Origin of the sequence: Shewanella sp. SR44-3, from assembly GCF_014163735.1 — a bacterium.
GTDB lineage: Bacteria > Pseudomonadota > Gammaproteobacteria > Enterobacterales > Shewanellaceae > Shewanella.
Window position 1 is genome coordinate 1 of record NZ_JACJDV010000023.1, and the last position, 52,060, is coordinate 52,060.

At 44.5% G+C, this 52,060-nt stretch carries 44 protein-coding genes and 6 tRNA genes; 32 read left to right on the forward strand and 18 right to left on the reverse strand.

The features are described 5' to 3' along the window. Positions 1-58 precede the first annotated feature (58 nt). From H5073_RS12080 to H5073_RS12095, 4 genes are all read right to left on the reverse strand, one after another. A tRNA-Asn gene (locus H5073_RS12080) sits at positions 59-134 on the reverse strand. 57 nt (positions 135-191) lie between these two features. Beyond that, positions 192-267 (reverse strand) — tRNA-Asn (locus H5073_RS12085). Positions 268-315: 48 nt separating this feature from the next. Further along, positions 316-391, reverse strand: a tRNA-Asn gene (locus H5073_RS12090). Positions 392-601: 210 nt separating this feature from the next. Then, on the reverse strand, positions 602-1,465 hold the full coding sequence (locus H5073_RS12095) for a hypothetical protein (protein WP_182679827.1): 864 nt from the start codon (positions 1,463-1,465) through the stop codon (positions 602-604). Between the two features lie 230 nt (positions 1,466-1,695). On the opposite strand from H5073_RS12095, the gene H5073_RS12100 reads away from it, so the two are divergent. After that, positions 1,696-2,619, forward strand: coding sequence for a LysR family transcriptional regulator (locus tag H5073_RS12100; RefSeq protein ID WP_182679828.1), 924 nt, complete (start codon positions 1,696-1,698; stop codon positions 2,617-2,619). 94 nt (positions 2,620-2,713) lie between these two features. On the opposite strand, the gene H5073_RS12105 is transcribed toward H5073_RS12100, so the two are convergent. Both H5073_RS12105 and H5073_RS12110 read right to left on the reverse strand, forming a co-directional pair. Further along, the gene (locus H5073_RS12105; protein WP_182679829.1) at positions 2,714-3,616 is read right to left on the reverse strand and encodes a YjjW family glycine radical enzyme activase; all 903 of its coding nucleotides are present in this window, start codon (positions 3,614-3,616) and stop codon (positions 2,714-2,716) included. After that, positions 3,588-5,162 (reverse strand): YjjI family glycine radical enzyme, encoded by a 1,575-nt coding sequence (locus tag H5073_RS12110; protein WP_182679830.1) that lies wholly within the window; start codon positions 5,160-5,162, stop codon positions 3,588-3,590. The genes H5073_RS12105 and H5073_RS12110 overlap by 29 nt, the downstream gene beginning before the upstream one ends. 349 nt (positions 5,163-5,511) lie before the next feature. On the opposite strand from H5073_RS12110, the gene H5073_RS12115 reads away from it, so the two are divergent. After that, the gene (locus H5073_RS12115) at positions 5,512-6,987 is read left to right on the forward strand and encodes a transglycosylase SLT domain-containing protein (protein WP_182679831.1); all 1,476 of its coding nucleotides are present in this window, start codon (positions 5,512-5,514) and stop codon (positions 6,985-6,987) included. Positions 6,988-7,133: 146 nt separating this feature from the next. Here the strand turns inward: H5073_RS12115 and rsmF are convergent, their stop codons facing one another. Then, positions 7,134-8,588 (reverse strand): 16S rRNA (cytosine(1407)-C(5))-methyltransferase RsmF, encoded by a 1,455-nt coding sequence (gene rsmF, locus H5073_RS12120; RefSeq protein ID WP_182679832.1) that lies wholly within the window; start codon positions 8,586-8,588, stop codon positions 7,134-7,136. A 125-nt stretch (positions 8,589-8,713) separates the two neighbouring features. Here rsmF and H5073_RS12125 point away from each other — a divergent pair, with 125 nt between their 5' ends. Beyond that, on the forward strand, positions 8,714-9,940 hold the full coding sequence (locus H5073_RS12125) for a nucleoside recognition domain-containing protein (protein ID WP_182679833.1): 1,227 nt from the start codon (positions 8,714-8,716) through the stop codon (positions 9,938-9,940). 287 nt (positions 9,941-10,227) lie between these two features. On the opposite strand, the gene punC is transcribed toward H5073_RS12125, so the two are convergent. Further along, positions 10,228-11,502 carry a purine nucleoside transporter PunC gene (gene punC / locus H5073_RS12130; RefSeq protein WP_259394889.1) on the reverse strand — a complete coding sequence of 425 codons (1,275 nt, stop codon included), beginning with the start codon at positions 11,500-11,502 and terminating at the stop codon, positions 10,228-10,230. Between the two features lie 221 nt (positions 11,503-11,723). On the opposite strand from punC, the gene punR reads away from it, so the two are divergent. After that, positions 11,724-12,626 carry a DNA-binding transcriptional activator PunR gene (punR, locus tag H5073_RS12135; RefSeq protein WP_182679867.1) on the forward strand — a complete coding sequence of 301 codons (903 nt, stop codon included), beginning with the start codon at positions 11,724-11,726 and terminating at the stop codon, positions 12,624-12,626. Here punR and H5073_RS12140 read toward each other — a convergent pair. Next, the gene (locus tag H5073_RS12140) at positions 12,618-13,616 is read right to left on the reverse strand and encodes a hypothetical protein (RefSeq protein WP_182679834.1); all 999 of its coding nucleotides are present in this window, start codon (positions 13,614-13,616) and stop codon (positions 12,618-12,620) included. The two genes, punR and H5073_RS12140, sit on opposite strands and share 9 nt — an antisense overlap. Before the next feature lie 412 nt (positions 13,617-14,028). Between H5073_RS12140 and H5073_RS12145 the strand changes: the two genes are divergently transcribed. The 7 genes from H5073_RS12145 to H5073_RS12175 all read left to right on the forward strand — a co-directional run bounded on the left by H5073_RS12145 (position 14,029) and on the right by H5073_RS12175 (position 20,868). Next, entirely contained in the window at positions 14,029-14,475 is a 447-nt protein-coding gene (locus H5073_RS12145) for a cytochrome c (protein ID WP_182679835.1), read from the forward strand. Positions 14,476-14,490: 15 nt separating this feature from the next. Beyond that, a complete protein-coding gene (locus H5073_RS12150; protein WP_182679836.1) occupies positions 14,491-15,906 on the forward strand; it encodes a cbb3-type cytochrome c oxidase subunit I in 1,416 nt (471 codons plus the stop codon). A 277-nt stretch (positions 15,907-16,183) separates the two neighbouring features. Then, positions 16,184-18,196, forward strand: coding sequence for a nitric oxide reductase activation protein NorD (locus tag H5073_RS12155; RefSeq protein WP_182679837.1), 2,013 nt, complete (start codon positions 16,184-16,186; stop codon positions 18,194-18,196). Between the two features lie 85 nt (positions 18,197-18,281). Next, positions 18,282-19,088, forward strand: coding sequence for a CbbQ/NirQ/NorQ/GpvN family protein (locus H5073_RS12160; protein WP_182679838.1), 807 nt, complete (start codon positions 18,282-18,284; stop codon positions 19,086-19,088). A gap of 8 nt (positions 19,089-19,096) precedes the next feature. After that, positions 19,097-19,774, forward strand: a complete 678-nt coding sequence (locus tag H5073_RS12165) for a cytochrome c oxidase subunit 3 family protein (RefSeq protein WP_220488051.1) — start codon at positions 19,097-19,099, stop codon at positions 19,772-19,774. 24 nt (positions 19,775-19,798) lie between these two features. Further along, complete coding sequence (locus H5073_RS12170) at positions 19,799-20,095, forward strand: cytochrome C oxidase subunit IV family protein (RefSeq protein WP_182679839.1); 297 nt, start codon at positions 19,799-19,801, stop codon at positions 20,093-20,095. 137 nt (positions 20,096-20,232) lie between these two features. Beyond that, the gene (locus H5073_RS12175; RefSeq protein WP_182679840.1) at positions 20,233-20,868 is read left to right on the forward strand and encodes a sulfotransferase; all 636 of its coding nucleotides are present in this window, start codon (positions 20,233-20,235) and stop codon (positions 20,866-20,868) included. Between the two features lie 183 nt (positions 20,869-21,051). On the opposite strand, the gene msrA is transcribed toward H5073_RS12175, so the two are convergent. Continuing rightward, complete coding sequence (gene msrA / locus H5073_RS12180; RefSeq protein WP_182679841.1) at positions 21,052-21,531, reverse strand: peptide-methionine (S)-S-oxide reductase MsrA; 480 nt, start codon at positions 21,529-21,531, stop codon at positions 21,052-21,054. Positions 21,532-21,788: 257 nt separating this feature from the next. Between msrA and astE the strand changes: the two genes are divergently transcribed. From astE to nadA, 5 genes are all read left to right on the forward strand, one after another. Then, positions 21,789-22,829, forward strand: a complete 1,041-nt coding sequence (gene astE, locus H5073_RS12185) for a succinylglutamate desuccinylase (protein ID WP_182679842.1) — start codon at positions 21,789-21,791, stop codon at positions 22,827-22,829. Positions 22,830-22,982: 153 nt separating this feature from the next. Continuing rightward, the gene (locus H5073_RS12190; protein WP_182679843.1) at positions 22,983-24,161 is read left to right on the forward strand and encodes a thiamine pyrophosphate-dependent dehydrogenase E1 component subunit alpha; all 1,179 of its coding nucleotides are present in this window, start codon (positions 22,983-22,985) and stop codon (positions 24,159-24,161) included. Positions 24,162-24,164: 3 nt separating this feature from the next. After that, a complete protein-coding gene (locus H5073_RS12195; RefSeq protein WP_182679844.1) occupies positions 24,165-25,142 on the forward strand; it encodes an alpha-ketoacid dehydrogenase subunit beta in 978 nt (325 codons plus the stop codon). 9 nt (positions 25,143-25,151) lie between these two features. Continuing rightward, positions 25,152-26,783, forward strand: coding sequence for a dihydrolipoyllysine-residue acetyltransferase (locus tag H5073_RS12200; protein WP_182679845.1), 1,632 nt, complete (start codon positions 25,152-25,154; stop codon positions 26,781-26,783). A gap of 102 nt (positions 26,784-26,885) precedes the next feature. Continuing rightward, complete coding sequence (gene nadA, locus H5073_RS12205; protein WP_182679846.1) at positions 26,886-27,953, forward strand: quinolinate synthase NadA; 1,068 nt, start codon at positions 26,886-26,888, stop codon at positions 27,951-27,953. A gap of 146 nt (positions 27,954-28,099) precedes the next feature. Here nadA and gap read toward each other — a convergent pair whose 3' ends face one another. Next, positions 28,100-29,110, reverse strand: a complete 1,011-nt coding sequence (gene gap, locus H5073_RS12210; RefSeq protein ID WP_182679847.1) for a type I glyceraldehyde-3-phosphate dehydrogenase — start codon at positions 29,108-29,110, stop codon at positions 28,100-28,102. Between the two features lie 231 nt (positions 29,111-29,341). After that, complete coding sequence (locus H5073_RS12215) at positions 29,342-30,199, reverse strand: DUF2989 domain-containing protein (protein WP_182679848.1); 858 nt, start codon at positions 30,197-30,199, stop codon at positions 29,342-29,344. A 223-nt stretch (positions 30,200-30,422) separates the two neighbouring features. Here H5073_RS12215 and H5073_RS12220 point away from each other — a divergent pair, with 223 nt between their 5' ends. The 5 genes from H5073_RS12220 (at position 30,423) to H5073_RS12240 (ending at position 33,162) form a co-directional block, all read left to right on the forward strand. Further along, positions 30,423-31,859, forward strand: coding sequence for a glyceraldehyde-3-phosphate dehydrogenase (locus tag H5073_RS12220; protein WP_182679849.1), 1,437 nt, complete (start codon positions 30,423-30,425; stop codon positions 31,857-31,859). A gap of 339 nt (positions 31,860-32,198) precedes the next feature. Next, a tRNA-Gly gene (locus H5073_RS12225) sits at positions 32,199-32,274 on the forward strand. Between the two features lie 29 nt (positions 32,275-32,303). Beyond that, positions 32,304-32,377: transfer RNA gene (locus H5073_RS12230), tRNA-Cys, on the forward strand. A gap of 47 nt (positions 32,378-32,424) precedes the next feature. Continuing rightward, positions 32,425-32,510, forward strand: a tRNA-Leu gene (locus H5073_RS12235). A gap of 250 nt (positions 32,511-32,760) precedes the next feature. Next, complete coding sequence (locus H5073_RS12240) at positions 32,761-33,162, forward strand: DUF3465 domain-containing protein (RefSeq protein ID WP_182679850.1); 402 nt, start codon at positions 32,761-32,763, stop codon at positions 33,160-33,162. Positions 33,163-33,220: 58 nt separating this feature from the next. On the opposite strand, the gene H5073_RS12245 is transcribed toward H5073_RS12240, so the two are convergent. Beyond that, positions 33,221-33,640 carry a VOC family protein gene (locus H5073_RS12245; protein WP_182679851.1) on the reverse strand — a complete coding sequence of 140 codons (420 nt, stop codon included), beginning with the start codon at positions 33,638-33,640 and terminating at the stop codon, positions 33,221-33,223. Positions 33,641-33,886: 246 nt separating this feature from the next. On the opposite strand from H5073_RS12245, the gene H5073_RS12250 reads away from it, so the two are divergent. Beyond that, positions 33,887-35,449: a hypothetical protein gene (locus H5073_RS12250; RefSeq protein WP_182679852.1), complete on the forward strand. Its 1,563-nt coding sequence runs from the start codon at positions 33,887-33,889 to the stop codon at positions 35,447-35,449. A gap of 182 nt (positions 35,450-35,631) precedes the next feature. After that, complete coding sequence (locus tag H5073_RS12255) at positions 35,632-35,991, forward strand: TonB family protein (protein ID WP_182679853.1); 360 nt, start codon at positions 35,632-35,634, stop codon at positions 35,989-35,991. 378 nt (positions 35,992-36,369) lie between these two features. Here the strand turns inward: H5073_RS12255 and metG are convergent, their stop codons facing one another. Continuing rightward, on the reverse strand, positions 36,370-38,478 hold the full coding sequence (gene metG, locus H5073_RS12260; RefSeq protein WP_182679854.1) for a methionine--tRNA ligase: 2,109 nt from the start codon (positions 38,476-38,478) through the stop codon (positions 36,370-36,372). Positions 38,479-38,635: 157 nt separating this feature from the next. Between metG and apbC the strand changes: the two genes are divergently transcribed. The 9 genes from apbC (at position 38,636) to H5073_RS12305 (ending at position 45,896) form a co-directional block, all read left to right on the forward strand. Continuing rightward, positions 38,636-39,757: an iron-sulfur cluster carrier protein ApbC gene (gene apbC / locus H5073_RS12265; protein WP_182679855.1), complete on the forward strand. Its 1,122-nt coding sequence runs from the start codon at positions 38,636-38,638 to the stop codon at positions 39,755-39,757. A gap of 8 nt (positions 39,758-39,765) precedes the next feature. Then, entirely contained in the window at positions 39,766-40,404 is a 639-nt protein-coding gene (udk, locus tag H5073_RS12270; protein ID WP_182679856.1) for a uridine kinase, read from the forward strand. Positions 40,405-40,526: 122 nt separating this feature from the next. Beyond that, a complete protein-coding gene (locus tag H5073_RS12275) occupies positions 40,527-40,769 on the forward strand; it encodes a hypothetical protein (RefSeq protein WP_182679857.1) in 243 nt (80 codons plus the stop codon). Next, complete coding sequence (pabC, locus tag H5073_RS12280; protein WP_182679858.1) at positions 40,769-41,581, forward strand: aminodeoxychorismate lyase; 813 nt, start codon at positions 40,769-40,771, stop codon at positions 41,579-41,581. The genes H5073_RS12275 and pabC overlap by 1 nt, the downstream gene beginning before the upstream one ends. Positions 41,582-42,041: 460 nt before the next feature. Continuing rightward, on the forward strand, positions 42,042-43,061 hold the full coding sequence (gene mltG / locus H5073_RS12285; protein ID WP_404948397.1) for an endolytic transglycosylase MltG: 1,020 nt from the start codon (positions 42,042-42,044) through the stop codon (positions 43,059-43,061). Next, positions 43,058-43,699, forward strand: coding sequence for a dTMP kinase (gene tmk / locus H5073_RS12290; RefSeq protein ID WP_182679859.1), 642 nt, complete (start codon positions 43,058-43,060; stop codon positions 43,697-43,699). The genes mltG and tmk overlap by 4 nt, the downstream gene beginning before the upstream one ends. 61 nt (positions 43,700-43,760) lie before the next feature. Further along, positions 43,761-44,726 (forward strand): DNA polymerase III subunit delta', encoded by a 966-nt coding sequence (holB, locus tag H5073_RS12295; RefSeq protein WP_182679860.1) that lies wholly within the window; start codon positions 43,761-43,763, stop codon positions 44,724-44,726. Positions 44,727-44,735: 9 nt separating this feature from the next. Continuing rightward, complete coding sequence (locus H5073_RS12300) at positions 44,736-45,062, forward strand: PilZ domain-containing protein (RefSeq protein ID WP_182679861.1); 327 nt, start codon at positions 44,736-44,738, stop codon at positions 45,060-45,062. A 45-nt stretch (positions 45,063-45,107) separates the two neighbouring features. Then, the gene (locus H5073_RS12305; RefSeq protein WP_182679870.1) at positions 45,108-45,896 is read left to right on the forward strand and encodes a TatD family hydrolase; all 789 of its coding nucleotides are present in this window, start codon (positions 45,108-45,110) and stop codon (positions 45,894-45,896) included. Positions 45,897-46,108: 212 nt separating this feature from the next. Here the strand turns inward: H5073_RS12305 and H5073_RS12310 are convergent, their stop codons facing one another. The 4 genes from H5073_RS12310 to H5073_RS12325 form a co-directional block, all read right to left on the reverse strand. Then, positions 46,109-49,018 carry a TonB-dependent receptor domain-containing protein gene (locus H5073_RS12310; RefSeq protein WP_182679862.1) on the reverse strand — a complete coding sequence of 970 codons (2,910 nt, stop codon included), beginning with the start codon at positions 49,016-49,018 and terminating at the stop codon, positions 46,109-46,111. Between the two features lie 299 nt (positions 49,019-49,317). Next, a complete protein-coding gene (locus H5073_RS12315) occupies positions 49,318-50,307 on the reverse strand; it encodes an IS110 family transposase (protein WP_182679863.1) in 990 nt (329 codons plus the stop codon). Between the two features lie 479 nt (positions 50,308-50,786). After that, positions 50,787-51,878 carry an IS91 family transposase gene (locus H5073_RS12320; RefSeq protein WP_182679864.1) on the reverse strand — a complete coding sequence of 364 codons (1,092 nt, stop codon included), beginning with the start codon at positions 51,876-51,878 and terminating at the stop codon, positions 50,787-50,789. Then, a partial coding sequence (locus tag H5073_RS12325) for a tyrosine-type recombinase/integrase (RefSeq protein ID WP_182679865.1) occupies positions 51,875-52,060 on the reverse strand: 186 nt, incomplete at its 5' end. The genes H5073_RS12320 and H5073_RS12325, both read right to left, overlap by 4 nt.

Below are 52,060 nucleotides of genomic sequence, written 5' to 3' on the forward strand. Positions count from 1 at the left end.
TACCGACTGAACTACTGGGGAATGGTATAACTGTATTCTTGTCTTGCTTTGTGTTGAGTGGCTCCCCAGACTGGACTTGAACCAGTGACATACGGATTAACAGTCCGCCGTTCTACCGACTGAACTACTGGGGAATTGTCTCAACTCATTATATTAATAAATCAAACGCTAACAACTTATTGCTAGTATATTGGCTCCCCAGACTGGACTTGAACCAGTGACATACGGATTAACAGTCCGCCGTTCTACCGACTGAACTACTGGGGAATCGAGTTTAATTTTTTAACTGCCTCAACATTGAAACGCTTAAGTGTTTGGCTCCCCAGACTGGACTTGAACCAGTGACATACGGATTAACAGTCCGCCGTTCTACCGACTGAACTACTGGGGAATCGATTTAACACTTGTGCTTAGCTATGTATTGCTGAGAACGGAGCGCATAGTAAAACGCCTAGTGGAATGAGTCAACTCGAGTTAGGAAAAAAAGTGTAATTAACTCGTTAAGTGCTCAGCAAATGTTCATCATGGTGCACATTTGTACCTTGGTGGCGGAAAAAAGCGCAATATAGTTGTTTTCAAATAAGAAAGTTAACTTTCTCATTCAATCTTCTATTGCAGGACTAATAAAAACTCGTTCACTGTTCCAAAGTTCAATAATTTTGCGGCTCTTGTCTTTATTCCAGTAACATTTACCAAACAAGATGATGCCTGCTCCTTCAAAATCCCGCTTATCCGTCAAGTCGAAACGTTTGAGTAACCCTGCTCGATGGCGGCCAAGGGGAATGCCAATATCATCACAATCTGCAGGATTTAACCAACTAAGCTTCGCATCAGTATGGGAAAGCGTACCCCAATACATTTTAGGTTTTGCCGTTTTAATACTGTCACTGGGATGGGCGTTGGCAAAATTCACAAATAAATTCTTGGCTTTAAACTGATAGCCAGCATCAATTTCAATTAAGGTTTCGGCCGTTGCGAGGTTGCTGCCTTTAAGTAAGCTGTTGAGTAACTTACTCATACTAAGGCGGATAGCCTGTGGCGCTTGAGATGGAGTCAGGGTTTGGGTAACGGCATTGGACTCAATTGCTTGACCAGTGTTTTTAGTATCAGTGGAGGTCGTGGCCGCCGACGTCATCGACTTGGTTTTGACAATGCATGGCGCCGAAAAATCCAGTACCAATGGCTTATTCTCAATAATCAGCTTATCAAGCTCTAAAGCATCGCGAGTTTCTTTTGTGCTTTGGTTAGTTAACCGCGCTTGATCACAATCATGGCTATGATAACGAGACCCGAAACAGGCCGACTTACCGTCAACACTTTGCTTGCGAAAATAAGCCTTACCTCCACATTGCTCACAGTACAGATGTTGCCGGTAGCGATCAATGTCAGCGTCAGACAGTGCAACAAAAGTCACAATCGAATACAGCTGCTGCTCATTATCTAAGCTTAAACGTGCATCTAGCATAACCTGCGACCTCAATATATCCGATGGAAACGATTGGGTTGTAACCCAATAAAATACTTAACCGTAACTCGGGTAAGGAATAAACGGCGTTGCTCCCGCTAAATAGCGAATATACCAGTATTTTATACTGTGAGATGGATCTTAATTAGTCAGGCATAACATATACCTAATTTTATTTTACGTTTATATTTTTGCATACAGCAGATGACTTATAAACGGTAAATACGCTAATGGAATTGGCAAAGCTTTCTCGGATCAGCATGAAACACTTGGTCACTTTGCATGTGATGCTAGATACCCTCAGTGTGACCACTAGCGCAGAGCGCTTATGCTTAAGCCCTTCATCGATAAGTAAAACCTTAAGTCAGCTAAGGGATAGTCTCAATGACGAATTATTTTATCGTCATGGTAATGTGCTCATCGCAACGCCACTGGCAAGGCGTTTAGGCCCAAGTGTACAACAGATGATCAATGATATGGGTCAGATAATGAGTCAGAAGGCGTTTAGTCCTAGTGAATATCATGGGCGTTTTTCTCTTGCAATGCGAGAAAGTACCTTCGAGTTATTAGCCGCTAAATTAAGTGCTCATATACTCAATCTGGCGCCCAATATTCATTTAGATATATACAGCAAAGACAATGTTGGTTTTGATGGGTTAATGAAGGGCTCGTTAGATTTTATTCTGTTACCTCATGACTTAAGTCAGCCGGCCGATATTGATGAGAACTTAATATGGGAAACCCTAGTTGATGATGAGATGATTTGCCTTATGAGCCCGGCGCATCCTTTAGCGGATAAGCCAGAAATAAGTCTCGATGATTATTTAGGATTTAGCCACATAGGGATCTCTGACATTGATTTGAGTACGCCTTTTTTTGATATTTTATTAGCGCAGCAATCTAAGAGACGTGCTGTGCCGATTTCAGTTGCAGACTTTGGCAGTGCAGCTGTTATGTGTCATCACAGTGAGCTGCTGTTTACTTGCTCACGTCGCTGGGCTTCAGTTGCTAAGCAAGCGCAAGGTTTAGTGATCAAAACGTTACCCATAGATTACGGTAAAGTGGCGTATAGCTTAGTATGGCATAGACAAAGTCACAACGACCCCGCACTGCGTTGGTTGTACGAACAGATACTGCTAGCGATAAATTATTAGCGACGTAGCGACTATCGCTGCCGATGTTATGGCTATTGGTAGCGTAAATCGTTGTGATGAAAAAAGGCTTTGAAGCACAAATGTAAATCGACCATTACAGATATAGCACAGGCATAATAAGGTTTTTTACACCTCGAAGGCTTAAATACTCAGCTAAGGTTTCAATATCAGTTTGAGTACATTGGGGCCAATGTAATACCTGTTCGTTAACCCCATGATGGTGAAAGGCATTTAATTTTACCCGTATGTTATCAATGGCTGTTAGTCGGCGTAAATAGCAGGCCAGAGCCTCTATCTCATGCAGGTAGTCAGTGATCCCTGGGATAGGTAATAACCTAACCTCATAGAGTTTGCTGTGCTCTGCTAGCAAGCTAATGGATTTAAATACCGGATGATTATCACGGCCGGTAATGTAGTTATGGGTTTGCTGTTGCCAGGCTTTTAAATCCACCATAGCGCCATCTAAAAATGGCAGCAATTTGCCCCAGCCTGTTTCATTTAAGGTGCCATTAGTGTCAAGCATACAAGTCAAGTACGACAGCGTCTTGGAGGTTTTAATCCCCTTAAAAAGCGCTATCACAAAAGGTAATTGTAAACTGGCCTCACCGCCGCTGACGGTAATGCCATTAATGAAATGATGTTGTGCTTCAATGATTTCAAGTAATTGAGCAACAGTATAGCGCCATGTTTTTGGACTCGACTGCGTGGGGCATACAGCAAGACAAGTATCGCATTGGCTGCAAAGATTATTGTCCCAGAGGATGTGGCGCTTACCCTCTAATGTGCTTTCACTCAGCGCCTGTTCAGGGCAATGCGGCACACAATCACCGCAGGCATCACACAGGTTGATGGTGTGCGGATTGTGGCAGCTTTTACATTGATAATTACACCCCTGTAGAAATATCACTAGCCTGCTGCCGGGTCCATCTACACAGGAAAACGGCAGTATTTGGCTGACAATGGCGTATTTACTCATAGTGATAAGGGGCGTATTCATGGGCTATCACTCGGGCTTGACGCTGTAATATCCCGGTATTCATGGCGGCCTCAGCGGCGAGTCCTGTGGTGTTACTGCGAGACCCCGCTTGTTTGAAGGCCGCAATATCTGAAAGCTTGACCATATAACCTGTCACCCGTACCAGATCGTTAGAAGCCACATTAGCGCTGAACTCCCTAAAGCCTAAGTTGAGTGCTCCCTTGCAGAGTTGAAACATGGCTTGTGGGTTGGCTTTAACGGTTTCATCTATGGTGAGAATGTCACTGATCCCCGCGGTATAGTACTGATGATGTTGAGCCAGCGCGTTAATATGACTAATGGGATCGGGCTCTGTGCCATAGGGAATACGTACCCCAGGGGTGACATCTTTATCCAGACTAATTCCGCCTTGGGAGTGCAGTAGCGCTCGGCCTTTGTAGCCATAGGTAACGGGCGTTGATTTGACTATTTTGTCTAGGGCTGCAGAAATGCTGTGCCCTAATTCATTGGCTGTTAGTTCATGACCATAACCTTTGTTAGCATTACTATTAGCCGAGGAAGAATTGTTGCTAGCTGAAGTGGCTGTGTTTGTTAAGGTTTGTAGAATATTCACAGCTTCAGCCATACCATAAATGCCAAACATGGGGGCAAAACGTGACTCATAAATAAGCTGCTCTTTGACTAAAAAACTGTCGAAAAAATGCGATTCTTGATGTAAAAATGCCGAGCGTGCTTCAATGAGTTCAAACATTAGCTGGCAATAATGAGGCAATGCTTGCTCGAAAAAATGATTGATGCTACTGGCCGTTAAAGCAACGTCCTTAAGGTTGAGCCGCACTAAGGTATTGGCACCACCAGCTAAAGGCAGCGCGTTATAACAACTGACAATCCCGAATCCTGCATCATCAAATGCGTTTCTATGTAATGGGTAATTGGCTATGTGAGGTTTACTGCATTCACAAATATTACTGGCAGCCAACAACAATAAATCATCAGGAGTCACGGCTGGGTCATACATAAAGGTTAAATTGGGCGCAATTTGTTTTAATTCGGCATCAATTTTTAAGATTGTTCGGCAGATAATGTTATCCGTTGGGCCTATATTCACATGCATAAATGCATCGGGTAAGGTTCTGTCGAGTAAAATCCAAAAACGTTTAAGCTTAGCGTACAGCTCATCAGCATCTATACCTTGTACAAAAGGCATCAATACGTCATCTAGCTGTCCTAAATACACAGGAATTCCGGTCACAGAGGGCACATGATGATAAATAATGATTAGGGCATTCAATGCTTCGTCAAAATTACTTGCAGGGGATAATTCTAAATAGGTTGAACCTTGCTGAAGGTATTTAGCATAATCTGGTAACACATAACGGGGTTTAAATGGTGCGTGGCCTTCAAACATATCGCAGATAATGCCTGTGTCCATGGCTATTTTTACGGCATCAGAGACCTTCATATAAGGCAGATTGGCTTCAGCCTCCAATGCTAGGTAATTCGATTTCTGTTTAGGAGAAAGCTGAGAATGATTGATAATTTGGCTTATCTTATCTTGAAATGTCATGGTGAGATCCCACTGTTGTGCTATAAGGTTTGACCTGATAACCGCTTCTGATGTGGATTAAGTTACCCTGTAAAGAGATGTTTCAACAGTGAAAATAACTGAAAGGGGGATTGATATAATCGAAATCCGTAGATGGAGATCACGACATGAAATATAAGTCAGTTTAGCTTCATTCAAGTATGAGTTTTGATTACCTCTGGTTTGAGCAGGATTAAGAACAGCGCTTATAGGCTAATGGCGGGACAAGTGTTAAAAACTGATTTACAATGCGAAATCTTGCTTAAAAAAACCTTTAGCACTGTGGATCAAGCATACACAGTGTCAGTGAACATACTGAGGACTCGCTCAATTGAGAGTATCACTTTACCTTTTCGCGTCGAGTCTGCTGCTATTAAGTGGCTGTCAAACCATTGCTATTAAAGAGGATATTTCCCAAGAGAGCGGAATTCAAGGTACTCATAACACCACATCAAGGATAAGAGAGTCCACCCAGAGAATATCTGCTGATAATGCCGATGTGTGGCAACGTATTCGCCGTTCAATGGCGATGCCTGTTCCTAACCACCCCTTAGTTAACCGATACCGTGATTGGTTTATTCAAAACCCACAACATCTTGAGTTAATCTCAGAGCGGGCACGTCCTTTTTTATATCTAATTGTTGAAGAACTTGAAAAGCGAGATTTACCCATCGAACTTGCGTTCTTGCCTATCGTTGAAAGTTCATTCAACCCATTGGCCTATTCAAGGGCACAAGCGTCAGGTTTATGGCAATTTACCTCCCCCATGGCCAGCCATTTTGGCTTAGACATGAATTGGTGGTATGACGGGCGCAAAGATGTTCCTGCCGCGACAATTGCCGCCTTAGATATGCTTGAATACTTGTATAAAAAAACTGATAACTGGCTCTATGCGTTAGCAGCATACAATGCTGGTGAGGGCCGAGTACGAAATGCTATTCAGCTTAATCAAGCCAGGGGACTCAATACCGACTTTTGGTCACTGGATTTACCGACAGAAACTGAGCAATACGTACCGCAACTACTGGCATTAGCCGAGGTAATTAAACATGCTGATAAATACGGCATAAACCTTAATGCCATCCCTAATAAGCCCTTAGTTGAAATTATTGATGTAGGCAGTCAAATTGATTTATCGGTTGCCGCTGAACTGGCACAAATTCCCATCGAACGGTTGCAAAAATTGAACCCTGGATTTAATCGTTGGGCCACATCGCCTCACGGACCTCATCAATTAGTTGTGCCTGTAAGTAAGGCCGATGATTTCAAACAAGCTCTAGCAGAGACTGACATCAGCGACAGAGTAAAGTGGTTTAAATATCAGATTAAAGCAGGTGATAATATTAATGCTATCGCCAAGCGTCATCACACTAGCGCACTCACTATAAAATCCATGAATGACATCACCGGCGACAGGATAGTGGCGGGTCAATTTTTGTATATGCCAGATGTGGCCATCAAAGCTAAAATAAGGGAGGTGAATAACATCCAAGTATTAGCTCCAGCAGTGTCAAATAAACGATTGAAGCAACAGTCAGCTATAGTATTAGCCCCTAAGGATGCTAGGGTTGAACCCATTAATAATCAATGGGTTACAAAGTCTGTGAATGGTAGGTATCGTATTGAACACAAAGTGAGATACGCCGATACACTTTGGAGTATCGCTAAAATATATAAGGTTAGCGTAGCGCAAATCACTCGCTGGAATAAGATGAGTGATAGCCATAAAATAAGCGAAGGTAAAACCCTTAAAATCTGGACTCTAGTAACACAGGATGGCCGTTCGGCTGCGTTGAGCAATATTTAAGAGTCACAAAGCGAGGTATCTCATTACTCACCCTGCTAAATCAAAAGGTTTTAACTCCTTTTAACGACTGATGTTTATGCCTCTGTGACTCAATATACAGCTGCTTATGGTAGATTGAGACTCCTAATTCTAGTCTCAATCTGTTTTTAGCCTAGATTATCTCTTACCAATTCCCGTGGTAGGCTGTTTTTAAGCCTGTGACCTAAATGTTTAACGACACCTATGGCGGCGCCGTGGTAGCTGACTATCATTTCCCCCTTGGGAGTGAGGTCAAGTTTGCCCTCAAAGCTTGCGGTGTCTATGTCGCGGCCCATTAAAAATTGCTCAGTTTGGGCTTGATTTAATGGGATGCACCTTGCGTTATTGTTTAGATTGTTGCCAAGTTTCGCCCCTAAGGCGATAACGGCTTCATGCTTGATTTTAAACCCTTTCTTAAGCACATCGGCGAGCTTAATCCCAATGCGCTGAAACCGCATGGTGCCAATGAAATCACTAAAGGGTGCGGGAAATAACCAGAACTCATCATCCCTTAAATAAACCTGCGCCCCTAGTGGCAAGCTTAAGGCGAAGCTTTGCTGGATATAATCTTGCAGCGCAGTAATTTGTTTTTCAGGGGCTGGGCTAAAGGGAAAATTCTTCTGGGCTTTAGGCTGGCTTTTTATCCTGGGTACTGAAGCGGTTTTACGAATTTTGGCAACAAAAAAACCTTCGCTGTCATAAATTTGCGGCCACACATGCAAAAAGCCTTCTTCAGTGCAGGCCTTAGCTGCGCCATCAAATAACTTACTTAAGGATTCAAACGCTACCGCCTCGGGATAACGGCTCAATAGGTGCTGACAAATGGCCTGATTTTCAAGCTGGCTTAAGGTGCAGGTGGAGTACACCAAGGCGCCGCCGGGTTTTAACGCTAAAAAGGCGGCTTCGATTAAGTCTTTTTGGGTGCCTGCAATGGCTATCACATCATCGAGCTGCCACTCTTTTAGGGCGTTTTGATCTTTACGCACTGTGCCTTCGCCGCCACAAGGGGCGTCAAGCAGCACGGCATCGAAGGCTTCATATTGATACTCACCAAACACGCGGCCATCAAAATGCGTCAGGGCGCAGTTACTCACGCCCATGCGCAGCACATTGGCGTGTAAGACTTTCACTCGACTGGCGGAATACTCATTGGCTATCAACAGGCCGTTGTTATTCATTAATGCTGCCATTTGGGTGGTCTTAGAGCCTGGAGCCGAGGCCATATCCAGCACTCGCACAGGCGCGGCGGCATCTGCATTATTGGCAAACAAGGCCGTTGGTGGCAACATGGAGCTGGCTTCTTGAATGTAGAACAAGCCTTGAATGTGCTCTAGGCAGTTGCCCAGTTGCTCATCCTTGCTAAGGGTTATCCAAAAGCCATCGCTGCACCAAGGCACTGGCGAGAAAGACCAGCCGCGAGGCGTCATCAGGGCAATAAAGTCTTCGCTTGAAATCCTTAAGGTGTTGACCCTAATGGATTGGCGCAAAGGGCGGTTACACGCCAAGATAAACTCATCCATGGACAGGTGATGAGGCAATTCTTGTTCAATGTGTTTGATAAAGTTTGGATTTATTTGAAGCATAATGTAAAAATGTTCATTATCTCAGTGCACTAATGGGCGTATTCTAGCATGGCTTAAGCGTCAACGGCGATGTCAAAGCGTTCAGTTCTTCCCCTTAAATTTCCCCCAAATGAGTGAGGCAAGCCTTGTTAAACCGTGTGTGGTTAATGTTTTTTGTGGTTTCATCTATTGCCATAGTGCTTGAGCTTATTGGCGGCAATACACAAGTGTTAAGCGTGGCGGTAGACTCATTATTTGCGAGCGCGAAACTTGCCGCGGATATTTCCTTGGGCTTAATTGGCGTGCTTGCGCTGTGGATGGGCTTGATGCAAGTGGGGGAGAAAGCTGGTGTAGTGGGGCTATTTGCCAGATTGTTTGAGCCTTTATTGCACAAATTAATGCCTGAAGTGCCAAGAGGCCACAAGGCTTATGGCAGTATTTCGATGAATTTAACCGCCAATATGTTGGGGCTTGATAACGCCGCTACTCCCCTAGGGCTTAAGGCGATGGAGGATTTACAAAGCCTAAACCCAATCAAAGCCGTGGCCACTAACGCGCAAATTTTATTCTTAGTGCTCAATACCTCATCAGTCACTTTAGTGCCTGTCACTGTGTTTCTCTACCGTGCCCAGCAAGGGGCTGCAGCGCCTGCGGACATTTTTTTACCTATATTGCTGGCCACCTGCGCCTCGACCTTAGTGGGGTTGACTGTGGTGTCCATAGTGCAGCGCTTGTCCATATTAAATACTGTGGTGCTGGCCTATGGCGGGGTGATATTTGCAAGCCTCGGGGCGAGTATCTTTTATCTTTTGAGTTTATCGGCAACCGCCATAGGTGAAGTCTCAAGCGTGCTGGGTAACGGCATCTTACTTGTCCTCGTGTTGAGTTTTATTTTGGTGGCAGGGTTTAAAAAAGTGGCTATTTATGATGAGTTTATCGAAGGCGCGACCCATGGGTTTAAGCAAGCGATTCAGCTTATTCCTTACTTACTTGCCATGCTGCTTGCCATAGGTTTTTTACGTGCATCGGGCGCATTGGATTATGCCCTGTCGGCCTTGGCAAGTGTGGTGCATGTTATGGGCTTTGATGGCCGCTTTATTGATGCCATGCCCACGGCATTGATGAAGCCCTTTAGCGGCTCAGGGGCCAGAGCCATGATGCTTGAGACCATGTCCCACCATGGGGTGGATTCTTTTGCTGGGCGTTTGTCGGCGATATTTCAAGGTAGCACAGAAACCACTTTCTATGTGTTGGCGGTGTATTTTGGCTCAGTGGGGATTAAAAATGGCCGCCATGCCTTAGGCTGCGGCCTAGCAGCCGATGCAGGCGGTATCATTGCTGCCATAGGCGTGTGCTACTGGTTTTATGGTTAATAGAGTTTAGTGTGTGTTTATGCTTGGATAATTCTTAGTAAAGTCAGATGACGGGCTGATAAAGCTGTCGTTTGTTTGCATGATCAATATCATCAGTAGCTTACTTGCTAACTATCAAGTATCTCTTAATGCTTCTGTTCCATCTACTGCATTTGCAAAACCTTGAGATCTTATTGTCTGATGGAGTTCACCATTTAGTTTGCTGCAGAACGTGATTTACGATGATGAAGTGACTGCTTGTGCTATCTCTTCATCCTCGGATTGTTACCTCATTGCTTGCCTAAATGTCATGTAGACTTGTTTCGAGTCACTCTCGCCGCTCTGGCTGGATCTGGGAAGCAAAACTGCGCACCTATCTGTTTCCAAGAATCATGACATTGAATGCTATGCCCTAGGGCGACTAACACTGAACAGCCGAGTATGCCCCAGCCTATGGCGTTGTCGCCCGCGCTTGCCCAGATGGCGACTAAACTCGATGCGCCAAAGGCGATGCTTATCTGTAAAAAGTTTTGCAATCCCGCCGCTTTTGAGGCGTTGGTATTAAATTGCTGCAAGGCGTTGTTGACCACTATGGGGTAAATCGCGCCATTGCTGCCAGCCAATAATGAGAAGGCGATCAGCAGGGGCAATACGCTTTGGGTTTCTAATACCACACTTGATATAAAAATGGCGGCAACGCATAAAGCGAAAAAGATCAGCAGAGCGTTTAAGCTGACTGCGGTGCCAAACTTTCTGATGAGTCGCTTGCTAGAGTAACCACCAACAATAAACATGATGGTTTGGGGGATGAAACTTAAGCCAATTTCAGTGGCGGCGTGGCCGTATTGCTCCATGGCGGCGGGCCATAGGGTGAGGTAGGCGAAGAATGCCCCAGAGCAGGCGCCAAAAATAATCACATTGCCTAGGTAGCGGGTGTTCCCCAGCAGTTCCATATAGCGGATATCTGGGGCGTTTTTGTGTGAGTGCGGCTGTTTTTTCGGCACAAAAACGTAAGTCATTACAATCAGTAATGCGGCAATAAGACATAAACTGACAAACACCGCACGCCAGCCAAAACTATTCAAGATAAACGCCCCTGCGATGGGCGCTAATGCCGGAGACAAGGCCACTAAAGGCATAATGTTAGCGAAAATACCTTGGGCTTTATCGGCTGGGTATTGCTCTATCACTATGGCTTGCCAGATCACCGCAGCGCTACAGGCACCAATGGCTTGGAAGAAACGGCCAATATTCATCATCAACATAGAATCACTGTTGGCAATCATAGCGCTGGCTAACATAAACAGGCTTAAGCCCACAAACAGCGAATGGCGTTTGCCTATGCGGTGAACTAATGGCCCATACAAGAGCTGACCCACGGCAAGACCTGCTAAAAAGGTGGTCAGTGAGATGGCTACGTCTGAGCTACTGGCATTAAATGTGCTTTCAATGGATTTGAATGAAGGCAGATACATGTCGGTAGCTACAAAACCTAGCATGCTCAGTAAGGCGAGATAAAATAGAAATAAATAGAATGTGATATTTGCTGGTTTTTTGCCAATATCTTGAATGTCGTTGCTCAAGTTGCACCTGTAATCTTTGTTGGTTCAATAGATGCCGCTAGCTTAATGCTTTGCTAAATTAGCTGGAAACGTTAATTTTTGACAATTGTCATCAAAAAAATTGATAAGAAGGGTGTGGGATACCTAGGCGAATGTTATTATTTCAGAGCTATTTGTTATTAGCGCTGTTTGTTATAAAAGCCGTTTGCCATAGATGTATTTCCCCGACGCTGAGGTTAGCCATGCTGTCACAACAGATGTTTGAATTAATTGATGTGGTTGCCCATACGGGCAGCTTTACCGCAGCCGCGAAAAAACTGCATAAGGTGCCGTCGGCGATAAGCTATTCCGTCAAGCAGATTGAAGCTGAGCTTGGGGTTGAGCTGTTTGTTCGCCACCATAGAAGCGTAAGTTTAACGCCTGCGGGTAAGCATTTCGCCACCAAAGCGCGGGTGTTTCTCAATGATCTGGAATTGATCAAACGTGACACCTTGCGGGTGGCCAATGGCTGGAAGCCCAGCTTATCCATTGCGCTGGACAACATAGTCAGAACCGACAGTGTCCATGCATTAATCGCCGATTTTTATCGCCAATTTCAAGATGTTGAGCTCATTATTCGCATTGAGGTGTTTAATGGTGTCTGGGAAGCGCTCAAGACAGGCCGCAGTGATATCGCCATTGGCGCCACCACGGCAAACCCTGTGGGCGGGACCTTTAAATTCACCAATATGGGTGACATTGATTGGCTGTTTGTGGTCAGTTTCGATCATCCATTGGCATTGATTGAGCGGCCATTAGAGGATGCTCAATTACGGGGTTTCCCCTCTATCTGCCTTGAAGACACATCACGAGAGTTGCCAAAAAGGATCACTTGGCTGCTTAATGAGCAGCGGCGATTAGTGGTGCCTGACTGGCACAGCGCCACCAACTGTTTTGTCCAAGGTTTAGGCATAGGCTATATGCCGGCCCATTTGGCGGGGCCTTTGATTGAGTCAGGAAAGTTGGTCAGTAAAGCGCTTTATAATGTTAAACCGCCGAGCCCTTGTTGCTTGGCATGGAATGATGAGCAAATGTCGCCCGCTTTGGCATGGGTATTGGCGTATCTAGGTGATGGCGAACAGCTTCACCATCAATGGTTAGCTTAAGATCAGCGCTTGTTGGCAAAGGGCCAGTTGCTCACGTATGGGATCTAAATATTGAGAGGCGGCATTGTCTGCCAAATACCAATAGCGCGGCAGTGTATCGGCACTGGCGTGACGCATTTTTGGGTGTTGCTGCAAGCTGTGATCAATAAATAAGGCTTCAGCCTTTATCAACGCCGCTTGTAGTTGCTGTTTATTAAGACTGCTTTGCCAGTGACTTATCGCAACTTGGCTAAGGTCTGCAAGTTGTTTTAAGCTTGCGTGATATTGGCGGGTATTTAACGGGGCACAGCTTGCAAGCTGATGCAGTAAAGCAAAGGCGGCGTTTTGATTGGACAGCTTTTCGCTAACCAATACACTCCCTGCTAATACATCTTGTTCAGGCAAGCATAACTCAGGCCAGTTCACTGAATGCTGAACTGAGTTTGAGGCTTGAGTGTTCATTAAGGTTTTAGCATGGCCCTTTGTCATGATCTCAAGGGCGATGCGCCGTTCTCCTAGCCAGTTGTGAACGATACAAGGTAAGTGTTCATCGATACTCATCTGTGGGGGTCTTGCAAGACTTGGCAGTAATGACATGCGGCTCACTTGCACTGGGGCATGTTGGCTTAACAATGCAAAACAGCTTAAGCCAGAGGATGGCCAGCAATTGAGCTTACATTTCAGGCTTTGGGCCATGGCATCGAGTTGTAACGTGAGCCGTTCACATTGGCTTTGCGTCAGTTGATTTGATTGCACCACAAAGGCGGCGTCAGACTGAGCATAACCGCCATTGGCGATATTGATGATGACACTGCTTGATGCTGCGTTTTTTACTGATGTTGCCTCTATTTGGCTAAGGGCTTGTGCTTGGCTAAGGTTTTCTATCTCGCTAACGGCTTCTGTACCATTAAAAATGAAGCTTAGGCCTTGGCTGAGGGGCTGCCATTTACCACCGGCGTTACCGACTATCTGTACTTGTCTGAGTTGCTCTGTGGTGAATGGGGGGATCATCAAAACGTGGCCTTAAAGTGAGTTCGATTCAGTAGATGGTAATGAGTCAATGCTTAGGCTCAGGTGTGGGAGAATTCTAACGGATTTTCAACCAGAGCAACAGTCTGACGAAAGTGGGCACTATTCTTGGGTTATTGCATAGATAATTAAGTTTGATTAAAAATAAAGCTTAACGGTCAAAAACCAATCAAATAACAATTCAATTAATCACTTAGCCATGCTTCAGCCTTGTCTAATTAACAGCTTGGCTAACTAAATGATGTCCAATTAACAACGGCGAGCGTTGTTAATTGGACTCCCCCCGTTGTGCTTAACCAAGAAATTTTACAAATATCATTTAAAAACATGAGCTTAAACCTTGGCATGGCATTTGCTTTGTAGAGAGTGAAAATTATCTATCAAGGAGTCGTTAATGGCTGAAAAATTTACAAAAAGTATGGCTCGTAATATTTATTACGGCGGCAGCTTTTTCTTCTTGTTACTGCTGTTCGGTTTGTCGGTGGATACAGTCCGTCAACTGCCAAAGCGGGAAAATAGGGAAGCGCTGACAGAGCATGTAGTCAAAGGCAAGGGCTTGTGGGAAACCAACAATTGTATCGGTTGTCACAGCTTGATGGGCGAGGGCGCTTATTATGCACCTGAGCTTGCCAATGTGTTCGATAGACGTGGTGCGGGCAATGAAGCCGCATTTAAAAGTTATCTACGTGCATGGATGAATGCCCAGCCTTTGGCTATTCCTCATCGCCGTAAGATGCCGCAATTTAACTTAACTGATGCTGAAATCGATAACTTGGCGGAGTTTCTGATCTGGACCTCCAGGATTGACGATAACAATTGGCCACCGAATATCGAAGGTTAAGGAGAGGATAAAAATATGAAGTATGAATCTCAACGAATTGCAAAACAGTATTTTATCTTTGCGATGATTTTATTCGCAGGACAAGTTATTTTTGGCTTGCTCATGGGCGTGCAATACCTAAATGGTGATGCAGGTTTCCCTTATATTCCCTTTAACGCAGCCCGTATGGTGCACACAAATTTATTGATCGTGTGGATGTTGTTTGGCTTTATGGGGGCAAGTTATTACTTGGTCCCAGAAGAGGCTGAAACCGAGCTTTATAGCCCCATTCTTGCCAAAATCACCTTCTGGGTGTTTGTGGTCGCGGGGGTTGCTACCATTCTTGGTTACTTATTAGTGCCCTATGCTGAGCTTGCTCGCATCACTAAAAACGAATTGTTTCCTACCATGGGACGTGAGTTTTTAGAGCAACCGACCATTACCAAGATAGGTATAGTGTTAGTCTGTTTGTCTTTCGTGTTTAATATTGCAATGACAATATTAAGAGGCCGTAAGACAGTGATTAATATGGTATTGATCACAGGTCTTGCAGGTCTTGCTTTCTTCTACTTGTTCTCGTTCTATAACCCTGACAGCTTAACCATGGATAAATATTTCTGGTGGTTTGTGGTGCATTTATGGGTTGAAGGCGTGTGGGAGCTGATCTTAGGCGCATTATTGGCCTTCGTGTTGATTAAAGTGACTGGGGTTGACCGGGAGCACATCGAAAAATGGCTTTATGTGATTATTGCCATGGCGCTTATCTCAGGGCTTATCGGTATGGGTCATCACTACTTCTGGGTTGGTCCACCAAGATACTGGTTATGGATGGGATCCTTTTTCTCCGCATTAGAGCCTGTGCCTTTCTTCATGATGGTGCTATTCGCCTTTAAAATGGTTAAAGAGCGTCGCCGTGAGCATGGTAACAAGATTGCTACCACTTGGGCTCAAGGCACTGCAGTCATGGCATTCCTTGGTGCGGGTGTTTGGGGCTTCTTACATACCTTAGCGCCAGTGAATTATTACACACACGGTTCACAACTTACCGCAGCTCATGGTCATTTAGCCTTCTTTGGTGCTTATGCCATGGTGGTGATGTGCATGATTTCCTACTCTATGCCGGTAATGAATGGTCGTCCTCAAGGTAACAGTGCCAAGGCACAAAAAGTTGAGCGTTGGGCATTTTGGCTAATGTGTATTGGTATGCTAGGCATTACCTTTGCGCTAACGGCTGCGGGTATTTGGCAAGTTGCATTGCAGCGCCTGCCTGATGCGGGTGAAGCCTTAAGCTTTATGGCAACCCAAGATGCTATAGCGCCTTTTTACATCGCCCGTTTGTTGTTTGCCTTAGTATTTACCGCAGGTGTTGTGATGTATTTTGCAAGCTTTGTGGTCGCCAATCGGGATGCCAAGCAAAATCCTAACGAAAACCTAGCGGCACAAACAGCGTAGCTATTAAGCGGGGCTGCTATTGTAGAGGTTAGCAATGGCAGTCCCACTTATTACGGCTATTGATGGTCATGAGTCCGAGTTTACAGCGGGCTAACCTGAGCCAACACAGTTAAGTCAGCCTTGTAAGTTTCCACCCTTCTTACTTGGCTGCACTTTTTATTAGTGATTAGTTATTGGCTAATCGATATTGGAAGCCGTACTTATTGGACCATGAGCCATAAGCCGGCAAGAACACCGAACATACCGAATTCATATTACAGCAGTTTAAGAGGTCTCAATGGAAGAAGTCGTCGGTAAAATATGGGACAAATGGTTAACATCGCAGGTGACCACAGACCATGTCGATGCCAAGGTCCATTTTAGTGATTTACAATCTCAATTGCTGGTGTATTACCGTGCCATGGGCGGCGATGGCGCTAAAAGCCTTGAAATGGCAGAAAGACGCGACTTGAATATTCGCCGCACCACAATGCAGAAAATAGCCGGTAGCCATAAACAGTTTTACTTAAGCTGGCAAGATGAGCGCAGCCTAAGACTGCCACCGTCTATCGCGTTATTTGCTGACAAAACCCTGAATCAATCCTTATATTTTTGGCTTACCGCCTTGGCCGCGCAGTTGGATAAGCAGCGCCGCAGTCGTCTGAATAATGATGAAGCTAACCACAGCCAAACTAACCGCAGCCAAGCTAACAATAGCCAAGTAGCCACAGCTGTGATGACCGATTGGTTTAATGATAACCAACAGGCAAGCTGTGAGCTTTTAAGCAAATACGCCGGTCTTAGGCGCCTTTACAGCACCTTAGCCCATGAAGTCTTACGTCTGCGTACGGCTGAAAGCTTAGCTATGGCTAATGTAAATAGGGCTAGCGCTGGACAGCCTGATACGGGCACGCCTAAAAAGACCGGCATGTTCTTTTTTAATCACGATGATGGCCTAGCGCAGGCAGAAAAAGCCGTGATGACAGTGATTAAAATCCCAGGTTCAATGAATACACTCCCCCATTGCAGTAAAGATGTGCACCCTGTGCCGCTGTGGCTTTATCCTCCCATCGAAAACTTAGGCAGTGGTGCAAATTTTGATCCTTTGGATGATAAGAGCCAGCAGTCAAAGCCTAAGCACAAGTCCGGCGAGCTGCCCACAATCGAGCCGCGAAAAAAAGCCCAATACGTGGATGATAATCGCAAAACCGATGGCTTATTAGTGTTTCAAGCCGAAGCCTTGATGACTTGGACTGAACAAATTAATTTAGACCGCTGCCAAAGTGATGAAGATGATGATGCAGACATTACTGATATCGCAGAAGATTTAGATATCATTAGCTTGTCCCGCCACAGAAAAGCCAATGCTGCCCGCATCCGTTTTGATTTAGATTTACCCGCCGCCGCCCAAGATGATTTACGTCTAGGTGAGGGGATATTATTGCCAGAGTGGGATTATAAACAGCAGCGCTTAGTGGAAAACGCCTGCGTGCTGCAAACCATGATAAGCGATGAGGTGGAGCCGATTGCTTTATCCAGCGAATACCAAAAGTTAAGCCAAGATATTCTGGCATTATTTGCCCACATTGGTTTAACACCCAGCCGCAGAAAAGCCCAGCCAAGTGGCGATGAAATTGATCTTGATGCCTGGCTTGATAATCATGCCCAGCCAGTCAAAGACAGCAGTAAACAGGCATTTTACCTTGATACCCAGCGGCAGAACAGGGACGTCAACTGTCTAATTTTGGCGGATTTATCATTATCGACCGAAGCCTATATTGACGATAACCAGCGGGTGATTGATGTTATTCGCGACAGTTTAATGGTGTTCAGTGAAGCGCTAACTCGCCTTGGGGATGAGTTTGCCTTGTATGGGTTTTCATCTGTGCGCAGCCAACATGTGCGCTTTCATATCCTTAAAAATTTTGACATGCCCCACAGCGATCACGTTCGCGGCCGCATTGCCCGCATTGAGCCTGGCTATTATACCCGCATGGGCGCGGCCATTCGCCAATCCAGCGAGTTACTGAGTCAAAGGGGCGGCGCCAATAAAGTGCTACTTATCATCACCGACGGTAAACCTAACGATTTAGACAAATACGAAGGCCGCTACGGCATTGAAGACACTCGCCAAGCCATAGTGGAGGCAAAATTGTTAGGCTTAGTGCCGTATTGCGTCACCATAGATAAAAAAGGTCATGATTATTTACCTTATCTATTTGGCAGCAACGGTTTTTCTATCGTCAGTAACGCCAGTGAATTACCCCGTGTGCTGCCGAAGATTTACTTACATTTAACGACCGCGCATTGATGTGTTTATTTCAATTAGCGTCGAGAACCCCCCGATCCTATTTAACGATTAACAACTAACAATTTTGCCTAAAAGCGAGACTGCCATGACAACAAATATCAAGATTGATGACCAAGCGGCAAATCGCTGCTACTACCAAGTGCAAGGTAGTGAGGTTGAGATTTTCAGCTTCGCCCAAGCTCATGATTTACCTGTACTTATCAAAGGCCCCACTGGCTGTGGTAAGACACGTTTTGTGGAATTTATGGCACAAAGTTTAGGCCGTGAATTAGTGACGGTATCTTGTCATGACGATTTAACCGCCGCCGATTTATTGGGGCGTCATCTAGTCAGTTCAGAAGGTACCTTCTGGCAAGACGGGCCGCTGACCCGCGCGGTGCGCCATGGAGGTATTTGCTACCTAGATGAAATTATTGAAGCCCGTAAAGACACGACCGTAGTGCTGCACTCATTATCGGATCATCGCCGAGAGCTGCACCTTGAACGCACCGGTGAAGTGATCAAAGCCCACAAAGATTTTATGCTGGTGGTGTCTTATAACCCAGGTTATCAGAATATGATGAAGGGCCTTAAACCCAGTACCCGCCAGCGCTTTGTTGCCATGTCATTTGATTACCCAACCCCTGAAAAAGAAGCGGAAATTTTAGTCCATGAAGCGGGCATAACCACAGAGCTTGCTAATACGTTAGTCAAACTTGGGGCTGATATTCGCCGTTTAAGTGATATTGATTTAAAGGCTGCGGTATCGACGCGATTACTTATTTATGCTGCCAAAATGATGTCCAGCGGTTGCCATGCACAAATGGCGTGTTTGCATTGTATTATTGAACCATTAACCGATGAAAAACAGACCATAGCCGCCCTAAGCCAACTTGTTAACGCACATTTCTAAGCTTAGTCATGACAGAGCAGGCGCTTGACGCTAAGCCAGAAGGTGAAGCCAAGCTGGCACAGGAAGATAACTCGGCACTGGAAGACAAGGTTTCATTCGAAGATAACTCGGCACTGGAAGGTAAACCACTTAACCCAGAGCCGCCAGGTTCCATGGCGGTTTGGGTGTTTATCTACGCAGAGCTTACTGAATTTGGGCTGTTTTTTATCTTATTTCTGGTGGCAAAAGCTTATTTCCCTGAAGATTTTAGCCAAGGGCCAGCAAAATTAAGTACCTTTGCAGGGCTTGCTAATACCTTAATTTTACTCACTAGCAGTCTATGTGTCGTGAATGCCATCAGGGCGATAAAGTCAGGTAAGCCTCGGGTGACTGTGAATTGGCTGCTACTCACCATTGCCGCTGGGGCATTGTATTGTGGGGTTAAATATTGGGAGTATGGCCGCAATGAAGCTCTAGGCATTAGCCCTCGGGATGACTACTTTATTGCCGCCTACTATTACATAGGTTTTAATCACTTGCTCCATGTGCTCATCGGCATGGCAAGCATAGGTTTTGTGGCAACATTAACGGCTTTGGGTTTCTATGACGGGCAAAACCATGAAGGCTTAGAGAGCGCGGCGACCTACTGGCACATGATAGATCTGGTGTGGATCATCATCTTTCCGCTGCTATACGTGTTGCATTAACTGAGAACAATAGGGTGATGATATATGGCCAGTAAAGTGATTAAGCGGCTGTTGGCGGCACCTGTCACGGTGTGGATGGTGTTAATTTTGCTGACATTAATCAGTGCCGCCTTTGCTGATTCTAGCGTTAGTCAAACGAGTGTAGGCTTAAGCAAGTTAAGCTTATTGTTAGTCGGTGTCATCGTGCTCGTAAAGGGTAATCTAGTGATTGACTATTTTATGGGGCTTAAACACACAAGGGGCTGGCCAGTACGAATAATGAAAACCTACCTTGCACTTATGTTAGCGCTGATCGCTAGTCATTTCTTTCGTTTTCTTTGATACAGGCACGGCTGTAACGGGCAATAAGTGAAGAGTCACGGCTTTAGCTGCAATGAATAAGTTTTTTAATATTTATCTCCATCTGCGCAGTGGTTACATTTATACTTACGGCCATTTTTGGCAATGAGCAGTATCAAATGTCTAAGATTTTTATTATCGGTCTCCCAAGAACCGGAACCACCAGTATCAGCGTTGCGTTATTGGAAATGGGGCTGAAAGTGGCTCATACGGCTTTTACAAAAAAAGCATTTGAAATGGCCGATGCAATCTCAGATGCGCCCTGTTTTAGTGACTATGTGCACTTAGATGCATTATTTCCAAACGCAAAATTCATTTATTTAACCAGAGATACGGCTAAATGGGTACCGTCTATGACTATGTTACTTGAAAAAATGGCACCTCATTTAGAACCAAAAACAGGCAAGTTCAACCCTATCTTAAAGCGCAGTTTTCATCACACGTTCTCGTTAACATTTCCCTTAACTGAGGATGAGCTAATTAACTGCTATTTGCGTCATGAGCAGGCTGTGTTTTCTTATTTTAAAGGCCGTAATGATTTTATATCGATTGACATCAGTGAGTCTGGCAGTTTGCTGAAAATAAAGCAGTTTCTAGGATTGAAAGCTCAAGGGGAGACAGATTTTCCTAAGTTAAATGTGGGGCGTAATGTGGCCAGCTGGCAGGAATACAAGCATCCGAACAAGATTAATTCAAATTTGGCAGGGCCTGAGCATAGAAAGTATTTCGATTACTTATTAACAGAACACTCCTAAATACTAGAAGTGTATTCATCTACCCTAAGAGGCAAATCAAGCATGAATAAGGCTACTGTACAAGCGCCAGCTTGGGCGCTTGTCTCAAGTTGGGCTTATCTCTTTAAAGAAAATCCTGTTAGTCGTAGCCATGGGAGCGCGAGTTGAGCCGTAGTTCTTAGAGGACGCCCCCAATGGATTGACTTAATAGGTTAAATGACAGCTCGGCAGGTCATTTTTCTCTAAATAATTCTGATGGTATTCTTCGGCAATATGGAATGTCTGTGCCGGTACGATTTCAGTGACTATGTGGCGCAGGCCCCATTTACCACTGCGAGCTAGTGCGAGTTTTGATGCTTCAGCCAGTTGCTTTTGCACTTTATCGTGGAAAAATATCGTGCTGCGATATTGGCTGCCAATGTCGCCGCCTTGCATGTTTAGCATAGTCGGATTGTGATTTTTCCAAAACACATCCAGCAGTGCATCGAAACTCACGACCTCAGGGTCGAACTCAACTTGTACCACTTCTGCGTGCCCTGTGGTGCCCGTTTTGACTTCTTTATAGGTAATCGCACTGTCTTTTCCACCCATGTAGCCACAGGTAGCATTCGTCACACCGTCGACTTCGCGAAAAAAATGCTCCACACCCCAAAAACAACCTGCACCGAATGTTGCTAACGCCATGACTACACCTTAGTTACTGATTTATTGAATGGATGTCATCGACGGCTATGAATGAACCCGAGAGTTCAGATTAAACTCTTTATAGAAGTCTAGACGTCCGAGAGTTTGATGCTTTAGGATCACATTTGCAAGAAAATTTTCTTGCAAAGTGATAAATAATGACTATTTTCGCGGTTGAAGTTACTTCTTTGTCACTTGTGTTAGAATCAGTACCCTTATGTAATCCAATCCTTTTTTGCCTGTTTAAGGAGCATACCGTGCAACACGAGCTTATGGAAACCCACGACTTTTTGGCTTTTACTCTGGCCCATCCCGATGGCATTGCTCAACGCTTTAGTTTTGAATTGGGGCAGCACACCCAGGTTGAAGTTTGGGATACCGGCGTTATCGCTTTTATGCCAAAAGAAAAGTCAGCAACCGCCAAACAGGTAATTCTATCTTGTGCTGTCCATGGCAATGAAACTGCGCCAATTGAAATCTGTAATCGCCTGATCAGCGAATTATTAACGCAAAAAGTACAGGCCAAACAGCGCACCTTATTCTTGATTGGCAATCCGCCTGCTATCCATAATCAAACCCGTTTTATTGAAGAAAACATGAACCGCCTTTTTAGCGGCGCACATTCTAAAGGTGAGGGGTTAATTCACCCAGAGCGCGTTAGAGCTAAAGCCTTAGAAGACTATGTGGCCGAGTTCTACCAAGGGGCACCAGCAGAGGAGCAGCGCATTCATTATGATTTACACACTGCAATTCGCCCCTCTAAGCACGAAAAGTTCGCCATTTATCCTTACAGGCCCGGGCGCGCTTACAGTGGCGAGCAGATCATGTTTTTAGCAGCATGTGGCGTTGATACCATCTTATTCCATCATGAACCGACCACCACCTTCAGCTATTACTCATCCCAGCAATTTAATGCCGATGCGTTCACGGTAGAGCTAGGTAAGGTAATGCCATTTGGCGAAAACGACATGAGCCGTTTTGCGCAAACTCAAACTATGTTAACTAAGCTTGTTAGCGGTGAAAACCTAGGCTTAACTGCGTTTTCAGCCGATAAGGTGAACTTGTATAAAGTCTGCCGCTCTATTAATAAGCGTTATGATGATTTCGCCTTTAGTTTCGCCGATAAAGTTGAAAACTTCAGTGCCTTTAATCAAGGTGAGGTACTTGCCACTGAAGGCGGCGAGCAAGTCTTGGTGGAACAACCTCAGGAAGCTATCGTATTCCCGAATGCCAAAGTGCCCGTGGGTCAGCGTACTGTATTGTGTTTAGTCCCAGCGCCCAATGAAGATATTCGCTAAGCGTAAAGCAAATTATACAAGTAGCGAACAGGCAATTTTACCTAGGAGCATGAACAAGAGTTGATAGGTAGTTTACGTTAACGTAATGTTCATTGGCATATCAATAATAAATGGGTCAGTCTAGATACTGGCCACAAACAACAAGAGCACAATATGAGCAAAGCACCGCTGAACAACGAGACAGTGCACAGTGTCAGCTTCCTAGACAAAGCGTCATTGCACATTCCAATCTTGCGCATTTTACAAGCCGATGGCACCACCTATGAAAAAGCGGTGTTGCCAGTGATAGATCAAGCTCTAGCGACAAAAATCCACGATACCTGTGTGTTTACCCGTGTTTTAGATGAGCGCATGTTGGGTGCACAGCGTCAGGGGCGGATAAGCTTCTACATGACCTGTACCGGTGAAGAGGCTGCGGTTATTGGTAGCGCCGCCGCCTTAGATGATGAAGATGTTATCTTAGCTCAGTACCGTGAACATGCAGCATTACGTTATCGCGGCTTCACCACTGAACAGTTTATGAATCAGATGTTCAGCAACGAAAAAGATTTAGGTAAAGGCCGCCAGATGCCCATTCATTACGGCAGTAAGGCGCTTCATTACCAAACGGTTTCATCGCCACTGGCAACCCAAATCCCTCAAGCAACGGGTGTGGGTTACAGCCTTAAGTTACAGAAAAAACACAATGTGGCTATCTGTTACTTTGGGGAAGGCGCCGCCTCAGAAGGGGATTTTCACGCCGGAATGAACATGGCGGCAGTGCTTAAATCCCCGACTATTTTCTTTTGTCGTAACAATGGTTACGCCATTTCAACCCCAACTGAAGAGCAATACGCAGGTAATGGTATCGCCAGTCGCGGTGTGGGTTATGGCATGCATACTATTCGTGTTGACGGCAATGATATGTTAGCCGTATTGGCTGCGACGCAGCAAGCTAGAGCTTTTGCACTCGCCAATAATGCGCCGGTATTAATTGAAGCCATGACTTATCGCTTAGGTGCACATTCATCATCAGACGATCCATCGGGTTACCGCTCGAAAGACGAAGAAGCTAAGTGGAAACAACACGATCCCGTGCAGCGCTTTAAGCTGTGGATGATAAACAAGGGCTGGCTTAAAGAAGCTGACGACCTTAAAAAATATGAACAGTACCGTGAAGAAGTGTTAGCGGCGGTTAAGGTTGCTGAAAAAATTCCAGTGCCTCATCTAGATGAAATTATTGAAGACGTGTTTGATAAGCCAACACCTATGCTGAAAAAGCAACTTGCTGAACTTAAACAACATATCGCTAAGTATCCAACGTCTTACCCTAAAAGTGCTGGGAGATTATAAATCGTGCCTGAAATGAACATGTTACACGCCATCAATGAGGCGTTATCCATTGCCATGCAGACCAATGAGCGCACGGTAATTTTCGGTGAAGATGTGGGCCACTTCGGTGGCGTTTTTAGGGCAACTTCTGGCTTACAAGAAAAATTTGGCCGCGACCGTTGTTTTAACACGCCGTTAACTGAGCAAGGTATTGCAGGTTTTGCTAACGGTTTAGCCTCAAACGGCATGAATGCTGTCGCTGAAATCCAGTTTGCCGATTATATTTTTCCGGCCTTCGATCAAATTGTGAACGAATCTGCGAAATTTAGGTATCGCAGCGGTAATGAATTCGATGTGGGCGGTTTAACCTTTAGAACCCCCTATGGCGGCGGCATTGCCGGTGGTCATTATCACTCTCAATCTCCTGAAGCCTATTTTACTCAGACGCCTGGCCTTAAAGTGGTGGTGCCGCGTAATCCTGAGCAAGCTAAAGGTTTGCTATTGGCTGCTATTCGCGATCCCAACCCAGTGATTTTCTTTGAGCCTAAGCGTCTTTATCGTGCCTCTGTGGGCGAAGTGCCAGCGGGTGATTATGAAATTGAGCTAGGCAAAGCCGAAGTGGTTAAACAAGGTAAAGACATTACCTTAGTGGCCTGGGGCGCACAGATGGAAATTGTTGAGAAAGCCGCGGCGCGCGCTGAAGCTGAAGGCATTTCCTGTGAAATTATTGACCTTCGCACCTTAGCCCCGTGGGATGAAGACACCATAGCGACATCGGTGAAGAAGACCGGCCGCTTGCTGATTAATCATGAAGCGCCGTTAACCGGCGGTTTTGCTGGTGAAATAGCGGCTACTATTCAACAATCCTGTTTTTTACATTTAGAATCACCCATTAGCCGAGTGTGCGGCCTAGATACGCCATACCCACTTATTCACGAGAAAGAATACATGCCAGATGAGCTAAAGACCTTTGAAGCCATCAAGGCCTCAATGGCATTTTAGGAGTTAGGTATGATTAAAGATTTTATATTGCCCGATATTGGCGAAGGCGTGGTTGAGTGTGAGCTGGTCGATTGGTTAGTACAGGTTGGCGATGTAGTGGTTGAAGACCAACCCATTGCCGATGTAATGACAGACAAAGCCTTAGTGCAAATTCCTGCCCCATACCCTGGGGTTATCACTAAGCTGTATTACGCCAAAGGCGAAATCGCCATAGTGCATGCTCCCTTGTATGCGGTTGAAATGGCCGCTGATGATAGCCAAACTGACTCCTCACCGGCGACTCAGGCTCAAGCCAATGCAGCCGTTGAAGCCAGCAGTACACAAAGCAGTGCTGCCGCACCAAGCATGGCAACACAGCCTGTCACAGGCGTGGAAGTAGAAGACTTTTTACTGCCAGATATCGGTGAAGGTATCGTTGAATGTGAGCTGGTTGACTGGCTCGTTAACGAAGGCGATATGGTGGTTGAAGACCAACCCATCGCCGATGTGATGACGGATAAAGCCCTAGTGCAAATTCCGGCTATGAAAGCTGGCCGAATCGTTAAGCAGTATTACCGCAAAGGTCAGTTGGCCAAGGTGCATTCACCGCTATTTGCGATTGAAGTGCAAACTAGCACAGCAGTAGCTGCTACTAGTACTAGCCTTGATACTGTGGCTCACATGAGCGCGGCATCTAACAGCGCGGTGGCTGACGTTCAAGTTATTCAAGGTAAAGCCTTGGCAAGCCCTGCGGTAAGACGCATGGCAAGAGCGTTAGATATCAACATAGCCTTAGTGCCTGGCAGCGGTAAAAATGGTCGAGTTTATAAAGAAGATATTGAACGTTATCAGCATGTTGAGCAGTCTGAGTCTATAGCACCAACCCAGGCTGTGTGTCCCAAGGCACAAGCTTTGGCGTCATCCAGTGTTCAGCGCCAGGGGATTACAGCAGACGCAACAGACAGAGTTGAGCCCATTAAAGGGGTTAAGGCCGTTATGGCCAAGTTAATGCAAGAATCAGTCTCAACCATACCGCATTTTACCTATTGTGAAGAGTTTGACCTAACGGCATTAGTGGCGCTGCGTGAAAGCATGAAACAGCGTTACTCCAATGATGAAGTTAAGCTCACCATGATGCCTTTCTTTATGAAAGCCATGTCGCTTGCTATCACCGAGTTCCCTATTTTAAATAGCCAAGTGAATGCAGATTGTACTGAGCTTACGTATAAAGCGCGTCATAACATAGGCATGGCAGTTGACTCGAAAATGGGTTTATTGGTGCCTAACGTTAAAGATGTGCAAAATAAGAGTATCTTGCAGATAGCCGCTGAAATCACCCGCTTAACTGCTGCTGCTCGCAGCGGGCGAGTGAGCCCTGCGGATCTTAAAGAAGGCACTATCTCTATTTCTAATATTGGCGCACTTGGCGGCACAGTCGCTACGCCTATCATCAGCAAACCTGAAGTGGCCATTGTTGCTCTAGGCAAGTTGCAGGTATTGCCACGTTTTAATGAGAAAGGTGAAGTTGAAGCGCGCAAAATAATGCAAGTCAGTTGGTCTGGGGATCACAGAGTCATAGATGGTGGCACTATCGCCCGTTTCTGTAATCTGTGGAAACATTACCTAGAGCAACCTGAGCACATGTTGTTGACTATGCGTTAGGTATTAAGGCTAAAAAATGTAAAAGGGCGCACGTTGCGTCCTTTTGTTTTTTGCTGTGATTTCGTATAATCCTCCGAATAGAGTGATACCACTGGAAGTACTATGAGTCTTGCTGCACCTAAGATAGAAACCATTGAATATCCATTTCCTGCTAAGCCTGCGCTGTTGTCTGAAGCAGAAAAAAATGCTTATAAAGCTAGCATCAAACAGTTGCTAATAGAGAAAAATGCCGTATTAGTGGCGCACTATTATACTGACCCTGAAATTCAAGCGCTTGCTGAAGAAACTGGCGGCTGCGTCTCTGATTCTTTAGAAATGGCTCGCTTTGGCCGTGATCACCCCGCTAAGACCTTAATTGTGGCTGGGGTTAAGTTTATGGGGGAAACGGCTAAGATTTTAAGCCCAGAAAAAACCATTCTAATGCCAACACTTGAAGCGACTTGCTCATTAGATTTAGGTTGCCCGATTGAAGAGTTCAGCGCATTTTGTGATGCTCACCCTGATCATACTGTGGTGGTATATGCCAATACCTCTGCAGCGGTAAAAGCCCGTGCTGATTGGGTGGTAACCTCAAGTATTGCCCTTGAAATTGTTGAGCATTTAGATAGCCAAGATAAAAAAATTATTTGGGCACCAGACCGCCACTTAGGCTCATACATTAATACTCAGACTGGCGCAGATATGCTGCTGTGGCAGGGCGAGTGTATAGTCCATGATGAGTTTCAAGCTAAGGCATTGCGTGAGCTTAAGAAAATTCACCCTAATGCTGCCATATTAGTGCATCCAGAATCCCCAGCAAGTGTGGTGGAACTAGCCGATGCCGTCGGTTCAACCAGCCAATTAATCAAAGCGGCGCAGACCATGGAAAACGATACTTTTATCGTTGCCACCGACCGCGGTATTTTTTATAAAATGCAGCAAGCGGCGCCAGGGAAAACCTTAATTGAAGCACCAACTGGCGGTAATGGTGCCACTTGTAAGAGCTGCGCTCATTGCCCTTGGATGGCGATGAACGGCTTACAAGCGATTGCTGCATCACTTACTGATGTGGATAAATCTAAGCATGAAATTTTCGTGGATGATGAGTTAAGAATAAAAGCCCTTATCCCATTAACGCGTATGCTGGATTTTGCTAAAGACTTGAACATGAAAGTGAAGGGCAACGCTTAATCAACAATATAAACAATCGCGATTATTGAACCAGACTAAACCTCGCCCATGCGAGGTTTTTTTATTGCTTGGTTCATCTATTTGAATACTCAACAAAAAGCCTCGCAATGGCGAGGCTTTAATGTACAACGAGGTGCAATAACCGCTTACTTAGCGTTCATCAATGCCACTGCGTTGTCTAGCATGCGGTTACTGAAACCCCATTCGTTGTCATACCATGACATGACTTTCACTAAACGGCCGTTAACACGTGTTTGTGTTGCGTCAAAATTTGAAGAAAACGCATTGTGATTGAAGTCGATAGATACTAACGGCTCTTCGTTAATGGCTAATACTTCTGCCATTGCACCTTGCTTAGAAGCACGAGTCACAATTTCATTAATTTCTTCAACCGTAGTATCACGAGATGCTAGGAAGGTTAAATCCACTAAAGATACGTTAACGGTGGGTACGCGTACCGCTAAACCGTCAAATTTACCTTGAAGCTCTGGTACCACTAAACCTACAGCAGCAGCTGCACCGGTTTGAGTTGGGATCATTGACATGGCCGCAGCACGGGCGCGACGTAAGTCAGTGTGGTACACATCAGATAAACGTTGATCATTAGTATAAGCGTGAATAGTGGTCATTAAACCAGATTCAATACCAATTGCATCATTTAACGGCTTAGCAATAGGGGCTAAACAGTTAGTGGTACATGACGCATTTGAAATCACTGTCATGTCTGAGGTTAATACTTCTTGGTTAACACCGTATACCACAGTGGCGTCAACGTTTTTACCTGGCGCAGAAATAATAACTTTCTTCGCACCAGCATCTAAGTGTGGTTGAACCGCAGCTTTAGATGTGAATATACCAGTACATTCAAATACAACATCAACCTTTAACTCTGCCCAGGGTAACTTTGATGGGTCACGTTCTTGGAAGGTTAAAATCTTATCGCCATTAACATAGATGGCCTCTTCATCGTGATCCACTTTGGCATTAAAGCGACCATGTACAGAATCGTACTTGGTTAAGTGGGCGTTGATTGAAGCATCACCTAAATCGTTAAGTGCAACGATTTCAATTGGGTAATTCTTTTCACTTTCATAAAGTGCGCGTAAAACATTTCGACCGATACGGCCATAGCCGTTGATAGCAACGCGGATAGTCATCTGGTATCCCTCAGGTAATTGTAATTTGGTGACGGAAAACTTTGTCTGGTTGTAAAATTACCAAATTGGCAGCAGCAGTCAAGGTTTATCGTCATTGCATGGCTGTTTTGGCCAATTATTTCGTATTATTTTTACATAAGTCGCATTTTAGCTATTTTTAAGGCAACTAAGTTGCAATTTAGGTATTCGTTTACTTCAGGCTTAATATCGCGGTTAAAAGAGACCATACCGTTAAAAAAGAGCCGCCAGCTGACTCTGAGTAATATGGCCACTCATGATCGATGTCGCGATAGTTTTAGCTTGGGCATTAAACGTTTCCGCCAATAGCTTGTCTTGGTTTAGTAAGGCCAGTAATTGCTCATCAGAAGCACTTTTTTCTGTGATGGTTAAATTTATCTTGGTGAGTAAATAGACTTTGGCAAAGTGTTGCTGTTGCTGATGGACATTAGCAAGGCCTAATAACCAATCAGGGTTAAATTCATCGGAAAGGCTCATGGATATATCTGTATCGTCAGGATCGATAGGATCTGGCGAGCTAATCGCGGCAAACATTTTGCGATATATGTCTTTAGAGACATTGGCATCAACTTTTAAATAGTGAACCGCTAATTGCTGCAAAATTTCAACTTCCTGTATTTGATCTCGCTTAAAGGCGGCATTAATTAATTCAAAAGCCGCATGTTCATTAAAGCGGATCCAGCGATAGAAGGCGAGATAGACATCTGGGTTATCTTTGATGTGTTCTTGTAATTGGGCTAAATTTTGTGTGCTCACCGCAAAGGCTTTGCGTCTATCTAAGGTGCGATGAGTATTGATTATATGCTGCACACCAGAGGCAAGTTCGATGCACTTACTGTATTTCTCTAGCATGATTAATTGCTGATATAACTGTTTGCCTGTGTGCTGCTCAGTCTTTTTAAGGGCATAGCGATGCCGAATAAGGTCAGCTTTTTCAAATTTACACCAACTGTCTCGATGTAAATCTTCACAAAGTTCGGGATTATTTTTACAGATCACATCGGTATTTCGGTCATTTTCACAGCCAAATAAGCCGAAAATAGCTATCCCTAAACAAAATGATGTAAACATTACTAAATTCTTGTTCAAAAAGGACTCCATTTACTGAATTTATCTAATAAAATTACATATTTACCAGCCCTAAACTCTCTGGCTTAACTGTTCGCTTTTCATTACAATGTCGCTGACCAAAAGCAGGTAAACCCTGCACACCGATTCCAATTATTGGTCTTTTCTTTTTGTTACTCAAACATTTTAGTCAGAATTACTAAAAAGTGAGATAAAGGATTTGTTAATGAGCGCTGATAAACACCTACAAAGTTGGCAAGAACGTTTCGAAATGGCAGAGGCTATGCAGCCACTACTTGGAAAACTGTATCGCAATCAAGGCGTTGAAGTCGTAGTTTACGGCAAGCCGCTGCTAAATGCATCTACCATAGAAATTATTAAATCACATCGCTTAGTCCGTCGTCATGTGGGCGAAAAACTAAGATTACGTGAAAGTTTCCCCTTTGTTGTTGCCTTAAGCAAGCTTGCAGTTAAGCATTGCAAAGTAGACATAGGTAAATTGGCCGTCAACTACTGGCGTGATAATACAGATGAATCTGGAATCGAAGCTTACATGGCGCAAGAATTAGCCGCGGGTATCGATTATGGTGACGACACGCCAGCTCGTGATGTGGTGTTATACGGTTTTGGCCGTATTGGTCGACTTTTAGCCCGTTTATTAATTGAAAAAACAGGCAAGAGCAACAAGTTACGCCTACGAGCCATTGTATTACGTGGTGGTAAAAAAGGTGATTTAGAAAAGCGTGCCAGTTTGCTGCGCCGTGACTCAGTACACGGTCCATTTAATGGCTCTGTGGAGGTTGATGAAGACAACAATGCCATTATTGCTAACGGTACTTATATCCAGATTATTTATGCTAACTCACCTGATCAAGTTGATTACACTCAGTACGGTATCAAGGATGCATTAATCGTTGATAATACGGGTATTTGGAAAGATGAAGATGGTTTAGGTTTGCACCTTAAGAGCCCAGGGGCCAGCAAAGTATTGCTGACGGCTCCCGCTAAAGGGGCAATCAAAAACATCGTTTACGGTGTCAATGAAAATGATATTTTAGCCGAAGACATTATTGTATCCGCAGCCAGCTGTACCACCAATGCGATTACGCCAGTGTTGAAAGCGGTAAATGATAAGTACGGTATTGAGAATGGTCATGTTGAAACGATCCACTCTTATACTAACGATCAAAACTTGATTGATAACTATCACAGTGCCGATAGACGTGGTCGTAGTGCACCGCTTAACATGGTGATCACTGAAACCGGTGCTGCCAAAGCGGTGGCCAAAGCCTTGCCAGTATTAGCGGGTAAATTGACCGGTAACGCCATTAGGGTGCCAACGCCCAATGTGTCTATGGCTATCATCAGCGTGAACTTAACGACTGAAACAAATCGCGATGAGCTTAATGAATATTTAAAAGACATGGCTTTGTTGTCGGAATTGCAAAATCAAATCGATTTCACCGAATCAACAGAAATCGTGTCCAGTGATTTAGTGGGCTCACGTTATGCCGGCGTGATTGATTCCCAAGCGACGATTGCAGAAGATAAGCGCGCTATCCTTTACGTTTGGTACGATAACGAATTTGGCTATAGCTGCCAAGTTGTGGGCGTGATGCAAAAAATGCTCGGTTTAACGACTTTATCTTTGCCTAAGAGATAATTTAGCCAAGCAGCCAAATTAAAAGAGCAGCTTAAGTTGCTCTTTTTTTTGTCGATTTGATCGCTTTATCAGCAGTTATAGCCAGGGTGATAAAAAACTCCTTAACCAGCATTGACAGCAGAGCCTAAAACGGTAGAATGCCAATCCGAAGTCAAGGAACAGCGAGTCTGCTAGCTTAGTTGGTAAAAGCTAGTCGATGCGACATTGGCTCAGTTGATATAGGCGACATTAGCTCAGTTGGTAGAGCGATACCTTGCCAAGCGAGATGTAATACAGCGTCATCGGTTTGAACCGTTTTTATTAGCGGTGGTCTCACCAAAGATTTATGTTAGAAAGTAGGCGACATTAGCTCAGTTGGTAGAGCGATACCTTGCCAAGGTATAGGTCATCGGTTCGAACCCGATATGTCGCTCCAATTTATCTTTATTGATATTTTGAAAGCATGGCGCGATGGCAGAATGGCTATGCTGCGGATTGCAAATCCGTCGATCTCGGTTCGACTCCGGGTCGCGCCTCCACAATTTTGTTGACTTGTTTGAGTGATTAATAGGTTAACGACACTTTTGCCCGAGTGGTGGAATCGGTAGACACAAGGGATTTAAAATCCCTCGCTGAATAAGCGTGCCAGTTCAAGTCTGGCCTCGGGTACCATTATTAACTCTAGCAATAGAGAATGGTACATTTAAGCCTCAACGAGAGTTGGGGCTTTTTTGTACATGGATTGTACTTATCCCCGTACACCATGGATGGTGTAGGAGGGGGGGGGTATCTGTAATCTATCGTAAAAGATCAAAAATCCCTCGCACTCTTTGTACCCCTTATTTAAAAGAAAACAAGCCGTACCAATGATGTTGTTTTTAAATACACTATCTTGGCTTAAAAATCATACATGGAGGTTTCTATGAAGACTTGGTCACAATCGATTATTTTACTGTTCGCTCTATCTTTGTTTTCAGTTAGCATATTGGCTAATGATCAATTACTTAATAATGCATGGCGGAGTCAGCAGAGCAATATACAAGTCCAAGGGGCGGGGAGTGTTATCCAGTTACTCGCTGATGACAATCAGGGCAATCGACATCAAAAATTTGTTATAAAATTAGCCACAGGGCAAACCCTACTGGTTGCACATAATATTGATTTAGCGGCAAAGATCCACAATCTTAGTGTTAATGATCCGATTGAGTTTTACGGTGAATATGAGTGGAATGCTAAAGGCGGCGTTATTCATTGGACCCACAGAGATCCTAATAATCATCATGCTCATGGATGGTTAAAACACAAGGGAGTGTTGTATCAATAAGCTGAAATTAACGCCTTGTCCTGATTGAGCGCCAGATTTGGCGCTCAATCAGGACGAATTAGGCGTTGAGCTGCAATAAATCCCATTTATTGCCGTAGAGATCTTCAAACACCACCACAGTGCCGTAGGGTTCTACTCTTGGCTCTTCATTGAATTTTACCCCATTGGTTTTCATTAATTGGTAATCGCGCCAAAAATCATTGCTGTGTAAGAATAAAAAGACTCGCCCGCCCGTTTGATTGCCAATCGCTTGTTTCTGCTCATCATTGCTTGCTTGCGCTAAGAGTAAGTTGGTGCCTTTAGAGTTCGCCTGCGGATCAGTGGGTGGTGAGATCAGCACCCAGCGCTTACCGCCGCCTAAGTCAGTATCTTCCACCACAGTAAATTGCAATTTTTGAGTATAAAAAGCGATAGCATCATCGTAATTTTTAACCACTAATGCGATGCTGCCAATATGTTGCTGAACTGGAATGGACATAATGTTCTCAAGCATAAAAATAATTTGCCGTGTCAGGGGAAAGCACACAAGGCGTAATTATGGTTTTTGTAACGTTTAGCAGATTGTGCCGACACTAAATGGTACTCAGCAGTTGGCACTCTTTTAAGCGGTCCATAAATTGTAGCTTGTCAGTTAGAAAATGCTTGTGTAAACAATTTGTTATTGATATTTTGTTGTTGATAAATTGTTGGATTTAATATTTTGAACTATATAAGGGAATACATAGTGTTTAAGAAAACGTTTTTTATTATCTTGGCAGTCTTTAATTTACAAGGGTGTGTAACCACAGAGCAGGTTGCAGATGTCGGTGCATACAGCACAAATAAGGCTAAGTTAGGTTTGGTTGTACTGTCAACGACTGTAAATACAAGAGAGATACCACAAATAAGCAGTGTCACGTTAGAAAGGGTTAACCCAGAAAATAAAAATAAAAGCGAAAGACATTACCTTATAAATCAAATGTCGGGGAAATCAACCGTCACTTCATTATTTTTCGGTGGTTTACCTAGTGGGGAGTATAAAATTATACAAGTGAGTGCACCCGCGTTCGGTGGTTCAAAGTTTCTTGATATTAGTGACTCTAAACTTACTGGAAATTTCAACATAGTGCCAGGCACTGTTGTTGATCTAGGTAGGCTCATATTAACCGCAGTAAATACAAAAGCTGCTGTTGGACGCAGTAAATTAATAGTCAACAATTCAAACCTAATTGATAGGTTCTTTAAACATGAGCCAGAATTAATTAATCCAAATAAAGTTACTGGTTGGATTGAACCTCATAAAACAATCGATGAAGTGGAGCAACTTGCGCTTGACTATCCTCAAGGGATTTCTAGTTTTGCTGAAACTCAAGATGGTCAAGTGATTGCAGGTACCAACCTAGGGACAACACTGGTGCGTTCTGTAGGTGGAAAATGGCAAGTGCTATCACGTAATGAAAATCTACACCAGATCTCCGCCTTAGTCAGTTATGATATTGATGATAGCATTGCCATCGTAGCTGATGAATATGGGGCCTTGTATCGTATCACTAAAAATGGAGACATTGTTACGCTTGCCAAAGGCAACTTACCCGATGGGAGAATTGTGTTCATTAATTCATCAGAGCAGTATGACCATTGGTTTGTTGGGCTTGAGCGTGACGGTTTATCTGAGCTTTATAGTGCGAATAGTTTAGAAAGTGGTTTGTGGAATTTAGAGAGAAAAGTTGAAATAGGCATGAATGTATGGAGTGGAATGCAAGGTGCATGGTATTGGAATCGACCCGATGGTATCGGCTTTGCGTCATCGAAAGAAGACACAGTGAGTTGCTTTGATTACAACAAAAAAGAATGGATGAGTCACTTAACCCCAAGTAAGCGAACCATTATTTCTGTATCCACTGCTGAAGGCAATGATTCAATTGGCGTGTTGACATCACCAGGGGGAGGGGTCGCTGGTATTTTTGCCAAAACACATATAAGCGATGATTGTGGAAAATCATGGCTTGAGATTGACTCTCCTTATACAGTGAAATTTTCAGCCCCCTTGGTCGTTAAAGATAAATTTATATTAGAAACGGGTGGTGTATTTAGTGATGAAGGCATTTACGCATCAAAAGATAATGGTAAAAGTTGGTTTAAAATCACAAGTGAAAAATATTTAACAGAAAGATTATGGATGTCAAAAAGCAATGGTCTTTTTTCCGTCACGAATGGAGCCTATGGCTTTGAGACGTTAGAGAACTCAAAAGATTTAGGCTCAACCTGGGAACTAGAGTTTTCGAGCTTTATTATTTTTAATAAATAATGTCATAACGAATTATTACCAAAAAGTTTAAGCCTGTTCTATTTCAGTGTAAAAAAGGTCGCAGCGCGACCTTTTTATTTTTGATGTTATAGCTTGATGTGACTTTAAAGGGCGAATTCATGTTGTATTGTAAAAAATTAGTTTTTGTTGTTCTTTTTGTGTCGGGGTGTGCGAACCCAACCATGCAAGATAAGTTATCATTATTTAAAGCTAACGCTTTTAAAAGCCCATCACGTTGCGACTCTGAATTCACTAAGGCGCAGAATGCTAGATATAAAATCAGTGCACCTTTTCAAGTCCAATATCCGATAAGTGCATTGCGAGATAAAAAGGAAGGTTTTGTTAACATGGAGTTTGATTTGAGCCAAGATGGTATTCCAATAAATATTAATATCATTGAGTCTTATCCTGAGCGTATGTTTAATAGAGAGTCTGAAAGAAACCTATCTCGAGCAAGATATGAGTTAAAGTCAGCAGGTATATCAACAAATAACACCTGCTTGTCTGTTCAACTTAATTATTTTCTACAGGATAAAACTTAATTTTACTCTTCAACACATCAATTTTATAGGGGATGATAGTCGTGATGGGATAACACTACCAACCATGACACCCATTGTTAAATTTTCATTTTTGAGTCACCAGGTCTGACTGATACCTCGGAATTTTAGAGGCGAGCCATGGTGATTTGCGAGACGACCGTCCATCCCATGGACGGGATGTTCGAGCCCTCAAGGATGCTTTTGATTTAAATCAAGAGCGCGGCGTGTCGTGGATACTTTTTATTAAAGAAAAGGGCCTTGGCAAGCCTGAACTGTGGATGTGTAGACGACTGAATTGTGCTCATCAGCCAATAAAAAGGTCGCCTAAGCGACCTTTGTTTTCATTAACTGACTAGGTGGACTGCAGCGAATGCCGAGTTACTTCACGCGCATGCCGGGTTTGGCACCTTGGTGAGGCTCTAAAATCCATAACTCGTCACCACCTGGGCCTGCGGCTAATACCATGCCTTCTGACATGCCAAAGCGCATCTTGCGTGGTGCAAGGTTGGCAACCATCACAGTGAGTTTGCCTTCAAGATCTTCTGGTGCATAAGCAGACTTGATACCAGCGAACACTTGCTTGGTGACGCCGCCTAAATCTAATTGCAGTTTTAGCAACTTGTCAGCATCGGCGACGTGCTCGGCTTTGGCAATCAGCGCAATGCGCAAATCAAGCTTAGCGAAATCTTCAAAGCTGATTTCATCACTGATAGGGTCGTCAGTTAACGGGCTGTCAGTTAATGGTGCATCGCTGCTCACTTTCTTAGGCGCACTTTTATCGGCACTCTTATCTACTTTCTTGTCAGCCTTTTTGTCGGCTTTAGGCGCTTCAGTGGGCTGTAAGTTGTCTTTAGAGGCATCCACCATGGCGGCAACCTTGTCTAAATCGACGCGCTGCATCATGGCCTTAAACGGCGCGATTTCATGCGCTGTCATGTCTTTAGCTAAATTAGCCCAAGTGAGCTCAAGTTGCATAAAGGCTTCAACATCTTGACTTAAACGTGGCAACACAGGCTTTAGGTAAGTGGTCAAAATACGGAATAAATTCAACGCAATAGAGCAGACTTCATGGGCTTGTGCTTGCTTGTCATCTTCTTTAACTAGCTGCCACGGAGCTTGTTCTGCCACAAAGCCGTTAGCGATATCGGCCATGGTCATGATTTCACGCATGGCTTTACCGTATTCACGGGCTTCATAAAATTCAGCAATCACCTCTTGCTTAGCAATAAAGCTTTCAGCCAGGCTGTTATCTTTAACGGCGGCTAACTTGCCATCGAAACGCTTGCTGATAAAGCCTGCGGTGCGTGAGGCTAAGTTCACTAGCTTGCCGACTAAGTCAGAGTTTACGCGCTGGGCGAAGTCTTCAAGGTTCAAATCTAAGTCATCGATGCGGCTACTGAGCTTAGCGGCGTAGTAGTAGCGCAAGTATTCTGGGTCTAAATGGTCTAAATAGGTGCGTGCCTTAATAAAGGTGCCCTTAGATTTAGACATTTTCGCGCCATTAACTGTTACATAACCGTGGGCGTAAACGCTGGTAGGTTTACGCAGGCCTGCGCCTTCTAGCATGGCAGGCCAAAACAGGCTGTGGAAGTAGACTATGTCTTTACCGATGAAGTGATACACCTCGGCGCTGGAGTCTTTGGCCCAAAAATCATCAAAATTGATGTCGGTGCGCTTAGCGCAGAAATTCTTGAACGAGCCCATGTAGCCGATAGGTGCATCCAGCCATACATAGAAGTATTTGCCCGGTGCATCTGGGATTTCAAAACCAAAGTAGGGCGCATCGCGGGAGATATCCCACTGCTGCAAGCCTTGCTCGAACCATTCGTTAAGTTTGTTGGCCATTTCCGACTGCAAAGAGCCTGAGTGGATCCACTCTTTTAGCATGCCCTCAAAAGCAGGCAAGTCGAAAAAGAAGTGCTCAGTGTCTTTCATCACTGGGGTGGCGCCCGACACGGCAGAACGTGGATTGATTAGATCTGTGGTGCTGTAGGTTGCGCCGCAGCTGTCGCAGTTGTCGCCGTATTGATCGTCAGATTTACATTTTGGGCAGGTGCCCTTAACGAAACGGTCAGGCAGGAACATGGATTTTTCTGGGTCATAGAGCTGAGAAATCGTCTTAGTCTTAATGTGGCCCGCATCACGCAACTTAATGTAGATGTCACTGGCAAGCTCGCGGTTTTCGTCGCTGTGGGTGCTGTGAAAATTATCAAACGCCACGTTGAAGTCAGCAAAATCTTGTTCATGCTCTTTTTGCACTTGGGCGATCATCGCCTCTGGTGCTATGCCTAATTGCTGTGCTTTAAGCATGATAGGGGTGCCGTGGGCATCGTCGGCGCAAATGTAGTGACACTCATGGCCACGCATTTTTTGAAAACGAGACCAGATATCCGTTTGGATATATTCCAACATATGCCCTAGGTGAATAGGACCATTAGCATAGGGAAGGGCACTGGTGACCAGTATTTTACGTTGTGATTGTGTCATTTTGTCTCAACATCTCGTTGCCGCTTGAATATGGCCAAGATACTAACCGATAACCATCAGATTTTCATCAAAACATGCATGAAAAGGGCTAATTTAACGCTAAAACTTTGGGATTTTCTGATACACTTGGCCAAATTTTTTAGAGAGGATGTCGCTTTTGTCTACTGCGCGTACAAATTACCAAGTATCTGATGCACTTTTAGCCTCTGTATTGGCCATCCTCTCCCGCTATCGCGACCCTTATTTACAGCAAGACTTAGTCTCAGCCTTTTGTGTTCATTCGCTATCCTTAACGGGCAACACCCTAGCCATTGGGCTAGTGTTTCCCTATCCTTGCGTCGATAGCTACCCCGAACTTAATACCAAGCTCACAGAGATGCTGATAACGCTGCCAGAGATTACTGACATCAAGCTTGAGTGCCGTCTGGATGTGCCAGCCAATAATCTAAGCGGGGCGCAGGCAAATCCAGCGTTAAAAAATATTAAGCATGTGATTGCCGTGGCGTCAGGCAAGGGCGGTGTGGGTAAGTCTACTACGGCGATAAACTTAGCCATTGCCCTGAGGTTACAAGGCGCTAAAGTGGGGATTTTGGATGCGGACATTTATGGCCCGTCTATCCCAATGATGCTTGGGCTCAGCGATTTTACCCCAAGCACAAATGACGGCAAAATGATGCAGCCTGCCAAGGCCCATGGCTTGGTGGCGCAATCCATTGGCTTTATTCTTAAAGACGAGCAAGCCGCCATGTGGCGCGGCCCCATGGCAGCGGGCGCATTAACTCAGTTATTATCCGAAACCGACTGGCCCGAATTAGATTATCTGGTGGTGGATATGCCGCCAGGCACTGGGGATATTCAGCTTACCTTAGCGCAAAAGGCCCAAGTGTCAGGCGCGGTTATCGTCACCACGCCCCAAGATATCGCCTTAGCGGATGCCAAGAAAGGCATCAGTTTATTCAATAAGGTGAACGTCCCAGTATTAGGCATAGTGGAAAACATGAGTTTTCATCTGTGCCAAGCATGTGGCCATAAAGCCCATCCTTTTGGCAGCGACGGCGGCAGTAAGATTGCCCAGCGTTACCAAGTCCCCCTATTAGGTTCATTGCCGCTCGATATCGGCATTGGCCAATCCATGGACAGCGGCAATCCTTGCATTGCCCTTGAGCCTGACACCCAAGTGTCGGCTATCTATAAGGATATTGCGGCAAAAGTTGGCGCTGCACTTGCGTTAGCACAAAGACAAACATCAGTATCAATTAGCATATCAGACGACGAGTAAGGTTTAGAATGAATTCTCAGCAATGTGTCATCATTGGGATTGCCGGTGCGTCGGCTTCGGGTAAGAGTTTAATCGCGAAGACGATTTTTGACGAACTGCGCCGGGATCTGGGCACAGATCAAATAGGCGTGATCAATGAAGATGCCTACTATAAAGATCAGAGTCATATGTCCATGGAGGAAAGGGTCCAGACCAATTATGATCACCCTAAGGCATTAGACCACCAGTTATTATGTAGCCACCTTAAGCAGTTAAAAGCGGGCCAAGCCGCTGATATCCCTTGCTACAGTTATACTGAGCATACTCGTATTAGCGACACTATCCACATGACGCCTAAAAAAGTGATCATCTTGGAAGGTATTCTGCTGTTAACTGATCCTAAGCTGCGCGATCTGATGGATGCGTCTGTATTCATGGATACGCCACTGGACATCTGTTTCCTGCGCCGCTTGACTCGTGACGTTGCCGAGCGTGACCGTACTATGGAGTCAGTGATTTCTCAGTACAAAAAAACCGTAAGACCTATGTTCTTGCAGTTTATTGAGCCGTCAAAGCAATATGCGGATATTATCGTGCCAAGGGGTGGAAAGAATCGTATCGCCACCGATATTTTAAAGACACGTATTCAGCATTTGTTGGCTAAGTAATAACGCGTATACCGTTTGTGGCTGTTGCTAACATCAGGTTAGCAACAGCCACACAGCCTAAGTAAAGCCCAGGTAAACACCAATCCAAACCTAAGCAATAGCAAATTCAGGGAGTGATTAAGATGCGCTTAACTGACAGTGAACGTGAGCCATGCTTTGATAAGCAGACTCAGCGCTATGCCGCTCAAACCGATAACACTCAGCGATATAAAACTCAATCTTATAAAAATCAGACTCATCAAGGTTTACCTCAAGCGACTTTGCTACACCAAGCTCCATCGCCCCTCGTAGAATATACAGGCGCTAACCCTGCTCAGCTTCAGCGCTTTGCTTACACGCGGCATTATCAGAGTCAGGTTCACTAATGTTACCTCTGTGGACCAATCAGCCCACTGTGGCAGGCATTCATCCGTTAGATCGCGGCCTTGCCTATGGTGACGGAGTGTTTGCCACCATGCGCAGTAACGGGCAGATTTTATTTTTAACCCAGCATTTGGCCCGTATTGAGCAGTCTTGCGCCCGCTTAGGATTTAGCTGGCAAGCGTCCGGCGAGCTTAAGGATAAATTGACTGAGCTTGCAAAAGCTTATCCCATGCATTGCATTAAATTAATAGTCAGCCGCGGTGTGGGTGGTCGAGGCTATCAATCGCCTCAAGCTGCAACTGCGACTGAAATCGTGTCTGTCAGTGAGCTACCTAGCCATTACGGCGCTTGGCAGCAACAGGGAATAACCCTCGCCTTGAGCGAGGTGCGCTTAGGTCAACAGCCTAGGCTTGCAGGCATTAAGCACTTGAATCGCTTGGAGCAAGTGCTGATTAAAAGCCAAGCCTTACCCAATGGCATGGAGGATTGGCTAGTGCTCGACAGTGAAGCTTGGGTGATTGAATCATCAATGGCTAATCTGTTTGGTGTTAAAGACGGAATTATTTATACTCCAGCCTTGCATCAAGCTGGGGTGTCTGGTGTTACTCGAGAAATTATCATCCAGACCTTGTTAACACAGGGATATACTGTGGTGGTGTGCGGCGTTAAACAAGATTTCCTTAGTGACTGCGAGCATGTGTTTCTTAGCAACAGTTTATTCGGAGTGGTCGATGTTAAGGGGATTGATAACCAAGCGTACACACCTTGGCCCCAATCGACTCAATTAAGGCATTCATTAGGGTTATCTCTTTAGCAAATCTATGAAAAAAATTACCTTAGCTAAATTACAACATTTTTTAGGCGCAACCCGCCGCGCTGCCCTTGAGTGGCGTGCTCAGCTATATCGCAATGTGCTGAAATGGCGCTCTTCTGGCTCGACAATCACTAGCACGGCACAGGCAGCCGACAAACAGACCCGTACTAAAGCGGGCAAGCTAAAAGCACTCAAGATACAAACCTTAAAGCCTGCAAGTCTTACAGCGACAGAGCTTAAATCCTCTGCACTTAAATCAACAGGGCTTGAAGCTAAGTCATTAACTAACAAACAACTCAACACTAAACCGCTTAAACCTAAGCCTCCCAAGCAAGCGGGGACTAAATCGAGCGGGGCTAAAGTTAATGCCGCAAAGTTTAGTTGGCCTAAGCATCCAGTAAAATCTCTGCAGCAGATGTGTTCAACAGCGCAGCTCACATTAGCGCAGTTTACAGGGCATGTGAAACGCTGCAATTTATTCTATAAATGGGCCTTAAGTGTGTGCTTAAGTTTGATCCTACTAACAGGCTCTGTGTCGGTGGCGATTAACAGCTTAACCGCTTACCCAGAGCAAGCCCTTAAGCTTGACAAGCCCACTCAAGTTACCATTGCAGCTGGCATGTCAGTCACCAAGCTAGTGCAGCAACTAGAGCAACAAGGATTGCTCACGGATAGTTGGAAAATCAAATATTTGGTTAAATTAAAACCAGAGCTTGCACAAATACGCACTGGTTTGTACGAGTTATTTCCAAGTGACACCTTGGGCAGTTTTTTACAACGGGTACTCGAGGGTAAAGTTGTGACTTTCTCTGTGACTTTAGTGGAAGGGAAATCCATTAAAGAATGGCAATCAAGCCTAGATGAACAGCCGAGGTTGAGCCTTTCTGAAGCGCCATTTTTAACTGTACTTAAGGCGCACGGCGATGACAGTGGTCTGCCTGAGGGGAAGTTTTATCCAGAAACCTATTATTACCATGCGGATGAATCTGTGGTTGATGTGTTAAATCGCAGCTATGTGATGATGCAATCAGCGCTTAATGCGGCTTGGGAAGGGCGCAGTGATGATGTGCAGGTAAAGAGTGCTTATGAATTGCTGATCCTGGCGTCCATTATAGAAAAAGAAACCGGTCAAGCCAGTGAGCGGCCATTGATTTCAGCTGTGTTTAATAATCGCTTGAAATTAGGCATGCGCCTGCAAACCGACCCCACGGTGATTTACGGCATGGGCGAACGCTTTAAGGGCAATATTACTCGCAAAGATTTACAAGAAGCGACAGCCTTTAATACCTATAAAATAAAGGGGTTGCCGCCAACACCAATCGCAGCGCCAAGCCAGGCTGCACTGGAAGCTGCCGCCAATCCGGCGGCAGTGGACTACTTGTATTTTGTGTCCCGCAATGATGGCAGCCATGTGTTTTCAAAAACACTAAAAGCCCATAACGCGGCGGTTAACCAATACCAGAGAAGAAAGAAAAAATGACAGTCCAACAGCGTCAAAAATTAGGAAAATTTGTTGTTATTGAAGGCCTTGAAGGTGCGGGTAAATCCAGTGCCGTAGCCTTAGTTAAGGCGCTCCTTGCTGGTCACACAGGCCATGAGCCTGTGTGCACCCGCGAGCCTGGCGGTACACCACTGGCTGAGCGCATTCGTGATTTAGTTAAAATCGCGGATCCCCAAGATCCTCTCTGCGATGAAGCCGAATGCCTGCTGATTTATGCAGCCCGTACACAACTTATTGCTAACGTGATAAAACCTGCACTACAACGCGGCGAATGGGTATTGGGGGACAGGCACAATCTGTCATCCCTTGCCTATCAGGGTGGCGGACGTGGCTTAATGCCCTTAGTTAACACCTTAAGTGAGGCATGTTTACAAGGTTTTAAACCAGATTTGACCTTGTATTTAGATATCGAACCAAGCCTTGGCTTAACAAGGGCGGCTAATCGCGGCGCCTTAGACAGAATTGAGCAACAAGCGCTAGGTTTTTTTGAGCGTGCCCGTGAGACCTATTTACAATTGGCCAGCCAAGACAACAGCATATTAGTGATAGATGCAAGCCAAAGCCTTGAAGCCGTCCATGGTGATATTAAGCAAGTATTAGCCAGCCAGTTAGCGTAAATCAACTTAAGGCTAATCTGACGAGGAAAACTTGCTCATTACCCAAAAACAGAGGCCACCCATGAGCACAGATTATGATATTTCAGCACTTCCATGGTTGCATGCAAGCCATGAACTCTTGCTTAACCAAGTGCGGCAAGGCAGCTTAAGTCACGGCCATTTATTGGACGTGCACACTCAATTGGGCGGCGATGTACTGGCTGATTCCATGGCAAAGCTAATCTTATGTCAGGCCTTAACGCCTGTGGGTGCTTGCGGTCAATGCAAGGCATGTTTATTAGTCAGTGCTGGTACCCATCCGGATTTACATAGCGTGGCGCCGGACGGCAACCAGATCAAAGTCGATCAAATTCGCAGCCTTTGCAACAGTTTGACCTCGACAGCCCAGCAGGGCGGCAAACGTGTGGCAATTATTTATCAAAGTGAGCGCTTGAATACGGCTTCAGCCAATGCGTTACTGAAAACCTTAGAGGAGCCAGGGAAAGAGACCTTTGTTATTTTGCAAACAGATAGGCCAGCGGCACTATTGGCAACAGTCAAAAGCCGTTGCCAGACATTGACCCTAACGCCACCCAGTAATGCAGAGGTAACTGCTTGGCTTAAGGCGCAGCAATTACTGCCAACCGCTCTTGATGGCGCCAAACCTCATGATGTGACTTGGTGTTTAAGTGTCGTCGGCGGGCCTATTCAGTTGGCTGCAAGCCTACAAAGTGACAAGTATCAAACCTTGCTCAATTACCGCAAGGAATGGGCCTTAAGTTTACGTTCGGGCCACCTTTGTGGCAGTTTATTGCACTTAAAAGACAGCCAGCTTATTGATGCGTTACAAGTGCTTTATTTGTACTTACGTCACTTTGTGTTAAAAAGTAATGACATCAATGCGTTTACTAAGGCGCAAGTCATCACATTGGCTGCTAGAATCATGGATATGTGCCATAAGTTAACCACTATGGCAGCGGTCAATGCTCAGGGATTATGCATGGATTATGTCTTAGCATTCAAGCAATTAACTCATACTCACAGGTAGTCATATGTCATGGTAAATCTTGTTGTTAATTTTGATAGTTTGCACCAGCTTTATCGTGCTTATATGCCGTTTATCAAACCAGCGGGGCTATTTGTCGCCACTTCTGAGAGCCATTACTTAGGCGAGAGCTTAACCATTTCATATCGGTTACCTGATGCGACTCAGATGCATGAATTTACCGGCACAGTGGTGTGGATTAATCCATTAGGTGCATCTGGTGGCCGCCCCGCAGGCGTTGGGCTTAAAATTAAAACGGATCCTGAGAGTCATAAAAATCACATAGAAAAACTGCTTTCCAGGGAATTAGCCTCGGCAGATTTGACCTGTACCATGTAGCTAGGTATCCTTGGCTGCCTTTTTTTGAGTAGACCTATTTTCACCATGCTTATTGATTCCCACTGCCATTTAGACCGCTTAAAAGCGGCCCCAGATCAAGCCAGCCTCAAGTTGATTGTTGATTCAGCTAAAGCCCAAGGGGTCGATTACCTGTTGTGCGTTAACGTGCGCCAGCAAGGTTTTGAAGCCATGCGGGATAAGGTCAGCATCTTTGACAATGTGTTTCTCTCCTCTGGTGTGCATCCCTTAGATGTGCAAGAAGGGCTAGACATCGCCAAGATTGCAGAATATGCCAACGATGTGAGAGTCGTCGCCATTGGGGAGACTGGGCTAGATTACTTTTACGCCGATGAAACCAAAATATTGCAGCAGCAATGTTTTGAGCAGCAAATAGCCTTAGCAACTCAAGTTAACAAACCCCTTATTGTCCATACCCGCGATGCCAGAGAAGACACCATAGCCATGCTGAAAGCGGGCAATGCTGACAGGGTGGGTGGCGTGTTGCATTGCTTTACCGAAAACTGGGAAATGGCCAAAGCCGCCATAGACTTAGGTTTTTACATTTCGGTTTCAGGCATAGTCACATTCAAAAATGCCGGCGAACTACGCAGCGTTATTCGTAAAGTGCCTAAAGACAGGTTATTAGTGGAAACCGACTCACCTTACTTGGCACCTGTACCTCACAGAGGTCAAGAAAACCAACCGGCTTATGTATATGATGTGGCAAAATTTGTTGCAGAACTCAGGGGCGAGCAGTTTGAAGAGTTAGCCCAGTACACTACAGAAAACTTCTTTAATTTATTTAAAGGTGCTGCAAAGCTTACTGGCCGCTAAGTCCACGCTTGGTAATTAATATAAAGCCCAGTGAGCTAATTCAGTTGTGTGAGATGTGCTTTTTTTTGTTGTTCTTATTTGAGCTGTTTATGATAAGTAAAGGTTCTATAGTAAAAGCAATCTGAAAGATTAACTTCCCTTAAGGCGATAAAATAAAACAGGCTATAGCCAAAGCTATAGCCTGTTACGTCAACATCTTTATAGTATAGATATTAGAAGTTAACTTTCATACCAACAAAGGCACGACGACCAACAAGATCATATAACGCATCACTTGTGTACCCTGGTGGTAAGGTATCAAATAAATTACGTATACCACCATTCACAAACACATTGTCACTTACGCGATATGATGCAGTAATGTCGTGAGTTGTCAGTGATGGAACCCAACCAGGCTCTAAATCTTCTGGTGAACCACCGTTTGGTGATACATCGTAAGTTACGACGCGATCAATATAACGTGTGCCCCAGCTAAGTGTTAGATCATCGATACGATAATCAACAGAGAATCGTAGTTGAAGCTCTGGATCCCCTAGCTCTCCTTTCTCGTCGTTAATTTCATCTGGACGGTCTTGGAATTCAAAACGTTCAAGTTCTAATAACTGATTACCTAAAAGATTGAAGCCTAATTCACCAGGAAGATCAAAGCTAGACATATCCATTTTATAGCTAGCCTGGAACTCTAAGCCTCGAGTATAAATAGCTGAAGCATTCAAGTAGCCTGAACGGACTAAGATAATATCTTTAGTGATAGGGTCACGATCGACATCTGCACAATAAGCTGCATCAGGACTACCCGTTGCATCAACACAGTTATCAACTATATTTTGTTCTTTCACGTACAGAATCGCATCTTCGATATCGATATCATAGTAGTCAACGGTGAAAGATAAGTTATCAACAAACGTTGGTACCCAAACAAGGCCTAATGTCATTGATGATGATGTTTCTGACTTAAGATCTGGATTACCGCCAGATATAGAATCAACAGAAACGTTATCATTAGCTTGGAAACCTACTGGAATGCCTAATGCCGCACAGTTCGCCACGCGGTCAGGATCATCGTTAATTCTATCGGCATCACAAGGATCTCGTACATCAGCAAAACCTGGAGATTGTGGATCAAATGCTTCACCAATGTTAGGTGCGCGTACGGCTTCACCGATTGTGCCACGCAGGCTTAATTCTTCAATTGGTGAGTAGAACATGCCTACCTTCCAAGATTCAGATTCACCAGCGTGAGAATAATCCGCTGTACGGAACGCAGCATCTAGAGTGAGCTCATGTATTAATGTCATGTCTTTAATTAAAGGCACGTTCATTTCAATAAAGTACTCGGTTACATCGTATTCGCCGTATGAGTCTGGCGATGCAGCATTTGTTAAAAATCCTGCTTTAGTAAATTCATCAGTGATTGTTTCAGATGTTTCTTCACGGTACTCAAAACCGACAACAACATCGATTGCGCCGCCCTGAAGCTCAAAGAACTCAGAGGAGTCAGTAGCTAATGTACCGCCAATCACTTGTTGGGTAATAACATCTTCACGTGTCACATCAGCTGAAACCCAGTCTCTTGCAGCTTCTGATGAATTTCCCATACCAAATGGGTTATAAGCAACACAATCTGAAGGGTTTACAGAGGCTTTGCTTTTATAACCCGTTGGCTGTGCACTGGCAACTTGGCTGCGACATGCAGCAAGGCCTGTAGCAGGATCAATCACTGAGTCTAATGCATCGAGAAAGTTATTAGGGATTAAGTCATTTAAGGTTTTACGTTTGTTGTCAGTTTGACCATAAACATAAAAAGTCTCATAGTTGAACATGGTTTCACTTAATGTAAAACCACCTTTAACGCCGCCTACATATCTGAACGTTTCACGCACGTTATCTGCTGAGCGGTTACCAAGTTCATCGAAGAATTTAGCTAATGTAAATGAATTTTGGCCTGCATCTAACATGGTTTGTTTTAAACCAGCGTCAAGGAAGGCATTCTCTTGAACATTGACACTTATACCGCCAAAACGGAAAGAAGGCTGAAATTGCTGTTTAATATCAGAACGTACATATTTAACATCACTGAAGAAGTTAATGTTATCGTTGATATCGTAATTAAACGTAGAGCCTATATTGATTTTTTCCACACCAGGAATATAGTTTTCATAATCCTCGCCATTGAAACAATATTGACAGCCATCAGGGAAATTACCAAACGCGAAGCTATTTGATAAATCACGCTCCGTTTGTAATAAAGGCTTACCAGCGTCATCAAATACCCAACGACCAGCTGCGCCACCAAAAGCATTGGCAACACCATTAGCATGGATCATTTCAGAAGAAACATTCGGTCTTCTTAATTGATCAGGAATACCATCTTCTTCACCTTTGCTTAGAGGATTGATAACAGTTCCCCAACCGTCAAATTGACGAATGGCCTCTGACATAACTTCTTTTGTTCTGTCATAACCAGCGAAGAAAGTAACGTTACCACGACCACTAGAAAGGTCTGCACCCGCTAAAATATCAAATGAATGATCTTTAGTGCCAACACCCTCTAACGAATCAGATGCAGTAGCATTAAACTCAAACCCTTCATAATTATCTTTTAAGACAATATTGATAACACCAGATACAGCATCAGAACCATAAATAGCAGACGCGCCACCAGTAACTATATCTACGCGTTCGATTAGGCTTGAAGGAATTGTTGATAAATCTACTTGAGCAGAGCCTGCAGAACCAGCAACATGGCGTTTGCCATTAATAAGAACTAGTGTTCTATTGGCACCTAAACGACGCAAATCGGCAGAACTAACACCTGCTTCTGAGTTGCTATTGTTGTTACCAATAATTGTGTTTGTAGCACCAATTGAAGGCAGTTCAGAAAGAACACTGGCCAAATCAGAGTTACCAAACTTAGCAAGCTCTTCAGAAGAAAGACTTACAATAGGAGCTGGTTGAGTTAATTCAGCTTTTGCAATACGTGAGCCTGTTACAGCTATTTTTTCAATCTTTTCTTCTTCGTTATTTTCTTCTGCAGCATAAGCAGGTAACGCCAAAGTTGCTACAGCACCCATGGCAACAGCCAAGCGTATAGAACGTGATAATTTTGAGTTTACAAACATGAATTTCTCCCTAAGTTATTCATATTATTATTGAATTATTCACTGTTTTTTATGGTGTAAATTTTTTATATATAAAGGTTATATAAAACAGTGAATTTCATTTTTGATTTAAACATTAAAAAACCATCGTTGCAACAATTAACAAACAAAATCGATGTGTTATACAATTAGTTTGTACGATAAATATTACGTGGATACTAAATATGTTAAATCTAGGTTGGTTTTTGAACAAGGCAAGCCGCCAAAGGATAAAATAATGAGCCGTGATGGGATTTTTGGAAGTATATCTAACAAAACGACTATGGCGTCAACAGCTTATTTTCACCTGTATTCTTATCCCACATGACGCCATCTCTTAGCATCGAATTGAGGATGACGACCATCTTTCGCACGCATGCAATAATAGCCACTTTCTTGGGCTTTCCTAGTCCAAGTAGTCGCTGATATGTGGCTTTAAACACTGGGTTACACTGCATAGCCGACATCATTGCCATATAGAGTACAGTGCGTACTTGTGCTCGTCCGCCTTGGATGACCCGCTTGCCTTTGTAGGCGCCACTTTCTTTGGTCATGGGGGCAACCCCGATGAGGGAAGCTGCTTGTTTATTGGTGATATAGCCTAGCTCTGGCACATTACTGATAATTGATGCGGCTGCTATTTTTCCTATCCCTGGCATGCTCTGCAATATGATGTTTTTGCTTTGATACTCGGTACATTCTTCAATTAATTTTTGTATTTTCAACTCGATTTTTGTTATCTGGTTCTTTAGCGCTGTAAGAATGGGTTTAATGGTAGAAAGGAGTGTTTGAGATAAGATTTGATGGCGATTTTTTTCCATGGTTTGCATGGTTTGCATGGTTTGCATGGTGAGAAGTTGATTCCTTCGAGTAACTAAATCACTCATTAATCTTATTTTTTCAGGTTTTAACTCCGTCAGTTTAGGCTTGATGGCTTCGGCATAGTGAGCGATAAGTTCGGCATCTAATCGGTCATTTTTGGCGCGTCGACCAATAGCGCCTGCAAATCGTTTAACGTGCATAGGGTTAGCGATAACAAAGGGGAGCTTTGCTTCTGAGCAGGCTAGAATGAATGGCATTTCCAGTCGACCAGTCGCTTCAACAACAATGCACTGAGGCTTGTGAATTTTTATCTTATTGATGGCATCTCTAATCCCTTTTTCGTCATTAGCAACAGTGAAAAAGATATCAAGGGGGCGGATAAAGATATCAAGTTGTGATTTACCAATATCAACTCCGACATTGATGTTTTGCATGTGATGGCTATTCATAATAAGCGTTCTCTTTATTGCGAAATACGGGTTCTAGACCCAGTCGACTATTCGAGTTTAATGCTTGGAGTTCTACATGATGCTCACGTTTGTTATCGGTCTCTCAATAGAGGAGCCATAAGGATATCGAGCTATCATATAGAAGGCTTAAGTTGCGACAAAAGCTTGGGACTCACTTTACCCAAATTACTTAGTTATTATCCATACAATAAGGATAGGCCGCGCGAAGCCGCGTCCTTATCCCAAGTGTTGAACAAGCCCGAACACGTGTGATGTTACTCTTTATTATGTAAATAACAGTTCGAGAATACGATCTGTTTGGTGTGATGTTACATCGTCTACTTTTCGGTAATCAGCAGCTCCCCTTAGCGCCTTTGGTGATTATTTATATGATTTGATTTAAATCTATTAATTTCAGTGCTTTAAGTAAAATCTCATCAGTATCAGTTAAGCCACTCTCCTCATTAACATGTTCAGAGCTAGGTTAAGGGCATAAAGTTTGTCGTTCGCTTTACTACGCCCATAAAACGCATGGGCTGTTGGCAACAAGGACATCGGCGGGTCGCTAATCTGCGTTTTACCTCGGCTATGATTGGGCTTTCTGTTACTTGAAACTGCGCACCTGCAACCGCGAGCATCAGCTGTATCTGTAACCTAAGTTTTTTGGCGTTGCCTCTGAGCAAACCATAGTCCCTGACTCGGCGTAATCCCTTGGGTAAAACATGCTGCAGCACTAACCACAGAAATTGAACCGTGGGTAGCGTTCGCACTTCTGTGCTTTGGGTTTGACTGTCCTCATACTCAAAACAGACCTGTCCATCAATATCACTAACAATGTTTTCGTCAGGCAGTACGCCGCGATACAGATAGCGTGACAAATATTGTAGTGCAGGCAAGCCTTTACCCACATGGCGGCAGTCAACTACCCATTTTTTGGGGAGTGAAGCGGGCAGTATGATAGCGGGATGTTGTGCCAGATTTTCAAGCAAACGTGCGCGCCAAACTTTGGCTAAGTTGAAGGCATTAAACAGGTATTTCCCTTTATTCTTTTGCCAGTGTTTTTTGTGCTTGTTGAAGCTTCCAGCGGGAAGGATGAAGTGGATATGTGGGTGCAAGTCACGCCGTCGGCTGTGAGTATGCAGCACGCCGGTAAAACCGATGTCACCAGCGAGTTTCTTCGAGTTTTTAGCAAAGTCTTTCAGTACACTGGCCGTCACAGTGAACATGGCTTGATAAAGCCGCTCAGGTTGATATTTAGCAACCACTCGCACCTCAAACGGCAGGGTAAAGGTCACCATAAAGTAGTCGACGGGCAGTAACTTAGCCTGTTGTTTAGCCAGCCAATCTTGGGTGGTGTGGTGCTGACACTGTGGACAACTGCGATGACCGCATGACAGCGGAAAGTCGGCCGAATGAGTGCAACCCTGACACGCCCAGTGGCTGGTGCTTTGGCTATTGCTGCGGCAACTTAGCATGGCATGAATGGCTTGGCGCATGGTTGTGGTGATACGCCCTTGATAGCGTTCATTAAACTCATCAAGATGGTCGCGTAAAATATCGATGAACCTCATAAGTCACACTCCCATTTCAACACCAGATTATTCGTCAGTTGGTTAATCGATTCGACGGTGTTCTTGCGAGTGATGGTGGTGAGCCGGGTGTAACGGGCGGTGGTGTTGAGGCTATTGTGGCCGAGTAACTGCTGCACTGAGCGTAAATCTAACCCTTGCTCAAGCAGATGAGTGGCATAGCT

Bases quoted from the DNA above. Each gene is read 5' to 3' on its own strand.
- H5073_RS12095 (WP_182679827.1), bottom strand. From the start codon at position 1,465: ATGCTAGATGCACGTTTAAGCTTAGATAATGAGCAGCAGCTGTATTCG.
- H5073_RS12100 (WP_182679828.1), top strand. From the start codon at position 1,696: ATGGAATTGGCAAAGCTTTCTCGGATCAGCATGAAACACTTGGTCACT.
- H5073_RS12105 (WP_182679829.1), bottom strand. From the start codon at position 3,616: ATGAATACGCCCCTTATCACTATGAGTAAATACGCCATTGTCAGCCAA.
- H5073_RS12110 (WP_182679830.1), bottom strand. From the start codon at position 5,162: ATGACATTTCAAGATAAGATAAGCCAAATTATCAATCATTCTCAGCTT.
- rsmF (WP_182679832.1), bottom strand. From the start codon at position 8,588: ATGCTTCAAATAAATCCAAACTTTATCAAACACATTGAACAAGAATTG.
- punR (WP_182679867.1), top strand. From the start codon at position 11,724: ATGCTGTCACAACAGATGTTTGAATTAATTGATGTGGTTGCCCATACG.
- H5073_RS12140 (WP_182679834.1), bottom strand. From the start codon at position 13,616: ATGATCCCCCCATTCACCACAGAGCAACTCAGACAAGTACAGATAGTC.
- H5073_RS12145 (WP_182679835.1), top strand. From the start codon at position 14,029: ATGGCTGAAAAATTTACAAAAAGTATGGCTCGTAATATTTATTACGGC.
- H5073_RS12150 (WP_182679836.1), top strand. From the start codon at position 14,491: ATGAAGTATGAATCTCAACGAATTGCAAAACAGTATTTTATCTTTGCG.
- H5073_RS12155 (WP_182679837.1), top strand. From the start codon at position 16,184: ATGGAAGAAGTCGTCGGTAAAATATGGGACAAATGGTTAACATCGCAG.
- H5073_RS12160 (WP_182679838.1), top strand. From the start codon at position 18,282: ATGACAACAAATATCAAGATTGATGACCAAGCGGCAAATCGCTGCTAC.
- H5073_RS12165 (WP_220488051.1), top strand. From the start codon at position 19,097: ATGACAGAGCAGGCGCTTGACGCTAAGCCAGAAGGTGAAGCCAAGCTG.
- H5073_RS12170 (WP_182679839.1), top strand. From the start codon at position 19,799: ATGGCCAGTAAAGTGATTAAGCGGCTGTTGGCGGCACCTGTCACGGTG.
- H5073_RS12175 (WP_182679840.1), top strand. From the start codon at position 20,233: ATGTCTAAGATTTTTATTATCGGTCTCCCAAGAACCGGAACCACCAGT.
- msrA (WP_182679841.1), bottom strand. From the start codon at position 21,531: ATGGCGTTAGCAACATTCGGTGCAGGTTGTTTTTGGGGTGTGGAGCAT.
- H5073_RS12190 (WP_182679843.1), top strand. From the start codon at position 22,983: ATGAGCAAAGCACCGCTGAACAACGAGACAGTGCACAGTGTCAGCTTC.
- H5073_RS12200 (WP_182679845.1), top strand. From the start codon at position 25,152: ATGATTAAAGATTTTATATTGCCCGATATTGGCGAAGGCGTGGTTGAG.
- nadA (WP_182679846.1), top strand. From the start codon at position 26,886: ATGAGTCTTGCTGCACCTAAGATAGAAACCATTGAATATCCATTTCCT.
- gap (WP_182679847.1), bottom strand. From the start codon at position 29,110: ATGACTATCCGCGTTGCTATCAACGGCTATGGCCGTATCGGTCGAAAT.
- H5073_RS12215 (WP_182679848.1), bottom strand. From the start codon at position 30,199: ATGTTTACATCATTTTGTTTAGGGATAGCTATTTTCGGCTTATTTGGC.
- H5073_RS12220 (WP_182679849.1), top strand. From the start codon at position 30,423: ATGAGCGCTGATAAACACCTACAAAGTTGGCAAGAACGTTTCGAAATG.
- H5073_RS12240 (WP_182679850.1), top strand. From the start codon at position 32,761: ATGAAGACTTGGTCACAATCGATTATTTTACTGTTCGCTCTATCTTTG.
- H5073_RS12245 (WP_182679851.1), bottom strand. From the start codon at position 33,640: ATGTCCATTCCAGTTCAGCAACATATTGGCAGCATCGCATTAGTGGTT.
- H5073_RS12255 (WP_182679853.1), top strand. From the start codon at position 35,632: ATGCAAGATAAGTTATCATTATTTAAAGCTAACGCTTTTAAAAGCCCA.
- metG (WP_182679854.1), bottom strand. From the start codon at position 38,478: ATGACACAATCACAACGTAAAATACTGGTCACCAGTGCCCTTCCCTAT.
- udk (WP_182679856.1), top strand. From the start codon at position 39,766: ATGAATTCTCAGCAATGTGTCATCATTGGGATTGCCGGTGCGTCGGCT.
- H5073_RS12275 (WP_182679857.1), top strand. From the start codon at position 40,527: ATGCGCTTAACTGACAGTGAACGTGAGCCATGCTTTGATAAGCAGACT.
- pabC (WP_182679858.1), top strand. From the start codon at position 40,769: ATGTTACCTCTGTGGACCAATCAGCCCACTGTGGCAGGCATTCATCCG.
- tmk (WP_182679859.1), top strand. From the start codon at position 43,058: ATGACAGTCCAACAGCGTCAAAAATTAGGAAAATTTGTTGTTATTGAA.
- holB (WP_182679860.1), top strand. From the start codon at position 43,761: ATGAGCACAGATTATGATATTTCAGCACTTCCATGGTTGCATGCAAGC.
- H5073_RS12300 (WP_182679861.1), top strand. From the start codon at position 44,736: ATGGTAAATCTTGTTGTTAATTTTGATAGTTTGCACCAGCTTTATCGT.
- H5073_RS12305 (WP_182679870.1), top strand. From the start codon at position 45,108: ATGCTTATTGATTCCCACTGCCATTTAGACCGCTTAAAAGCGGCCCCA.
- H5073_RS12310 (WP_182679862.1), bottom strand. From the start codon at position 49,018: ATGTTTGTAAACTCAAAATTATCACGTTCTATACGCTTGGCTGTTGCC.
- H5073_RS12315 (WP_182679863.1), bottom strand. From the start codon at position 50,307: ATGAATAGCCATCACATGCAAAACATCAATGTCGGAGTTGATATTGGT.
- H5073_RS12320 (WP_182679864.1), bottom strand. From the start codon at position 51,878: ATGAGGTTCATCGATATTTTACGCGACCATCTTGATGAGTTTAATGAA.